Source organism: Nocardioides sp. Root151 (assembly GCF_001427925.1).
In the GTDB taxonomy this organism is placed as follows: Bacteria; Actinomycetota; Actinomycetes; order Propionibacteriales; family Nocardioidaceae; genus Nocardioides.
Genome location: NZ_LMGG01000001.1, coordinates 1,467,216 through 1,523,002 on the forward strand (window position 1 = coordinate 1,467,216; position 55,787 = coordinate 1,523,002).

Genomic DNA, 55,787 nt, shown 5'->3' on the forward strand with positions numbered 1-55,787 from the left:
CGCAGCGCGCACCGCACACCACGAGAGCGCAGTGCGCGTTCCTCGGCCAACGAGAGCACGACGGACTGACCAAGGTCAGGACTTGAAGCCGTCCTTCACGTCGTCGATCGCGTCCTTTGCCTTCTCTCCGGCGTTCTTGAAACTCGCCTCGGCCTGGTCACCCTTGCCCTCGGCCTCGAGCTCTTCATCACCCTTGGCCTTGCCGGTGGATTCCTTCACCTTGCCCTTGGCATCCTGCATTGCGTTCTTGGCCTTGTCCGCGAGGCTCATCTGATGCTCCTTCTCAGTGGTCAGCGTCTCTTCCCGGTCACTGGCGCGGTACCCAGAGACGTGCGCGGCATGCGGGCGAAGCGCCGTGCCGAGAGGTCCTCGTGCGCCAGACGCCGCAGGGTCAGCAGGACGGGCTCGGCGAGCACAGTGCCGATCACGGCGTACGTCGCCGCGCCCTCGCGACTGACGTCGGACATGCTGGCGATCTCGTTCTTCGCGACGTCGGCGGCCGCGTCCGCATAGGCCGCCAGCGCCTCCGCGTCCAGCCCCTGGCCGGCGGCATCGAGCGCGTCGAGAGCAGCGGCCAGGGCCTCGGCATGCCTTCCACCGTTGGTGACCTTCCAGCGCCGGGACTTGATCATCCGCGCCACCAGCTCGCGCGACTCCTCGCTCGGCTGGCGGCTCGGGACCGGCGACAGCTCCTCGTGCGCACTGGCAAGTACGTCGTGCAGGTCGGCCTTGGTGTCGTCGACGGCGTCGATCACCGCACGCACCCGATCGAGGCCCATCCCCGCCACGTCGACCAGGGCACGGATCAGGCGGAGTCGCTCGACGTGGCGTTCGTCGTACACCGCTCGGGTGGCGCCGGTGGCCACGCCCGGAGGCAGCAGCTTCTCGCGCAGGTAGAACTTCACGGTCGGCACTGGCACGCCGCTGCGCTCGGAGAGCTCGGACATCCACATGGCAAACATCTTGACATTGGACAGCCACCTATCCAACTATTGGATAGTCCAGTATCCAAACGAGGAGAGGTCGCCATGTCCGACGAATCCCGCACCCTTGCCGGCATCCTGCTGCTCTCGCTGGTCACCGTCGAGACCGGCGGCGCCTACATGCTGGCGATCGTGCGCGGCAAGGTGCCGGCGACGCCGTTCCAGGAGAAGTTCGCCAGGGCCGGCCACGCGCATGCCGGCGTACTGCTGCTGCTCGGCCTTCTCTGCCAGCTCCTCGCCGACGCCACCACGCAGACCGGCTTCTTCGACTGGCTCTCGCGGGCCGGGGTGCCGATCGCGGCACTGCTGATGCCCGGCGGGTTCTTCTTCGCCTCGATGGGCAAGGGACGCACCGAGCCCAACGGTTTCATGGCCATGGTCGTCGTCGGCGCCGTCGTGCTGGCCGCGGGCCTGCTCAGCCTGGGCATCGGCCTGTTGACGGCCTAGAGAACGCAGGAACGTGTGGGTTCTGACTCATCTGGTGCGTCAGAACCCACACGTTGTCCGATCAACGGATCAGAACTTGTCCTTCAGGTCGTTGCCGAGGTCCTTGGCCTTCTCGCCGGCGTCCTTGACGCTGGCCTCGGCCTGGTCGGACTTGCCGTCGGCCTCGAGACTGTCGTTGCCGGTGACGTCTCCGACGGCTTCCTTCACCTTGCCGATTGCGTCTTCGGCTGCGTTCTTGGCCTTGTCGATGAAGCTCATGGCGTCGTGCTCCTTCTCGCTGGGTCAGTAGGTCGACTCCAGTCCAGCACGGTCACCCTGAGAGTCAAGGGACACCGAATGAACAACGTCCTGCGTCGTGGTTGGCCAAGCAACCGTGACGGCAGGACGTTGTCAATCAATTCAACTCGGCGTCCCGCGCAGCGACTGCCGGAGCAACCGTGACGCAGGACGTCGTGAAGGGTCTGAGGTCAGCGGCGACCGCTGCTGAAGGAGGCCGCGCTGTGCGAGCCGCCCCCAGCCGATGCGCCGCCGGACGCGCCACCGCTGCGACCACGCGAGCGGTTGCGGTTGCCGCCGCCGTTGCCGCCGCCGTTGCCCGAGGGCTTGCCGGCACCGGCACCACCGCTGCGCGCGGAGCTGCCGCGCGACGAGGAGCCGCCGCTGTTGCCGCCGGAACGCGCGCCACCGTTGGTCTTGGCGGCACCGCCGCGCGAACGACGCGGACGTCCGCCACCGGACTTGCCGCCCGAGCCCGAGCCGGAACCGGCCGAGCCCATGTTGTTGCCGCCGGACTCGATGACCAGGCCACCGGGCGTCAGGCGCTCACCGGGGGCGAGCTGCTCGAGGATCGGGTGGGCCGCACCGTTGAGGCGGGTCGTGGTCGGCTTGATGCCCGCGGCCCGGGTCAGTGCGCGCACGTCGCCGACCTGGTCGTCGGTCATCAACGTGATGACCGTGCCCTCGGCGCCGGCTCGCGCCGTACGGCCGGAGCGGTGCAGGTAGGCCTTGTGCTCGGCCGGCGGGTCCGCGTGCACGACGAGCGCGACGTCATCGACGTGGATGCCGCGGGCGGCGACGTCGGTGGCGACGAGCGTGGTGGCCTTGCCGGCGTGGAACGCATCCATGTTGCGGGTGCGCGCGTTCTGGCTGAGGTTGCCGTGCAGGTCGACCGTCGGGATGCCGTTCTTGTTGAGCTGACGGGCCAGCGCCTTGGCGCCGTGCTTGGTACGGGTGAAGATCACCGTGCGGCCGGGGGCACTGGCCAGGTCGGCGAGCACCGGCACGCGGTGTTCGCGGTTCAGGTGCAGCACGTGGTGGCTCATCTGCGAGACCGGCGACTGCGCCGAGTCGGCCTGGTGGGTCTTCGGGTTGTGCAGGAACTGCTTGACCAGCGTGTCGATCGCGTTGTCGAGCGTCGCGGAGAACAGCAGGCGCTGGCCGTTGGTCGGCGTCTGCTTGAGCAGGCGGCGTACGGCGGGCAGGAAGCCGAGGTCGGCCATGTGGTCGGCCTCGTCGAGGATGGTGACCTCGACGTCGCCGAGGGTGCAGTGACCCTGGGCGATGAGGTCCTCGAGACGACCCGGGCAGGCCAGCACGATGTCGACGCCGTTGCGCAGGCCCTGGACCTGCGGGTTCTGGCCGACACCACCGAAGACGGTCTGCGTGGACAGGCCGAAGACCTTGGCCAGCGGCTTGAGCGACTCGTTGATCTGGCCGACCAGCTCACGCGTGGGGGCCAGGATCAGCGCGCGGGGCGCCTTGGAGCGGGGCTTGCGGTTGGACGCGGCGAGGCGCGCCACCAGCGGCAGCGCGAACGCGAACGTCTTGCCGGAGCCGGTGCGGCCACGGCCGAGGACGTCGCGGCCGGCCAGCGAGTCAGGAAGCGTGGCGGCCTGGATGGGAGTGGGGACGGTGATGCCGAGATCGTTGAGCACGGCCACGAGATTCGCGGAAACGCCGAGATCGCCGAAAGAGGGCACAGTTGAAGCAGTAGACAAGAGAAGTAGTCGCTATCCGTTGGTGTGTCTCACCAAACAGTCACGAACCCCGAGGTTCGGAAGGCAGCGCATGAAAGGCGAATCCCACTGGAGGGCTCCGCGCGCCGGCGACCCGAGGCAAGACTCAACGGGTTGCTATTTACAAGGATAGGGCACACAAGCCCCATTGGTGGCATCCAGTGACCAGTCACACAGCGTTGATCAGACAGAACGTTGATCAGACTCAGGCTGATCGGCTGCACAGGGTCAGCGGAACTGCAGGACCCCGTCGTCGAGGTCGGTCCTGCGGATCGTGCGGACGTCGTGGAACCAGCTCTGCTTCAGCTTCCACGGCTCGACGTCGCCCTGCTTGGGCAGCTCGTCGAGCGAGCGCAGCACGTAGCCGGCCTCGAAGTCCATGAACGGCTCTTCCCCGACACCCGCCTGGCGCACGGGTACGACGGTGCGCGCGCCGACCTCGGTCATGTGTTGGAGCAGCCGGCAGACGAACTCGGCGACCAGGTCGGCCTTGAGCGTCCACGACGCGTTCGTGTAGCCGACCGTGTAGGCGAAGTTGGGCAGGTCGCTGAGCATCAGCCCGCGGTAGGCCATCGTCGAGGGCGCGTCGAGCTTCTCGCCGTCGACGGTCACCTCGACACCGCCGAACAGGCGCAGGTTGAGGCCGGTCGCGGTGATGATGATGTCGGCCTCGAGCTCCGCACCCGAACCCAGACGCAGGCCGGTCTCGGTGAACGTGTCGATGGTGTCGGTGACGACCTCCGCCTTGCCGTGGCGGATGGCACGGAACAGGTCGCCGTTCGGCACCAGGCACAGGCGTTGGTCCCAGGGGCCGTACGTCGGCTTGAAGTGGACGTCGACCGGATAGCCCTCTGGCAGCTGCTTCTGGTTCAGCCGGCGGATGAGTCGGCGTACGAGCCTGGGCTGCTTCTGGCTGACGTTGTAGAGCGCACTGGCCTGCGCGATGTTCTTGATCCGGGTGACGTTGTACGCCGCCTGCCGGGGCAGCACCTTGCGCAGTCCGAGCGCGAGCGGGTCGCGGGCCGGCAGCGAGAGGATGTACGTCGGCGAGCGCTGCAGCATGGTGATCTTGGCGGCGTCGTCCGCCATCGCCGGGACCAGCGTCACCGCGGTCGCTCCGGAGCCGATCACGACGACCTTCTTCCCGGCGTACGTCAGGTCCGCCGGCCAGTGCTGCGGGTGCACGATCTCGCCACGGAAGCGCTCGCGGCCCGTGAACTCGGGCGTGTAGCCCTCGTCGTAGTTGTAGTAGCCGGTGCACGACCAGAGGAATGACGCGGTGTAGGTCTTCGACTCGTCGCCCTCGTCGACGGCCACCCGCCAGGTCGCCGACTCGGAGTCCCAGTCGGCCGAGGTGACGTGCTGGTCGTAGCGGATCCGCTCGTCGACTCCGTACTCCCGCGCGGTCTCGCGGACGTAGTCGAGGATCGAGGCGCCGTCGGCCAGTGCCTTGTCGCCCAGCCACGGCTTGAACCGGTAGCCGAGCGTGTACATGTCGGAGTCGGACCGCACGCCCGGGTAGCGGAAGAGGTCCCACGTGCCACCGCTGGACGGCCGCCGCTCGAGGACCAGGTAGGTCTTGTCGGGTTGGCGCGTGGCCAGGGTGGCGGCGGCGCCGATCCCCGAGAGACCGGCACCGATGATGAGGACGTCGACGTGTTCGCTCACCCGAGCGAGGCTACTGAATGTCATTCAATTAGGGAAGGTCAATGGCAGAAGGGTCGACTCGCGACCGCTCAGCAACCGTGGTTGATCTGGGCACAGGTGTCCTGGCCCCACTGCAGGTCGTACGACGCAGTCGTGCCGTCGTCGAAGGTCACCCGGACCCGCACTGGCTCGGTCTCGGCCGTCTGGTCCACCAACGGACCGCTCGTGGCCACGTAGGTCATCAGCCACATGTCCTTGCCGATCACCGCGTCCTGCGTGTGGCCGTCGGGGAACGTGTAGCTGATCGACGCGACGTCGGGCAGCGTCGGCCCGCCGGCGACGTACTGCCCCACCAGGTGGTCGTCCATGGAGTAGTTCTGGCTGAGCGCGTAGGTCTGCTTCGACCAGACGTCGTTGGTCGAACGGTTGCCGATCAGGGTCGGCACACCCCCGTCGGAGGTGGCAGCCCAGTCGTCGCAGATCACCCAGGTCGCCCCGTCGGTCCACAGCTGTGCCGTGCCCTCGTCGTACGTCGTGCTTCCGGCGAGCCGCGCGGCCGAGAGGAGGTTGCCGACCTCGTCCGCACAGGGGACGGGCGGCTCCATTCGCATTTCGTTCTCGGGGATCTTCTCCGTGGTCGAACCTTCACCGGGCATCGTCGACACCGGCGGGTCCGGCGCCTTCACCGTCGGGTCCGGGTCGCTGGCCGTGCCGGACCCTGCGGGCGCGATCTCGCCGGAGCGGTCCCGGCCGTCGTCGTCGCCGTTCAGGAACAGGCCGGCCCCCAACGCGGCGATGCCGACCATGGCGGCCGCGGCGACGGTCGGCACGAGCCACGCGTGCCGCGGCCGGTCGGCGTCGGAGCGGCCGATCGCCTCGGTCAGCTCGGCACGCATGCGCGCCTTCGACTGCTCGTCGAGCGGACGCTCGGGAGGCAGTTGGTCGTCAGTCGGGTTGTGGTCAGTCATGGTCGTTCTCCCCTTCGGAGACTGCTGCGTGGAGCCGCCGCCTCGCCCGCGAGAGACGCGAGCGCACGGTTCCGACGGGTATGCCGAGTGCCGCCGCTGCCTGCTCGTAGGTCAGCTCGGACCACACGACCAGGGAGAAGATCTCCTGGTCGCGGCGCGGCAGGCCCTCATGAGCGGTCAGCAGTGCAGCCATCCGGCGTTCGTCGTCCAGGCGGCCGATGACCGCCTCGGCATGGTCAGGAGAGTCGGCATCGACGGGCAGACGTCGTACGGCGGCGAGGTGCCGGCGTTGCTTGCGATTGAGGTTGCGGCACACGTTGGTGGCGATGCCGTAGAGCCACGGCAGCGCCGACGAGTCGTGCAACATCACGCGTTCACGCCCGCGCCAGGCCTCGAGAAAGACCGTGGAGGTCGCGTCCTGTGCGGCATCCCACGACGCCGTACGACGGAAGCAGTGGTTGTAGATGCGGTCGGCGTACCTGTCGAACAGGATGCCGAGCGCGGATCCTTCACCGTTGCGCAGGCCATCGACCAGCTCATTGTCGCTGAGCTCAGCCATGTCGATGCCCCCGAAGATGCTTGTCACCATGCCCTGTTTGTGTCCGCAGGTGGACAAGAGTTCCAACGATTCTGCGGCCGCAGGGGCGAGGGCGGCAACCAGCGTTCACTTGAACAGGCAGTTCGGACCCCTGAGCCGTTCGCTGAGCGCGGAAGGTCAAGGTCGAGCGACGAACTGTCTGCTCAAATGAACCGGACCGCCTGCAGAACAGGCGGTCCGGGTTGAGGCAGGGTGGATCAAGCGGCAGCTTCGGCCAGCTTCTTGTTCTCGGCACGGCGCTGCACGGCGTCGTACGCCCGTCGCACCTTCGGCCCACCGGTGGTGAGCTTGTAGAGCAGGGCGAACTGCTGGGGCGCGTTCTTCACGTTGGTCTGCTCGAGCCAGCCGTTCGGCAGCGAGAGCCGGACGATCTTGTGCCACGCGCTGCCGACCTGGCGGGGCAGCGACGCCGAGTGGTAGTTGAGCTCGTACTTCTCGAAGAGCGCCTGCACCCTGGGCGCGACCTCGGAGTACCGGTTGCTGGGCAGGTCCGGGAAGAGGTGGTGCTCGATCTGGAAGCTCAGGTTGCCGGTCATCAGGTGCATCGGCTTCGAGCCGGAGATGTTGGCCGAACCGAGCATCTGGCGGACGTACCACTGGCCGCGGGTCTCGTTGGCGGGGATCGACTTCTTCTCGAACGTCTCTACGCCTTCGGGGAAGTGGCCGCACATGATCACCGAGTGCGTCCACAGGTTGCGGACCAGGTTCGCGGTGAAGTTCGCGGCGAGGGTCGGCAGGAACGAGCCGGTCGGGATCGACAGCGCCGGGTGGACCACGTAGTCCTTGGTGGCCTGGCGGCGGATCTTCTTCAGCGTGTTCTTCGCGTTGCGCTTGAAGGCGTCGCTGCGCTTCTCCTTGGGAATGCGCAGGTTCTTGCCGAGCTCGAGGTCGTACGCCGCGATGCCGTACTCGAAGAAGCAGGCGTTGATGAAGTTCCACACCGGCTGGCCGAGCAGGAACGGCGACCAGCGCTGGTCCTCGTCGACCCGCATGATGCCGTAGCCGAGGTCGTTGTCCTTGCCGACGATGTTCGTGTAGGTGTGGTGCACCTGGTTGTGCGAGTGCTTCCAGCCCTCCGCGGTGGAGGCGTTGTCCCACTCCCACGTGGTCGAGTGGATCTTCGGGTCACGCATCCAGTCCCACTGGCCGTGCATGACGTTGTGCCCGATCTCCATGTTCTCGAGGATCTTGGCGACGCTCAGGCCGACCGTGCCCGCGATCCAGGCGGGCGGGAAGATGCTGGCCAGCAGCACCGCACGCGAGCCGAGCTCGAGCTTGCGCTGCACGTCGACGACCTTGCGGATGTAGGCGGCGTCGCTGGCGCCGCGGGAGTCGATGATGTCCTGGCGGATCGCGTCGAGCTCGATGCCGATCTGCTCGATGTCTTCGGGCGTCAGGTGCGCCGTCGGGTTCTCGGGCTTCTTCGTGATGACAGTCATGGTGATGTCTCCTTCTCCGCTGATCGAGGAGGTCGCTCTGCGACCGTCTCGAGATCGAGGACAGTTGAAGTCAGTGGTCGATGTGGCACGGCCCGGCGGCCGCGCTGATGCAGGTCTGGATCGGTACGCCACCGTTGTCGGTCTCGCCCGGGGTGGCAGTGGTGATCGCGCCGTTGCGCAGGTCGCGGACGGCGCCTTCACGCATCGGCAGCACGCAGCCCATGCAGATCCCCATGCGGCAACCGCTGGGCATCAGGACGCCGGCCTGCTCGGCCGCGTCGAGGATCGTGGTCGCACCGTCGAGCTCGAGGCTCACGCCCGACTTCTCCAAGGTGACCGTGCCGCCCTCGCCCGCGGCGATGACGACCGGGCGGAACTGCTCGGTGAACAGCTCGAGCCGGGCGGCCTCGTGGTGCTTCGCGAGCGCGTCGAGAAGACCACCGGGGCCACAGGCGTACGTCGTACGCTCGGCCAGGTCGGGGACGAGGTCGGAGAGCGTGTTGATGTCGAGCACGCCGTGCACGTCGTCGTACCGGTCGACCAGGTTGATCGCGCCGGCCTCGTGCAGCTCGTGCAGGTTGTCGATGAAGATCGACTCGGGCCGGCTCGGGGCGACGTGGACGACCGTGATGTCCAGCGCCTTGCTGCGGTCGAGCCGCAGGACGCCGGAGTCCGTGGCCGGGAAGAGGTTGCGAAGCATGCCGACGACCGGGGTGACCCCGGAGCCGGCGGTGACGAAGAGCAGCTTGCCCGGCTTCGACGCGAGCACGAAGTCGCCGGTCGCCTGCTCGAGGTGGACCAGCGTGCCAGCCTCGGCGCGGTGGACGAGGTGGTTGCTGACCTTGCCGTCGGGGACGGCCTTGACGGTGATCGAGATGTTGCCGTCGGCGCGCGGGCCGTGGGTCAACGAGTAGGCGCGCCATTCACGGACGCCGTCGACGTCGATGCCGATCCGGAGGTACTGGCCGGGCACGTGGCCTGCCCAGTCTGCCCCGGGGCGGATCACGATCGTCGCGGCATCCGCGGTCTCCGGGTGCACCGAGACGATGCGGCCCCGGAGGTCCGCCCCACTGCGCAAGGGGGCGAACAGGTCGAGGTAGTCGGCCGGCAGCAGCGGCGTGGTCGCTGCCTCCACGACCCTGACCAGTCGGTCACGGAGTCGTGTCGAGCTGCCAGCACCATCAAGAAGGACCATGTGACCATCGTGCCCGCCTCCACGTGTGAAGTCCTGACCCTCCCTGCGTGAATCTGGAGTAGTCTTTTGTTCGCAGCGAGTGAAAGAAGGCGTCCATGAGCGAGCCACGCAGTGCCCGTCTGGGCGGACTGCGCCTGCCGGACCCGGTGATCGCCGCCATGCGTGGCGAGCTGGCCGGCTGTGCCGAGCGCGTGGTCAGTTCGGTGATCCGCGAGGTGCCGAGCTACTCCGAGCCGTTCCGCGGCCGCATGGGGCGCAACATCGAGACCGCCGTGACGATGGCGCTGAGCGGCTTCCTCGACATGACCGCCACGCCCGCCGGGGCAGGTCCGGGCAGCCGGGTCGAGTCGGTCTTCGAGGCGGCGTACGCCCTGGGTCGCGGCGAGGCGCGCAGCGGGCGCAGCATGGACGCCCTTGCTGCGGCGTACCGCGTGGGCGCCCGCACCGCCTGGCACGACCTGAGCAGCAGCGCCGTCGAGGCGGGGCTGCCCGCCGCTGAGCTGGCCCGCTTCGCGGAGCTGGTCTTCGACTACATCGACGAGCTGTCGGCGGTCAGCGTCTCCGGTCACGCGGACGAGCTGGCCACGTCGGGTCGTGTCCGCGAGCGGCATCTGGAACGACTGGCCGCCGGACTCCTGGCCGACCTCGGCACCGATGACGCGCTGGCCCTGGCCGAGCGCGCCGACTGGGAGCCACCCACCACGCTGACCGCGGTGATCACGCCGGAGTCGACGCTGGGCACCCTGCGGACGCTCATCGATCCCCGCTCGTTGATCGCCGGCACGGAGGCGCCCGGCCTCGACGAGCACCCCGACATGACCGCGATCCTGGTCGCCGACCTCGACTCCCGGGGCCGCCGCGAGCTGGTTCGCCGCATCGGCGACCGCACCGCAGCGATCGGACCCAGCCGGCAGTGGATCGACGCCAAGGGCTCCTACGTGCGCGCCCTGCGCACGCTCGGGCTCGGCCTGGGCGGTGAGGAGTCGTCCGTCGACACCGACGACCACCTGGTGCCGCTGGTGACCACCGCCGACGGCTCCGCCCTGGCCGACCTGCGGGCCCGTGTGCTCGCACCGATGGACGGCCTGCGCCCCTCGACGGTCGCCAAGCTCACCGAGACCCTGCGCGCCTGGCTGCTCCACCAGGGCCGGCGCGACGACATCGCCGCCGCACTCTTCGTGCACCCGCAGACCGTGCGCTACCGCGTCGGCCGGCTGCGCGAGCTGTACGGCGACCGCCTGGCCGACCCGCAGTTCGTGCTCGAGGCGACGATCGCCCTGGCCTGACTTCGACCCGGGCACCCGCGCGTACCGCCGAACGGGCACAACGCCGCACTTTCCCCCACATTTGAGCCGAATCGGGCCGTTGCGCCCGTTCTTCGGTACGACGGCGGGTGGGTCAGAGGGGTGGGACGGCGGGTGGGTCAGAGGGGTGGGACGGCGGGTAGGTCAGAACGTGGGACGGCAGGCGGGTCAGAGCGTGGGCTCGGTGGGGATCGAGAGCGTCAGGATGGCGTCCTCGATCATCTCCTCCTGCTCGAGAGACGCCTCGAGCCCGCGCAACCGGATGGCCAGCTCGCCCTCGCGGTCGTCGCCGGTGAGGTCGACGGCGGCCACGATGAAGAAACGGTGCGGGCCGACGTACTCGACGTGGAGGTAGCTGACCCGGTGGATCTCCGGGCGCGCCTTCAGGGTGGCCAGCACCCGGCCCTCGAGCTGCGGCGAGATCTCCTCCCCGAGCAGGTAGTCCATGTTGCGCCGCATCAGGAACACCGCCACGAAGCCCAGCAGCAGGCCCACGGCGATCGAGCCCAGGGCGTCGAAGATCGCGTTGCCGGTCAGCTGGTGCAGCGCGATGCCGGTGGCCGCGAGGACCAGACCGATGATGGCGGCCGAGTCCTCCATGAAGACCGCGCGCAGGGTCGAGTCGGAGGTGCGGTCGACGAACTTGAGGGGCCGCATGCCGAAGGAGCGCGCCTGGCCGACCACCTGGCGGGTGGCCTGGGTCAGCGAGATGCCCTCGAGCACGAACGCGATGCCGAGCACGACGTAGTTGATCAGGTAGTCGGGATCCTCGGACTCCCCGGTCAGCTCGGTGAGCCCGTGCCAGACCGAGACCACCGCACCGGCCGCGAACAGGCCGAACGCGGCCACCAGCGACCAGACGTACGTCGCCCGGCCGTAGCCGCGGGGGTGGCTCTCGTCGCGGGCCCGCCCACCCGACCGCTCGGCGAAGAGCAGGAAGACCTCGTTGCCGGTGTCGGCCCACGAGTGTGCCGCCTCGGCCACCATCGAGGCCGACCCGGTGACCGCGGCGGCCACGGACTTCGCCGTCGCCACGAGGGCATTGGCGACCAGCGCCACCAGCACGGTCACGAGGGACGCACTGCCCTCCTGCTTCGCGTCGGCCATGCACCAGTTCTATCGCAGGACGGCGACCGGGAGGGTCCGGCGCGGTTCAGACCTCGTCGCCGACGGCGTCCTCGTCGCCGGCCAACGGCAGGAAGACCGACTGCTGGCGGGTGCGGGGCGGGGCCACCGAGTCCGCACCGAAGATGCGTGCCCGGAGCGGGGCGGTGAGCACGCCGAGGGGCGCGGTCGCGACGTACAGGTAGGCCACCGTGACACCCGTGGTGGCCGGGGCCAGCGCCAGTCCGGCGGCCACGACGAGTACGGCGACCGTGGTGCACACGCGGGTCTGCGTGGTGCGGGGCGTGACCAGGTCGCGGAAGGAGCGGAACCGGACCGTCGAGACCATCAGCAGGGCGGGCACGAGGCTGATCGCGACCGGCACCAGGATGGCCGGGCCGACCCGGAAGTCGGGGCCGGCGACGTCGGGGTTGTCCATCGCGAACACCGTGGCCATCACGACCGCGGCGGCGGCCGGCGAGGGCAGGCCGATGAAGTAGCGCTTGTCGTCGGTCGGGTCGATGGTGAAGTTGAAGCGCGCCAGCCGGAAGCCGGCGCAGGCGAGCCAGAAGAACGCCGCCAGCCAGGCGATCACCGGCCACTCGGGCAGCACCCAGGTGTAGACCAGCACGGCCGGCGCGAGGCCGAACGAGACCAGGTCGGCCAGCGAGTCGAGCTGGACTCCGAACGGCGAGGTGGCGCCCACCAGCCGGGCGACCGCACCGTCGGCGATGTCCATCACGATGGCGACCGCGATCAGGATCGCGGCGAGCTGGAAGTGCCCGGAGGTGGCCAGCAGGACCGACGAGAACCCACAGCCCATGTTGGCCGTCGTGAAGAGGCTCGGCGAGGTGACCCGCAACTGCTCGCGGGCGCTGAGCTGGCGAAGCGAGACGACCTCGGCGCCGGAGTGGGACTCGAGTCGCCAGCGCCGAAGCAGCCGGCGTCGCAGTGAGCTGTCCGTCATCGGGCGGCTCCGGGCCAGGTGGCCAGGACCGTCTCCCCGGCGACCGTGCGGTCGCCCTCCTTGACGTGCAGCTCGACGCCGGGCGGCAGGAAGACGTCCATCCGGGAGCCGAACTTCATCAGGCCGATGCGCGCGCCGGTGCCCACCTCGTCGCCGGCCTTGACCCGGGTGACCACGCGTCGCGCGACCAGTCCGACGATCTGACGGAAGACGTAGGTGCGCTGCTCGCCGCGAACCGTGCGGTTCATGACGATGTCGCTGCGCTCGTTCTCGAACGCCGACTCGAACTTGTAGGCGGCCAGCCACTTCCCGGGCCGGTAGGTCACCGACTCCACCACGCCGGCGTACGGCGCCCGGTTGATGTGCACGTCGAAGAGCGACAGGAAGATGCTGATCTGCTGCCAGTCCCCCTGCGCCGGATCCCTGGGAGGTGCCACGCCGGGCTGGGCCGGGCCGGCGTGCATGACCTTGCCGTCGGCGGGGGCGACGACGGTGTCCTCGTCGACGTCGGCCAGGTCGGCTGCGCGCTCGGGGTCACGGAAGAACGCCACCAGCCCGACCGGCAGCGCGAGCAGGCCGGCGGCCAGCTTCGGGTGGCCGGTCAGCAGCGCGAGGCCGCTGGGGATGGTGCCGATCGCGGCCGGGAGAGCGGCCTCGCGGTCGATGGCGGTGCCCAAGATGTTCACGAATCTCCGTCGGATTGCGGTCAGTGCTGCGGCACAACCTAACCCGAATCGGACAGATCACCCTCCCCGTCGCGTCGCTTCAGGCACTCACGAGCGCCTCGGTGTCATGAACCTCACGGGCCGCGATTGCCTCCGCCAGGGCGAGTACGACGAGCGCGGCGAGGGCCAGCCCGGCACCGACCCACAGGGGTGAGGTGTAGCCCAGGCCGGCGGTGATCGCGAGACCGCCCAGCCATGCGCCGATGGCGTTGCCGAGGTTGAAGGCGCCGATGTTGGCACCCGAGGCGAGGGTCGGCGCCTGTCCCGCGTGGTCCATGACCCGCATCTGGAGTCCGGGCACGGTGGCGAACCCGAAGGCACCCATGAGGAAGAGGGCGACGACGGTGAGTGCCTTGCTCTCCGCGGTGAGCGCGAAGAGGACCATGACGACGACCAGCCCGGCCAGCACCACGAACAAGGTGCGCGCGACGGCCCTGTTGGCCGCCCGGCCGCCGAAGAGGTTGCCCACGAACAGCCCGACACCGAAGAGGACGAGCAGCCACGGGATCCACGAGTCGGCGAAGCCGCTGACCCCGGTGAGTGTGTAGGCGATGTAGGTGAACGCCCCGAACATGCCGCCGAAGCCGAGCACGGTGACCGCCAGCGACAACCAGACCTGGCCGCTGGTGAACGCCCCCAGCTCCTGCCTCAGGCGAGGTGGCGCGTCGGCACCGGCGACCTTGCCGGGCACCAGCAAGGCGATGGCGACGAACGAGACCATGCCGATCGCGGTGATCGCCCAGAACGTCGAGCGCCAGCCCGCGGCCTGGCCGAGCAGGGTGCCGGCCGGCACGCCGAGCACGTTGGCGCTGGTCAGTCCGGCGAACATCAACGCGATGGCACCGGCCTTCTTCTCCGGCGCGACCAGGGAGGCGGCCACCACGGAGCCGATGCCGAAGAAGGCACCGTGGCACAGGGCGGCGATGATGCGGCCGACCAGCATCGCGTCGTACGACGTGGCCAGCGCGGAGACCAGGTTGCCGACGATGAACAGCACCATCAGGCCGAGCAGCACCTGCTTGCGCGGCAGGCGTACGACGGCCGCGGTCAGCAGGATCGCGCCGACCGCGACGCTGAGCGCATAGCCGGAGATCAGCCAGCCGGCAGTGGCCTCGCTGACCGCGAAGTCGGCTGCCACCTCGGGCAGCAGGCCGGCGATCACGAACTCGGTGAGTCCGATGCCGAAGCCGCCCACGGCGAGGGCCAGCAGTCCGGGTTTCATGGAAGCTCCTTTGCGTGTGCAATATGCCGCGTGTGCAACGTTCTCGCTCGAGATTAGTTGCACGCGCTGGTTATTGCAAAACGGGCGCTATGATGGTGCGCATGGGAATCAGCGACGAGGCGGTCCAGGTGCGAGCCCAGGGCTGGCGCCGACTCGCCGCGCTGCACCAGATGATCGAGGCGCGGCTCGAGCAGGCACTCTCAAGTGGTCACGGCCTCTCGGTCGTCGAGTTCACCGTGATGGACGCGCTGTCCCGCCAGGACGGCTGGCACATGCGCATGGCCCAGCTGGCCCGCGCTGCCGCACTCTCCCCGAGCGCGACCACGCGCCTGGTCAACCGACTGGAGGACCGCGGGTTGCTGACCCGCATCCTCTGCGCCGACGACCGGCGCGGCATCTACACCGAGCTCACTGCCTCAGGACGCAAGGCACTGGCCAAGGCCCGCCCCGACCACGACCGGGCACTGGAGGACGCGCTGGCCGAGGCCGGCGCCACCCCTGAAGTCGCCTCGCTGGCCGACTTCCTGACCGCCTGACCGGGACTCGGAAGTCAAGGCCCCGAGAGTGACCTTCGTGTCGTCCAACGGCCCGACTCACGACACGAACTTCACTCTCGGCACTGCGAACGGTCCGACTCAGGCCTGGACTGCGGAGCCACCCTCGAGCAACGCGTCGACGTCGTCGATGCCCCATGCCGCAAGGGCCTCACGGGTGTGCGCGCCGGGGCCGGGCGCGGGCGGCGACGACAGGGTCGCCTCGGTGCGCGAGAACCGTGGGGCCGGTGCCGGCTGGGTCAGGCCCTCGTGCTCGACGAAGACGCCACGGGCCTTCATGTGCGGGTGCTCGATCGCCTCACTGATCGGGATGATCCCGGCCACGCAGGCGTCGGTTCCCTCGAACACCTCGACCCACTCGGCCTGGGTGCGGGTCGCGAAACGCTCGGCGATCAACGCCTTCAGTGTGGAGTAGTTGGCCGCGTCGTAGCGGTCGGGCGCGATGTCCTTGATCTCCAGCAGCTCCACGAACAGGTCGTAGAACTGCGGCTCCAGCGGACCGACCGACATGTGCTTGCCGTCCGAGGTCTCGTAGACGTCGTAGTACGGCGTGCCGCCGTCGAGCAGGTTCGAGGCGCGCTCCTCATGGAAGCCGCCGCCGGCCAGGAAGGCCGCGGTCATCGCGTTCAGGTGGGCGGTGCCGTCGACGATCGCCGCGTCGACGACCTGGCCCTGTCCGCTGGTGCGCGACTCGAGCAGCGCGGCGAGGATGCCCATCACGAGGTACGTCGACCCACCGCCGAAGTCGCCGACCAGGTTGGCCGGGAACGACGGCCGCGCCTTGTCCTGGCCGAGCCCGTGCAGGGTGCCGGTGATCGCGATGTAGTTCATGTCGTGCCCGGCGACCTGGGCGAACGGGCCGGTCTGGCCCCAGCCCGTCATCCGGCCGTAGACCAGCTTCGGGTTGCGGGCCAGGCACTCGTCGGGACCGAGGCCCATCCGCTCGGTGACGCCGGGACGCATGCCCTCGACCAGCACGTCGGCCCCCTCGACCAGCTTCAGCACCGTCTCGACGGCAGCCGGGTCCTTGAGGTTGAGCGCGACACTCGGACGACCGCGGTTGAGCAGGTCGTGCGATCCGCCGGTGAGCATCTGACCACGCGGTCGCTCGATGCGGATGACGTCGGCACCGAGGTCGGCCAGGATCATGCAGGCGTGCGGGCTGGGCCCGATGCCGGCGATCTCGACGACCTTCACTCCACGCAGCGGACCAGTGCCCTGACCGAGTTCGATAGTCATGCCGCCGATCATGACAGATCCACTGTCACGATCGGCGGCCGGAATCACTCAGTGGGCGTGCTCGTCGGCGCCACCGTGATGCATCTCGTGGACCACGGCGTGGCCCAGGCCCCGACTCATCAGCCAGCGGTTCACCGGCACCGTGAGCACGAAGGCCAGGGCCAGTGAGAACGCGAGGGCGGTCCAGAAGAGCCAGGCGCCGAGGCCGGCGTCCATCGCACCGGGCACGGTGACCATCACGGTGTTGTCGATGATCTCCATGACCAGGATCGAGACGGTGTCGGCGGCCAGCGCCGTACGCACCGCCGAGCGGACGTCGAGACCGGCACGGCGCACGCCGACGAAGGTGAGCAGGTAGCCGAAGAAGAAGGCCAGCGCGACCGCGAGGACGACGCTCGGCCCCGCGCTCCAGCCCCACCAGGTGGCCAGCACCATGCCCAGGACCTCACCGATCGCACAGCCGGTGAGGCAGTGGAGGGTGGCCGACATTGCCATGCGCCAGGACGTGTTCATGATCAGGACGCTATACCCCTAGGGGGTATAGCGCAAGGTGACCCCCGCCACGCAGGCTTGCAACTAGTTGCATAGGTGTCGCAGGATGGTCGGCATGGCCCTCGAACACGCGCTCCTCGTCTCCCTGAGCGAGCGCGCGGCCTCAGGCAGCGAGCTGACCCGGCGCTTCGACAAGTCGATCGGCTACTTCTGGACCGCCAGCCACCAGCAGATCTACCGCGTTCTGGGCCGCATGGAGAAGGACGGCTGGGTCACCTCCACCGTCGTCGCCCAACAGGGCCGCCCCGACAAGAAGGTGTACGACGTCACCGAGCCGGGTCGCCTCGAGCTCGAGCGCTGGCTGGCCGAACCGACGTCGGGTGATCCGCTGCGCTCCGACCTGATGGTGAAGATGCGCGGGGCGTCGTACGGCGACCGCGCGGCGATCCTCGACCAGGCCCGGGAGAAGCTCGACGACCACCGGAAGAAGCTCTCGCTCTACCACCATCTCGAAGCCCGCGACTTCCCGGACCCGTCCGGACTCTCCGGCCATGACCTCGACGTCTTCCTCGTGCTCCGCGGCGGCGTACGCCTCGAGGAGTTCTGGATCGACTGGCTGACCGAATACATCGACGCCCACACGAAAGCTGAGCGATGAACAACTACCCCCACCTCCTCGAGCCGATCACGATCGGGTCGACCACGCTGCGCAACCGTGTCGTGATGGGCTCGATGCACACCGGTCTGGAAGACGCCTTCTGGAACCTGCCCAAGCTTGCGGCGTACTTCGCCGAACGCGCCAAGGGCGGTGCCGGGCTGATCATCACCGGCGGCTACTCCCCCAACTTCCGCGGCCAGCTCAAGCCGCTCGGCTCGACGATGTCGAACAGCCTGCACGCGGCGCGGCACCGCCAGGTCACCGACGCGGTGCACGAGCACGACGGCAAGATCGCGCTGCAGATCCTGCACGCGGGGCGCTACGGCTACACGCCGTACAGCGTCTCGGCCTCGAGCCGGAATTCGCCGATCACCCCGTTCAAGCCCACCGCGCTGTCGACGCGGGGCGTCGACCGCACCGCCACCGACTTCGCCAAGGCCGCGCGCCTGGCCCAGCGGGCGGGGTACGACGGCATCGAGATCATGGGCTCCGAGGGCTACCTGATCAACCAGTTCCTCGCGGCGCGCACCAACGACCGCACCGACAGGTGGGGCGGCTCGGCCGAGAAGCGGATGCGCTTCCCGCTCGAGATCGTCCGTCGCACCCGCGAGCTGGTCGGCCGCGACTTCATGATCGGCTACCGCATCTCGCTGCTCGACCTGGTCGAGGGCGGGCAGACCTGGGACGAGACCGTCGAGCTCGCCCAGGGTCTCGAGGAGGCCGGCGTCGACCTGCTCAACACCGGCATCGGCTGGCACGAGGCACGGGTGCCCACGATCATCACGCAGGTGCCGCCGGGCGCGTGGCGCGACTACACCGCGCGCCTGCGGCCCGAGGTCGGCATCGCGGTCTGCGCCTCCAACCGGATCAACACCCCCGAGATCGGCGAGTCGATCATCGCCGAGGGCGGTGCCGACCTGGTCTCGATGGCGCGCCCGTTCCTGGCCGACCCCGAGCTGGTGAACAAGGCCGCCGCCGGTCGCGCCGACGAGATCAACACCTGCATCGCCTGCAACCAGGCCTGCCTCGACCACGTCTTCGCCAACAAGATGAGCTCGTGCCTGGTCAACCCGCGTGCCTGCCGCGAGACCACCCTGGTGCTCAGCCCGACGCGTACGACGCAGAAGGTGGCCGTCGTCGGCGCCGGACCGGCCGGCCTCTCCGCAGCGGTCTCCGCGGCCGAGCGCGGTCTCGCCGTCACACTGTTCGAGAAGTCCGACCGCCTCGGCGGCCAGTTCCGCCTCGCGATGGAGGTCCCCGGCAAGGAGGACTTCCGCGAGACGCTGCGGTTCTACACCCGCCGCCTCGAGGTGCTCGGTGTCGACGTGCGCCTCTCGACCGAGGCCACCCCTGACGCCCTGGCCGGCTTCGACGAGGTCGTCGTCGCCACGGGTGTGACGCCGCGGGTGCCTGCGTTCCCGGGCGTCGATCACGCCAAGGTCGTGCGCTACGACGAGGTGCTCAACGGGTCGGTGACCGTCGGCCGCCGGGTCGCGGTGATCGGTGCCGGCGGCATCGGCGTCGACGTCAGCCACTTCCTGACCCACGACTCCGGCGACGACCTCGACGACTGGATGGCGCACTGGGGCGTCGGCGACCCGGCCATCCACCGTGGCGGCCTGACCGAGAAGAAGCCGCGCACCGCTCCCCGCGAGGTGTGGCTGCTCCAGCGCAAGACGACCTCGATCGGCAAGGGCCTGGCCAAGACGTCCGGCTGGGCGCACCGCGCCGTGCTCAAGGACTCCGGCGTGCACATGGTGCCGGGCACCTCCTACGACAAGGTCGACGACGCCGGACTGCACATCACGGTCACCTCGGCGTCCGGCGAGACCAGCCAGCAGGTGCTCGACGTCGACCACGTCGTGCTCTGCGCGGGACAGGAGTCGGTGCGCGGGTTGTACGACGAGTTGAGTGCTGAACTGGCGGTTGGGGCAACCACTTCAGCACTCAACCCCAGCGGCGTACACCTGATCGGCGGGGCCGACGTTGCCGCCGAGCTCGACGCGAAGCGCGCGATCGAGCAGGGCACCCGCACCGCCGCAGCCCTCTGACGACGGCCCACTCGTCATCGTGTGGGTTCTGACTCACCTGGTGCGTCAGGACCCACACACAATCAGCGGTCCTGCCCCGCCGCCGCGATGTAGGCGCGGTACCAGTCGTAGGACTTCTTGGGCGTGCGCTGTTGGGTGTCGTAGTCGACGTGCACCAGGCCGAAGCGCTGGGTGTAGCCCTCGCTCCACTCGAAGTTGTCGATGATCGACCAGGTGAAGTAGCCGCGCACGTCGACACCTTCGGCGATCGCGTCGGCCACCGCGCGCAGGTGTGAGTCGAGGTAGTCGATGCGGGCCCGGTCGTCGACGACGCCGGTCTCGTCGGGGCCCAGGTTGTAGGCACAGCCGGACTCGGTGATGACCACGGGCGGCAGGTCGGTGTATCGCCGGTGCAGGGTCACCAGCTGCTCGCGCAGGCCGTCGGGCACGACCGGCCAGCCGAAGTCGGTGGTCGGGTAGCCCTCGATGTCGCGGTACTCGAACGGCAACTCCGCACCCTCGGCGGCGGCCGCCACCAGGTAGGGGTTGTAGTAGTTGACGCCGTAGAAGTCGAGGGGCTGGTTGATCGTCGCGAGGTCCCCCTCCCGGGCCAGCGGCTCCATCAGCGGAGCGAGGTCCTCGGGCCACTCGCCGAGCAGCATCGGGTCGGCGAAGAGGTTGTTCCACAGGTCGTCGAAGAGCCCGGTCGCGGCGAGGTCGCCGTCGCCGTCACTGGCCGGCCACATCGGGGCGTGGTTGTTGGCGCAGCCGATCTCGCCGACCCCGGCCCCGCGCAGCGCCTGCGTGCCGAGCCCGTGCGCCAGCAGCAAGTGGTGGCAGGCGGGCAGCGCGTCGAACATCAGCGTCTTGCCCGGAGCGTGCATCCCGAGCGCGTAGCCCATGAGGCTCGCCACATTGGGCTCGTTGACAGGCACCCACTGACGCACCCGGTCGCCGAATCGCTCGCCGCAGATCGCGGCGTACTCGGAGAAGCGCTCGGCAGTCGCCCGGTTCAGCCAGCCGCCATCGTCCTCGAGAGCCTGGGGCAGGTCCCAGTGGTAGAGCGTGACCATCGGGTCGATGCCGGCACCGAGCAGCTCGTCGAGCAGGCGGTCGTAGAACGCGATGCCCTCGGCGTTCGGCGCCCCGGTGCCGGTGGGCTGGATCCGCGGCCAGGCGATCGAGAGCCGGTAGCCGTCGACGCCCAGCCCCTTGAGCAGCGCGACCTCCTCGGCGTACCGGTGGTAGTGGTCGCAGGCCTCCGCTCCACTCGACCCGTCGACGATCCGGCTCGGCTCGGCGCAGAAGGTGTCCCAGATGCTGCGGCCCCTGCCGCCCTCGGCGACCGCGCCCTCGATCTGGTAGGCCGCGGTGCTGGCGCCAAAACTGAATCCGGGCGGAAGGTCGATGCTCACCTCGATCAACCTAGTCTCTGAGGCATGGAAATCCACCGGGCCGGCGCGCGTTTCGTCACCGACGCCGACGGACGGGTGACCCGCCACTCGCTGTCGTTCGGGTCGCACTACGACCCCGACAACCTGCGCTTCGGCCTGCTGGTCTGCCACAACGACGACCTGGTGCAGCCGGGTGGCGGCTATCCCGACCACCCGCACCGCGACCTCGAGATCGTCACCTGGGTGCTGGACGGCGCGCTCCGCCACGCGGACTCGTCCGGCACGTCCGGCGTGATCGAGCCCGGTCGGGTGCAGGTGATGTCGGCCGGCGACGGTGTCGTGCACTCCGAGACCGTGGACGTGGCCAGCGGCCCGACCAGGTTCATCCAGACCTGGGTGCTGCCCGACGAGACCGGCGGCCCGACCCGCTACGACTCGGCACCAGTGGAGCCCGAGGCCGCGTGGCAGCCGGTCGTGTCGGGGTCACGACCCGACGCGATCACCCGGATCGGCGCCTCCGGAGCGACGTTGTACGCCGCACGCCTGGCCCCCGGCGAACGCGTCGACCTGCCAGACGCCCCACTCGGACACCTCTTCGTGACCACCGGATCGGCGACCCTCGACGACGTGGCGCTCGGCGAGGCCGACGCCGTACGACTGAGGGACGAGGGCGGCACGGTCACCGCCACTGCACCCACGGAACTGTTGCTTTGGAATTTCGGCGGTTGAGCGCGGGGTTCCTGTTGAATGTCGCGCATGAGCACGATCGATCCCATTGCCGCGCGCCGGGCCAAGGCCGAGCGTGCCCCGGGTGCCCTGCGCGTCGGCCTGAACCTGGTCGTCCTCGTCATCGGCGGCTACCTGACCGGCGTCGGCTGGACGGAGATGTCCGCCGACGTCACTGAGTCGCCGCCCAGCACCGTCACCATGGCCGCCGTCCCGGTCGGCATGACCCTGACGGTCATCGGCCTGATCGCATGGGGTCCCCTGCTGTTGCGCTCCTCGAAGCTCGGCATCGCCCAGGGCCTCGCCGCGGCCGCGTCGGGAGGCGGCCTCGGCACCTGGACGACGGCACGCGAGATCGAGAGCCGGGTCGCGGAGCGAGTCGGTCTGGGCTTGCTGGTGCTCGCGGCCGCGCTGCTGCTGCTCAGCCTGTTCGCCTACCGCCGCCGGATCGCGCGAGCCCGGCTGGCAGAGGAGCTGATGAAGACCGGAACCCGCACCCTGGCCACCGTGTCCGACAAGGGATACACAGCGTCCAGCGAGGGCTCGAGCGTCTTCACCACCGTCACCTTCACCTTCCACGACGCGCACGGCGTGCAGCGGTGGGTGCAGCGGCCGATGATGGTGCGCAGAGCCGCTCCGATCACCGACGGCCAGACCACCGATCTCTGGTACGACGCACAGGACCCGGGCAACGACAAGCACATCGTCGTCGCCCTGGCCCTGGAGTCCATGCGGATCAAGCCCCCCACCCCGAGCTGAGGATCTCGCTCACACCGGAGGCCACGGCCCGGCTCGGATACGGTGACCGGACCCCCGCAGACACGTCGCGTGACATTTGAGGTGCAGCAAATGAGCCCCGACGCTCCCCCGGCCGACCCTGGACTTCGCCTGCCCCGAGGCAGCCGGGTCATCCACATCGGCCCGCCCAAGACCGGATCCACGGCGTTGCAGCACGCCCTCCACGCCTCACGTGATGCCCTCACGGATCACGGAGTGGTCTACGCAGGCGACGACGTACGTCCACGACGGGCGGGCTGGGCCTTGATGGGAGCCGCGCCACGCGGGCGGACGATGCCCCCGCCGAGCGCCTGGACCGACCTCGTCGACGAGGTCGGCGCGGCCGGCGACTCGACGGTGCTGGTCAGCAACGAGGACTTCGGGCGAGCCAACGACCACCAGGCCGGACGCATCGTGCGCGAGCTCGGCCAGGGCAGGCCGCACGTGCTGATGGTGGCTCGTCGCTACGACCGGCTGCTGCCGTCGTACTGGCAGGAGCTGGTCAAGGGCGGCGAGCAGATGGCCTACCACGAGTGGCTTCGTGTGGTGCTGCAGCCGACGGGCGGGCCACGGCACCGCCGCATCTGGCTTCCCCAGAGCACCCCGTCGGTCGTCGAGCGTTGGGCGGGGCACGCCGGACTGGACAACGTCACGGTGATCGTCGCGGACGAGGCCCGCAACCGGATGGCGCCCGATGCCTTCGAGCAGCTCCTCGGGCTTCCGACCGGGCTGCTCGACCTCTCCGCCGAGCACTCGAACCGATCCCTGACGCTGCCGGAGGCCGAGCTGGTCCGGCGTATCAACCACGTCTTCGCGGACGGGGGCTGGTCCGGCGAGCTCTACCACCAGGTGGTGCAGAACGGCGTCGTCCTGCGCATGCGCCGGGCCGCGCCCGCTCCCACGGACGCGAGGGTTCCGGGCATTCCCGCGTGGGCGGTCGAGCGCATCGCCGAGCTGAACCGCCAACGCGTCGAGGGTCTCCAGGCCCTGGGCGTCCGGGTGATCGGCGACCTCGACCTGCTCGACCGGGTCGAGGTCGACGAGGGCACCGACCCGGAGCCGTCGACGATCTCGCTCGACGCCGCCGCCCAGGCCGTCGAGGGCGCGATCAGGATGGCCCTGCGCCGCGAGCGGAAGACGGCCAGGCAGCACGCCAAGGCGCTGCGCCGCGCTGCTCGGGGGCGGGGCGTCGAAAGCCGGCCGTTCACCGTCCGGGTCCGCGGCCGCCTTGCACGCCTGCGCGACCGATGAGCGTCGCGAACCCGGACGGGTGAGTTTCGCCAGTCAGCGCAGGATGTTGACCGCGCCGGGAAGCACCTCGATGCGCACCGGCGCGTCACCGAGCATGCCGAGGGGCTCGCCGTCGCCGCCCATCACCACACCGGGACGCGACGTCAGGGTGATCGCCCTGCCACGGAAGACATGCACCTGGTCGAGGTCGATGTGCCGGCCGTCGTACACCTTGGGGAACGAGCGGATCATGTCGAACCGGCCGGCCGCCTCGATCACGATGACGTCGAGCTCACCGTCGTCGACGGATGCCGACGGGGCGATGTGCATGCCCTTGCCGTAGTAGCCGGAGTTGGCCACCACGACCGTGGCCGCGGCGAAGTCGTTGCTGTCGCCGTCGACGTCGACCGTGTACGACGCCGCGTTGAAGGTGGCCAGTGCCCGCACCGTGGCGGCGGGGTACTGCAGCTTCTTGGGCAGCCACTGCATCCTGTTGACCAGGTCGGCGGTCTTCGCGTCGACTCCGGCGTAGACGGAGCCGGCCACGTCGTGGCTGGTGCCGTCGGGCAGCGTCGCGCGCACCAAGTCGGTAGGGGTCGGCACGGAGTCGAGCAGGATCCTGGCCACGGCGTCGGGCTCATCGGGCAGCTCGAGCATGCGGGCGAAGTCGTTGCCGCGTCCTGCCGGCACGATGCCGAGGGTGCCCCCGAGTCGCGACACCTCGCCGGCGATCGAGGAGAGCATGCCGTCGCCACCGACCGAGACGACCACGTCGCCGCGCTCGACAGCACCGGAGACCAGGTCGTGGGTCGCCCTGGGGCCCGGTGAGTAGGTCACGTCGACCGCTGCTCCGGCGTCGCGGAGCAGCCTGGCGACGGGTACGACGGCGCCGGGGGCCGCACCGCCGCCGGAGGACGGGTTGACCAGGAACGAGAAGGAGCGCGTCACGGGATCAGCACCCCCGGGTTGAGCACGTCGGTCGGGTCGAGGTCGGCCTTGACCGCGCGAAGGATGCGGACACCGACCTCGCCGATCTCCTGGGCGAGCCAGGGCTTGTGGTCGGTGCCGACCGCGTGGTGGTGGGTGATCGTGGCGCCGGCGTCGACCATGGCCTGGCTGGCCTTCGCCTTGGCGGCGAGCCACTGCTCGAGGGGCGCGTCGGCCTGGGGCGCGGCCACGGTGAAGTAGAGCGAGCAACCGGTCTCGTAGACGTGCGAGATGTGGCAGAGCACCAGGGTCTTCTCACCCAGCGCCTCGGTGAGTGCGCTCGTGACGGCCTTGTAGAGCCGGTCACGGTTCGACCAGAACGTGGCGGTCTCGAGGGTCTCGACGAGTACGCCGACGTCGAGGAGCGAGTCGCGCAGGTAGGGGGCGTGGAAGCGTCCCTCCGCCCAGGCGGCACCACGGTCCTCACCCAGCGGAGTGCCACCGAGCTCTTCGAGGGCCGCGCCGACGAGGGCCTGGCGAGCGGCCACCGAGGCCCCTTCGTGGCCGACGATCATCAGGCAGCCGCCGGTGGACTCGCCGCCGACGTCGGAGTGCGAGGCCAGGTTGAGGGCGGTCTCGTTCTCGTCGGAGAGCCGCAGCACCGTGGGCATGAGGCCGTTCTGGGCGAGGTGGCGCATGGCGTCGGCACCCGCGGTGAACGAGGGGAAGTTCCACGCCTCGTAGACCTTCTCGACGGGCAGCTTCTTCACCCGGACACGAACCGACGTGATGATGCCGAAGGCACCCTCGGAGCCCAGCACGAGCTGGCGCAGGTCGGGGCCGGCGGCGTTGGCCGGCGAGCTGCCGACCTCGAGCGTGCCCTGGGGCGTGGCCAGGGTCAGGCCCATCACCATCGCGTCGAAACGGCCGTAGCCGGCGCTCGACTGGCCGCTGGACCGGGTGGCCGCGAAACCACCGATCGAGGCGAACTCGAAGGACTGCGGGAAGTGACCGAGCATCAGGCCCTCGGCCGCGAGGAGCTCCTCGGCCTCCGGTCCACGCAGGCCCGGCTCGAGCACGACCGTCATCGACTCCTTGTCGACCTCGCGCAACGCCTTCATGCGGATCAGGTCGACCGAGACGACGCCGGCGTAGCCCTCGCGTCGGGCGACCAGGCCACCGGTGACCGACGTACCGCCGCCGAAGGGGACGATCGCAATGTGATGGCGCACGGCGAGCGCGATCAGTGCGACGACGTCGTCGTGGGTGCCGGGGCGGGCCACCACGTCGGGCGCGTCGGTGAGATCACCGGAGCGGGCGCGCAGCAGGTCGGGGGTCGACTTGCCACGGGTGCGGAGTCGGCGGTGCTCGTCGTCGGTGAGCACGTGGTCGTCACCGAGCAGGGCACGCAGCTCGGCGAGGACGTCGTCGGCCAGCCCGACGGGCGGCATCGAGACCTCCTCGACTGCCGGGGTCTCGCGGACTCCGAGGGCCAGTTCGACCAGCCCTCGCGTGGACTCGGGCAGGGCGGTGGTCTCGGCCGGGTTGCCCCAGCGGGAGGGGTGCATCTCTGTGGTCATGTGTTACAGTGTGACATATGACGTCAATCCGTCACAATACCTATCTCGACGCGGCCCGCGGCTGCATCCTCGACCTCGGCTGGAAGCGCACGACGCTGACCGAGGTGGCCCGTCGCGCCGGCGTCTCGCGCATGACGATCTACCGCACCTGGCCCGACATGCAGACCCTCCTCGCCGACCTGATGACCCGCGAATGGGGCGACATCGTGGCCACCGTGCCCGAGGCGCCCGACGACGCACCGACCCCACGACGCATCGCCGACGGCATCGTCGCGGCGATCGGCGCACTGCGTGAGAACCCGCTGATGCGACGCATCCTCGACGTCGACCCCGAGCTCCTGCTCCCCTACCTGCTCGTCCGCCGCGGTCGCTCCCAGCAGCTGATCCTCGAAATGATCGCGCCGCGCATCGCGGCGGGGCAGAAGGCCGGTCACGTCCGGGCGGGCGACCCGCAGCTGCTGGCCCGCACCGTGCTGCTGGCCGCCCACGGTTTCACCCTCTCGGCCCACACCATGGCCGACGACACCATCTCCGAGGGCGACCTGGGCGCCGCCCTCGCCGACCTGATCACCGGAGGCCTGACACCATGACCGACCCCGTCACCGAGCCCAGGATCCGCACCGGTGTGGCAGACCTGCCCGACCAGACCGACGTGCTCGTCATCGGCCTGGGCATCACCGGCACCGGCGTCGCCCTCGACGCCGCCTCGCGCGGCCTCGACGTCGTGGCCGTCGACGCGTTCGACCTGGCCTTCGGCACGTCGCGCTGGTCGTCCAAGCTGGTGCACGGCGGCCTGCGCTACCTCGCCAAGCTGCAGCTGGGCGTGGCCCACGAGAGCGCGGTCGAGCGCGGCATCCTGATGGAGACCACCGCCCCGCACCTCACGCACGCGATGCCGATGCTGCTGCCGCTGATGTCGAGCGTGAGCCGGCCGCAGGCGAGCCTGGCCCGGGCCGGCTTCTTCGCCGGAGACCTGTTGCGACGCAAGGCCCGCACCACGGCCGACACCCTGCCCAGGCCCCGACGCGTCTCGCGCACCGAGGCACTCAGGATGGCGCCCGCCCTGCGCAGCGCCGGACTCCGCGGTGGGCTGCTGTCGTGGGACGGCCAGCTCGAGGACGACGCCCGACTCGTCACGGCCGTCGCCCGAACGGCGGTCGCGCACGGCGCCGACGTCCGCAACCATGCCCGCGTGCTCAGCGCCACCGGCACCAGCGCCGTGATCCGCGACGAGATCACCGGCGCGGAGCACACGATCCGCGCGAAGAAGGTCATCAACGCCACCGGCGTCTGGGCGGCCAGCATCGTCGACGTCACCCTCAAGCCGAGCCGCGGCACCCACCTCGTGCTGCGCGCCGACACCCTGCCGGGCCTGACCACGGCCGTCACCGCGCCGATCCCCCACACCTCCAACCGGTTCGTGCTGGTGCTCCCGCAGCCCGACGGCACGATCTACGTCGGGCTCACCGACGAAGAGGTCGAGGGCGAGATCCCCGACGTCCCCGAACCGTCCGAGGCCGAGATCGGCTTCCTGCTCGACGTGGTGGCCGCCGCGTTCGACCGGCCGCTGCACCGCTCCGACGTGATCGGGGCGTACGCCGGGCTGCGGCCACTGCTCCAGAGCGAGGGCAGCACCTCCGACCTGTCACGCGAGCACGCGGTGCTGACCTCCGACACCGGGGTCATCACGATCGTCGGCGGCAAGCTCACGACCTACCGTCAGATGGCCGAGGACGCCGTCGACGCCACGCACCTGGCCGACGGCCGCTGCCGCACCCGCAACCTGCCTCTGGTCGGCGCCGCCCCGCGCGCCGAGCTCGCGAAGCTCGAGGAGCCGGCCAGACTGGTCCGTCGCTTCGGCACCGAGGCGAGGGCCGTGCTGGAGAACGCCCGCACGGTCAGTGGTCTCTCCGACGAGGAACTGTTGGCTCCGATCGCGCCCACCGTTCCGGCCACGCTGGCGGAGCTGATCTTCGGCGTGACCCATGAGGGTGCCGTCGACGTCGACGACCTGCTCGACCGGCGTACCCGCGTCGGACTGGTTCCGGCCGACCGCGTGCTCGCCGTACCGGCCGCAGAGCGCGCCCTTCAACTGGTGGCCGCGGTCAGGTAGTGGCCATCCACAACGCCTCCCAGATGTGACCGTCGAGGTCGCGGAACGAGCCGCCGTACATCGGCCCCTGGTCGACCCGCTGGTCGGCGTCCGTGGCGCCGGCTGCGGCAGCGGCCTCGCAGAGGCGGTCGACCTCCTCGCGACTCTCCACCCCCAGGCACAGCAGGGTCTCGGTGCCGGTGTGCGGGGTGGTGTCGTGGAACCCGTGGAAGAACTTCTCCTGCAGGAGCATCACGCTGGCCTGGTCGTTGACGACCAGGCAGGCGGCGTCGGGGCTGCTGAAGTCACGGTTGAACTCGAATCCGAGGCTGGTCCAGAAGTCGATCGTCCTGGAGACGTCCTTGACCGGCAGGTTCGGAAAGATCATGCGTCCCATGTGGTGCTCCTTCTCGTGTGTTCGCGTCACCGTTCCGACCCGGCCCGAGCATCGAACTCATCGCTCACGGAACTTCGTCTCGTGATGAGCGATGAGTTTTCCGGTGGCGGGCGGTCGTTACTTCCGGCAGACTGAAACGCACCAGGAGGCGGGCGTGACCACCACACTTGTGAACGAGACGGATTTCCAGGACGTCGCCAACGGCTACCGCCGTGAGCTGATCGCCCACTGCTACCGCATGACCGGGTCGGTGCACGAGGCCGAGGACCTGGTCCAGGAGACCTACCTGCGCGCCTGGAAGGCCTACCACAACTTCGAGGGTCGCTCCTCGGTGCGCACGTGGCTCTACCGCATCGCGACCAACGTGTGCCTGACCAACCTCGAGGGCAAGGCCCGCCGGCCGCTGCCCACCGGTCTCGGCACCGCCGACGCCCAGGCCTCCGACGAGCTGATCGCCGACAACGAGGTGCCGTGGCTCGAGCCGGTGCCCGACGCCGCCGTCGTGGTCACCGACCGGGAGTCGATCCGCCTCGCCTTCGTCGCCGCCCTCCAGCACCTTCCGGCCCGACAGCGTGCGGTGCTGATCCTGCGCGACGTCCTCCGCTGGTCGGCCAAGGAGGTCGCCGAGGCGCTCGACACCACGCCGGCCGCGGTGAACTCCGCACTCCAGCGGGCCCACGCCCAGATGGAGGAGGCGCACCTCTCCTCCGACGACGCCAGCGCGACGGTCGCGCCCGACCAGCAGGCCCTGCTCGACGCCTACGTCGACGCCTTCTGGCGCAAGGACATCACCGCCATCGTCGACATGCTCAAGGCCGACGCGATCTGGGAGATGCCGCCCTTCACCGGTTGGTACGTCGGCAACCAGAACATCGGCGAGCTGATCGCCACGCAGTGCCCCGGCGGGGTCAACGACATGCCGATGCTGCCGACGACCGCCAACGGCCAGCCCGCGTTCGGCCTCTACCTGAAGCAGCCCGACGGCACCTACACGCCGTTCCACCTGCAGGTGCTCCAGATCGAGGGCAACCGCGTGGCGCGGGTGGCCGCGTTCTTCGAGAAGGACGCCTTCGCCCGCTTCGGCCTCCCGTTGGTGCTCACCGAGGACGACCTTCCCGAGCGCTTCGCCCCCACAACCAGCTGAGCCCGCGATGAACACCACCGATCCGGTGGAGCTGCTCGAACGCGCCATCGGCTACGCCCGCGGAGCACTCGGCGCCGCGGCCACCGCGGACCCCGACTCCCCCACGCCCTGCTCCGCGTGGCGGCTCGGCGCACTCCTGGCCCACATGTCCGACTCGCTCGACGCGTTCACCGAGGCGAGCTCCGGGCTGATCAGCATCCGCCCGCCGGCCGGCGACGACCCGACACCTGTCGGCGTGCTCTACGACCAGGCCTGCACGCTGCTCGGCGCCTGGACCTCACCGGCCGCCCGCACCGTCCGGCTCGGCGACCGACGCCTGGCCAGCGGCATCCTGCTGAGCGCCGGCGCCCTCGAGATCGCGGTCCACGCCTGGGACGTGGCCCGGGCCACCCGCTTCGACGCACCACTCCCGGAGGGGCTGGCCACAGACCTCCTGCCGGCGGCGTACGCCCTGGTCGACGCGGCGGATCGCGGCGTACGCTTCGCAGAGGCGCTGCCGGTCCCCGACGCCGCTCCGGCCTCGGTCCGGCTGTTGGCCTTCCTCGGTCGGAGTTGTCCCGAAACTGGGGTCTCGGGTGGTCCGTTGAGATCAGGGCAACGTACCCCTTTTGGGTGATCCCTTGACAGTTGTCTGGTTATTTGAGGTGAGGTCGCCCTAACCTGCTGGACATGGGGGTGCCTGTCGCCTCGGGAGCCTCTCCGCTCGACGCTCACGAGCTCTTACGCAAGGGCGAGGTCAGTCGCGCCCTGGTCCTCTTCGAGAAGATGCACGATCCGCGTCGCCCCGACCCTGCCGTGCTGGCCGGCCTCGTCGAGAGCCGGCTCGCGTTGGGTGAGGCCCACCGGGTGGCCCCCCTGATGCCGCACCTGGCCGACGCCGCGCTGCACGCACCCAGCAAGGACCACCACACCGGCCTGGCGCACTGGGCCCTTGCCGGGCTCGCCGAGCTCGAGGGCGACCACGACCGGGCGGCCGGGCACTTCCGCTCGGCCGGTGAGGCCGGCCCCGACGACCCCGACCTGCTGCCCTGGCGCGCCGGCCTGGCACTCGCGCTGACCCGTCAGGGCCGGTCACCGGAGGCGGTCCGGCTGGCCCACGAGCACCTGACCCGGGCCCGGGCCTCCGGGTCGGCGTACGCGCGTGCGCTCGCGTTGCGCACGCTGGCCGCCGTCGACGGCGCGAGCAGTCGGCGTGACCTGCTCACCCAGGCGCTCGAGGAGCTCGAAGGGATCCAGGCGACCCGCCTGCGTGCCCAGGTGCTGACCGACCTGGCCGGCGTACTCGTCCTGCTGCACGAGGACCGCGGACCGGGGGTGATCAGGCTCCTGCGCGAGGCCGAGCTGATCGCCGTCCGCTCCCGCCTGCGGCCTCTCCTCGATCGGGTACGACGACTGCTGACGCGCCTCGACCAGCCTGCCGGCTCCACGGCACCACCGGGGCTGGAAGGCCTGACTCCGAGCGAGCTGCGCGTCGTCGAGCTGGCCGCCAGCGGCCTCACGAACCGCGAGATCGCGGGCCGGCTCGTGGTCACCGTGAAGGCCGTCGAGTGGCACCTGTCGAACGTCTACCGCAAGCTCGGCATCAGCGGACGCAAGGAGCTGCCTACCTGAGCGGGTGCGCGATCTCGTCGCGCGGCAGGCGCGCCCAGATGATCGCCACGACGGCGACCACCATCGGCACGGCGCCGGCGATGTAGAACGTCTCGCGGACGCCGATCACCTCGGCCACCGGACCGGCCAGCGCCATCGACACCGGCATCAACGAGATCGAGACGAAGAAGTCGAGGGACGAGACCCGGCCCAGCATGTGCGGTGGCACCCGCCGCTGCAGGAGTGTGCCCCAGATGACCATCGGCGCCGAGAACATGCCACCCAGCAGCAGGCCGAGGCCGACCAGCATCCACACGTGGTCGACGATGCCGAACAACGCGATCGGCAGGCAGCCGACGCCCCACATCAGGTTCATCACGGTCAGGTAGCGCCGTGGCATCGGCAGGGAGCCCATCACGAACGAGCCGACCGCACCACCGATGCCGAACGCGGCAAGCACGAGGGCGTGGTCGCCCGCGTCACCGCCGAGCGTGTCCTTGATCAGGAACGGCACCAGCACCTCGAACGGGCCGATGAAGACCAAGATCATCAGGCTCGCGAAGACCAGGGTGGCCAGCAGCCACGGCGTACGCACCATGTAGCCGAAGCCCTCGCCCATGTCGGTGAGGGCCGACCGCACCGGGTGCACGGGCGCGTCGCTGGACCGGTCGCGGTGGACCGGGGTGAGTGGTACGGCGAGCAGCGTGACGATGCCCAGCCCGGCCGCGACGGCGGCGACCATGATCGCCCACCCGGGCGAGGCCGCACCGACCATGAAGCCGGACAACGCCGGGCCGATGGCCTGGCCGATCATCGGCCGCACCGCGCCCTCGAAGCCGTTGACCGCCAGCAGGTCCTCCTCGGGGACGAGCGAGGGCAGCCAGGCGGAGTACGCCGGGTAGTAGAACGCTGTGGCGCAGCCGTAGGCGAAGTTGATGCCGATCAGGACCGGGATGCTCGACAGGTCGGTCAGCGAGAGGAATCCGACGAGCGCGATCGCCGAGAACTGCACGGCCGCGACCCCGAGCAGGATCACCTTCTGCGGGATCCGGTCGGCGACCACGCCGGCGAAGAGCACCGGCACCAGCATGCCGACCGCGTTGGCCCCGGCGACGAAGGACAGGTCGCCCGCCGAACCGCCGAGCCGGATCACCTCCCACACCAGCGCGATCACCCAGACACCCCATGCGAACAGGGTGAACACCAGGGCGATGGCGAGCTTGCGGTAGGCCGGCGTACGGAACGGCACGAGGGCGCGCGGCAACGGCCGCGGCAGCGGCGGGGGTTCCTCCAGCGGCTCCCGGGCCGCGGGGTGGAGGTCAGTCACGAGGTGCTCCGATCAGGCTTGGGCCATTCTTGTCGCGCAGACCGACAAATGCACCTTGTTTCATCGGTGGTTCAGCCCCGGGATCACTGTCGGGGCAGCAGGACAACCTTGCCGAGCGCCCTGCGCTGCTCGAGGTCGGAGTGCGCCCGGGCGGCGTCGGCCAGCGGGTACGTCGACACGAGCGGCTTCCAGTCACCGGCTGCCAGGCGGTTGAGCGCCCGGCCGGCCAGGCCGGGAATCCCGCCGGGCAGCGCGGCCATCCGCGGGCCGAGGCTCCACGAGACGGACAACCCGCGCTGGACCAGGTCGGCCGAGGTGAAGTCGGTGGCCGTGCCGGAGGACCAGCCGAACATCACCATCCGGCCGCCGGGGCGCAGCAGCTCGAGGGCATGCCGGCCGACCTCGCCGCCGACGCCGTCGTAGACGAGGCTGATCGGGCCGGGGCCGTCCGCCACCCGCTTGTGCCAGCCGGACTCGCGGTAGTCCACGACGAGATCGGGTCGGAGTGCGGCGAGCCGGTCCACCTTCTCCTTGCCGCCGGCCAGCGCCACGACGCGGGCGCCGCCGCGCCGGGCGGCCTGGGCTAGCAGCCAGCCGAGCCCGCCGGCCGCGGACGGCACCAGCACCACGTCACCGACCATCGGCGGCTCGATCTCGAGGATGCCCTGCGCGGTCCGGCCGGTGCCGACCATGGCCACCGCATCGGACAGGTCGACCCCGTCACGGACCCGGAAGAGGTTGGGGTTGTCGACCGAGGTGACCGCCTGGTCGGCGTACCCGCCGGGGACCATGCCGAGGTGCGCGACCACCCGGGCGCCCCGCCAGCTCTCGCTGACGCCGGGTCCGACGCGGTCGACGACACCGGCCACCTCGCGACCGGGCACGGTCGGAAGGTCTGGCAGGGGCATCGGCCCGGCCGGGTCGCCCGCACGCAAGGTGGTGTCGAGCAGGTGGACGCCGGCCGCCTCGACGGCGATGCGGATCTGTCCGTCTCCGGGTGTCAGGTCGGGCAGCTCGTCGAGCCGCAGGTTGTCGGCGGGGCCGAAGTCATGAAGTCTGATCGCTCTCATGACTCCATGGTGAAACTTGAAGTTCGCTTGAAGTCAAACGACGTCAAGGATCCACGGTTCGCGCATCAAGAACCCACGGTTCGCGCATCAAGAGTTGCTGGTTCGTGCCAACGGAGGGTGCTGCCGTGGCCGTGGGTGAAGGCGACCGAGCGACCGTCGATGCCGAGCACGAACCCGGGCCTGGTCGGGGCCGGGCCGGTGGAGGTCACCCCGGGCAGCACGTTCGGGCCCTCGTTGCTCACCCAGTGGCACCGACCCTCGGCCACCAGGCCGGCCATCAGCGCGGCAAACCGACGGCGATCGGGCTCCTCGAGGTAGGCGATCACCGCGGAGTGGAAGACGACGGTGACCGCCTTCTCCCCCGATCCTTCGTCCGGTGCCCGGTCGAGCAGCCGCGGCAGCGCGTCGAGCAGGTTGCCGCGGGTCAGGTTCGGCGGGTCCCGCCTGGCCACGTCGATCGCCGCGGCCAGGCGGGCCCGACGCGCGTCCTGCTCGGGCCAGACGAGGTTCGCCAACCACGCCATCTCGTCGGCGTCTGTGACGTCGAGCGGGTTCAGGTCGATGCCTGCGCGCGACAAGACCCGGGGCATCCGTTCCGGGAACGGGACCGGCCCGGAGACCCGGCAGGTCAGCACCGGCCCGTCGCCCACGTGGTGCATCACCGTCGGGTCGTCGTACTGCACCCACTCGTGGCGGTAGGTGTCCGGGTAGAGGCACAGCCCGGCCGAGGCACCGACCTCGATCAGGTGCAGCCGGTCACCGAGCGTGGCGAAGGCCGGCAGCAGGGTGGCCAGCCGCCCCACCTCGTTGGTCTGGGTCGAGCGGGCCAGGATCGTCTCGCGCACCTCGGGCCAGCGCTCCAGCAACGTGGCGCGGAGGCCGGCGTACGGCCCGGGCGCGGGAGTGCCGTGCCAGCGTGCGGCGGCGAAGACCAGGTTCGGCTGCTGCTTGACCGGCGGCAGGGTGCGGATCAGGCGCTGCACCTCCGGGTCACCGGCTACGCCGAGCGACCACTCCACGAAGCAGGGCGAGTCCCCAGCCTCTTCGGCGAAGGACGTGTACGACGCGACGACCTCGGCGTAGGGCTCCATCAGCGGCGAGGGCCTAGTTGGCGCGCCACTTGCGTTCGAACGGCAGCCGCCACGCGAACGGGGCGATCAGCTGGTGGATCTGGTTGGGGCCCCACGAGCCCTGGGGGTAGTTGCGCACCGGCGGCATGTGCTCGAGCAGCGGCTCGGAGATCTCCCACAACCGCTCGACGCCCTCGGCGGTGGTGAACAGGGTGCGGTTGCCCTTCACCGCCTCGAGGATCAGGCGCTCGTAGGCCTCGAGGATCGACCCGGCCCAGCCGGTGTCCTCCATGGCGAACTGCATCGACAGCTTGTTGAGGCCGAACCCCGGGCCCGGGCGCTTGCCGTAGAACGACAACGACATCTTCGCGGTGTCGGCCAGGTCGAAGGTGAGGTGGTCGGGCCCGTGGTCGCCGATGCCGGACCCCTCGGGGAACATCGACTTCGGTGGCTCACGGAACGCGATCGAGATGATCCGCTGACCCTCGGCGAGCTTCTTGCCGGTGCGCAGGTAGAACGGCACGTCGGCCCAGCGCCAGTTGTCGACGAAGCACTTCAGCGCGATGAAGGTCTCGGTGTCGGACTGCGGGTCGACGCCCTCCTCGGCCCGGTAGCCGTCGTACTGCCCACGCACGACGTCGTGGGGGTCGAGCGGCAGCATCGAGCGGAAGACCTTGTGCTTCTCCTCGCTGATCGAGATCGGGTCGAGCGCCGTCGGCGGCTCCATCGCGATGAAGGCGAGCACCTGGAAGAGGTGGGTGACCACCATGTCGCGGTAGGCGCCGGTGCCCTCGTAGAAGGCCGCCCGACCTTCGACGCCGAGCGTCTCGGGGATGTCGATCTGGATGTGGTCGATGTGGTTGCGGTGCCAGATCGGCTCGAAGAGGCCGTTGGCGAAGCGCAGCGCGAGGATGTTGAGCGCCGGCTCCTTGCCGAGGAAGTGGTCGATGCGGAAGATCTGCTCTTCCCTGAAGACCTTGTGGATCGAGTCGTTCAGCGACTTGGCCGAGGCCAGGTCGGTGCCGAACGGCTTCTCCATCACGATGCGGCTGTTCTTGACCAGGCCGGCCTTGTCGAGGGTGTCCACGACGCTGAGCGCGGCCTTCGGCGGCACGGAGAGATAGTGCAGCCGGGCCTGCGGCTTCTCGCAGTCGGCCTCGGCCTCCTCGATGCCGGCCTTCAGGTTGTCGACACCATCGTTGGCCCAGAAGAGCCGCTTGGCGAACTCCTCGAACTCGTCCTTGTCCTGCTCGTCGTCGCTGAACTCGCCGATCGCCTCACGGGCGAAGTCGACGAACGACTCACGGGTGTGCTCGTCGAGCGAGGTGCCGACCACCTGCATCTCGGGCAGCAGCCCCGAGCGCCACAGGTGCAGCATGCCCGGCAGCAGCTTGCGCCGGGAGAGATCACCGGTGGCGCCGAAGAGGACGATCGTGGTGGGCGGCCCTGGCGTGCCCTGCGGGTTGTCAGCCATGGTCCCAGCCTGCCACGTCGGCCGAGCCGCTCGCGAGAGTCACCCGCGCGCGATGCCGACGTACGTCGTGTCGAGGTACTCCTCGATGCCCTCGAAGCCACCCTCGCGGCCGAACCCGCTGGCCTTCACCCCGCCGAACGGAGCCGCCGGGTTGGAGACCAGGCCGGTGTTGACCCCGACCATGCCGAAGGCGAGCGACTCCACGACGCGCAGCGTGCGGTCGAGGTCGCGGGTGTAGACGTAGGACGCCAGGCCGTACTCCGTGTCGTTGGCCAGCCGGATCGCCTCGTCCTCGTCGGTGAACGTGGTCACCGGCGCGACCGGCCCGAAGACCTCCTCGCGGTTGATCCGCGCACCGGCCGGCACGTCGGCGAGCACGGTCGGCGGGTAGAAGTTGCCGTCGGGCTCACCACCACCGGTGGCGACCCGGGCGCCCTGCGCCACTGCGTCGTCGACCAGCTCGCGGACGCCGGCCACGGCGTCGGCGTCGATCAGCGGACCGACCTCGACCCCGTCGTCCTGGCCGCGGCCGACCTTCAACGCGCCCATGCGCTCGGCCAGCTTCCTCGTGAACTCCTCGGCCACACCCGACTGCACCAGGAACCGGTTGGCCGAGGTGCAGGCCTCGCCCATGTTGCGCATCTTGGCGACCATCGCGCCCTCGATCGCCGCGTCGACGTCGGCGTCGTCGAAGACCAGGAACGGTGCGTTGCCGCCGAGCTCCATCGACACCCGCTGGAGGTTGGCGGCCGACTGCTCGACCAGGCCCTTGCCGACCGCGGTGGAGCCGGTGAACGAGACCTTGCGGAGTCGGTCGTCGGCCATCAGCGCCGCCGTGACCTCCCTCGACGACCTGGTGGTGACCACCTGGAGGACCCCGTCGGGGAGGCCGGCCTCGGCGAAGACCTCGGCCAGCTTGATCATCGTCAGCGGGGTGGCCGAGGCCGGCTTGACGATCATCGTGCAGCCGGCCGCGATCGCCGGTCCGATCTTGCGGGTTCCCATCGCCAGCGGGAAGTTCCACGGGGTGACGAACAGGCACGGGCCGACCGGCTTCTTGAGGGTGAGCAGCCGCGAGCCGCCGGCCGGTGCGTTCAGCCAGCTGCCGCGGATGCGGACCGCCTCTTCACTGAACCAGCGCAGGAACTCGGCACCGTAGGCCACCTCGCCCTTGCCCTCGGCCAGGGGCTTGCCCATCTCGAGGCTGATGGTGCGGCCGAACTCGTCGGCGCGCTCGGTGATCAGCTCGAACGCCCGGCGCAGGATCTCCCCGCGGTCTCGCGGCGGGGTCGCCGCCCACTCGGCCTGCACGGCGACCGCCCGGTCGAGTGCGCCGATCGCGTCGGCGACGGTGGCGTCGGGCACCCGGTCGATCACCGATCCGTCGACGGGGTCCAGGACATCGAAGACATCGCTCATGTTTTCACCCTAGTGCGGGGGTGGATCTCGGCAGGTTCGGCACTGAGGCTTCCCACAGGTAACCTTCTCCGGTGCGCAAACCACCCGAGCTCCTCGTGATGTTGGCTCCGGCTGCGCTCGTGACCGCCCTCGTGGTGATCTTCGGGTTCGTGCTGGGCGGCGAGTCCGACGACAGCAACAAGACGAGTGCCGAGCCCAGCACCACGGTTTCCGCCCCGCCCTCGCAGCAGCCTTCGGGATCGCCGACGGCGTCCTCGACGGTTCCGGGGCGTCCCGAGGGCTCGACGGTGCAGAAGAAGCTGGTCGGCCCGACGGTGACGATCAAACGCAAGCCCAAGCCGAAGTACGACGTGGCGCCGCAGTTCAGCTTCACGATCGCGTCCTTCAACCTGCTCGGCCACAGCCACACCGCGCCGGGCGGTGACCGCAAGGGCATGGCCCCCAGCGGCGTGCGCACCGGGCTCGCGGTCGGCGCCCTGCGCAACAGCAGTGTCGACCTGGTCGGCTTCCAGGAGTTCCAGGCCCCGCAGATGGGCGCGTTCCTGGCCCAGACCGGCGGGTCGTACGGCGTGTACCCGCCGGCCAGCGCCGGCGTACAGCTGCATGCCAACGCCGTCGCGTGGCGCACCGACACGTTCAACCTGGTGCAGAGCGAGACGTTCGGCATCCCCTACTTCTTCGGCCAGATCCGGCAGATGCCGGTGGTCCAGCTCGAGCACATCGCCACCGGCCAGAAGCTGTGGCTGATGAACGTGCACAACCCGGCCAACGCCCACGGCAACGCCGCCAAGTGGCGTGGCGCCGCGACCCAGGTCGAGATCGACCTGGCCAACCAGCTCGCCGCCGACCACCCCGACGAGCCCGTCTTCCTCACCGGCGACATGAACGACTGGGAAGGCTACTTCTGCCGGATCACCACCTCGACGGGACTCAAGGCGGCCAACGGTGGGAGCACCGGCAGCTCGTGCGCCCCGCCGCCGCGACCGCTCGCCGTCGACTGGGTGTTCGGCTCCGACAAGGTGGAGTTCAGCGACTACCGCGCACTGCGCACCCCTGACATCCAGCGCGCCAGCGACCACCCGCTGGTGGCCGCCGAGGTGACGGTGCCGGAGCTCAGGACGAGGATCATCTACAAGGACGGCAAGCGGGTCGACGACGACTGACCCGTCGCCAGTTCCGATCGACCTGTCGCCAGTTCTGATCGACCCGTCGCCAGTTCCGATCGACCCGTCGCCAGTTCTCAGACGCCGAGCGCGCGCAGGCCCGCGGCGGTCCCGGCCGCGGCCAGCACGATGACCACGAACGGCGCCCGGCGCCAGGCCAGGACCACGGCGACCGCGACCCCGGACACCCGGGCCCAGCCGGCCGGCGACGACCCGTCGAAGATCGCGGCCGTCGCGGCGAGGGCGACCAGCAGGACGGTCGCGGACATCGACATCAGCGACTGCACGGACGGGCTCACCCGGATGCGGGCGTGCAGCAGGGGGCCGACGGCCCGGAACGCGAACGTGCCGAGGCCGAGCAGGACGGCGGAGGCGATCAGCACAGGGGCCGAGATCACGCCACCTCACCGACTCCGCGCATGAGGGGCAGCAGGGCCAACGCGGCAAGCGCGAGCAGCACCGCGGTCCCGGCCGGCAGGAGCGGGGTGACCGCCACCGCCACGACCGCACCGACCAACGCGACGGTGCGGGTCCGACGGTCACGCAGGGCGGGCATCACCAACGCCACGAGCACGGCGGGGAACGCCGCGTCGAGCCCGAAGGTGTCCGTGTCGGTGATCGCGTTGCCGAGCAGCCCACCCAGCAGCGAGCCGATGTTCCAGAACACCCACAGGCAGGCACCGCAGGTGAAGAACACCAGGCGGCGCCGCACCGGATCCTTCTCGGACAGTGCGAAGGCGACGACCTCGTCGATCATCAGGTAGGATCCCAGCACGGGCCGATTCTTGACCGTGTCGGCAAGGGCGAAGCCGAAGGGGAGGTGGCGGGCGTTCACCAGCAGGCCCGCCAGCACGGCCGCGACCGGGCTGCCACCGGCCCCGATGATGCCGGTGAACAGGAACTGGCTCGCCCCGCCGAGCACGACGATCGACATCAGGTTGGGAGCCCACAGGGGCAGTCCGTCGCCGACGGTGATCGCGCCGTACGAGACACCGACGATGCCGACGGCGAGGTTCACCAGCAGGATGTCGCGGAGCGTGCCGGGGCCGAGTCTCTCCGAGAGGTCTCGCCAGGCAGCACGCATGGGCAATCCTTACCCGAACACGGAACCGGCCCGCCACTCGGTGGCGGGCCGGTTCGAGAGATTGCTGCGTCTGTCTGAATCCAGCTCAGGCCGCGTGCACGGTGGCGGCGGACGTGTGCGTGGTGACGCTCCAGCGTGCCTCCAGGTGCGTGCGACCATCCGCGTCCTTGACCTCGATCCACGTCATCGTGGGGCGGTCGTTCTGGTCGTGGCTGCGCATGGGACACCTCCTGTTCACTTTCTGTTCACCTTGAGTATCGCACGCCCGTCCCCATTTCGCACGTTCTTCCACCGAAGAAGTCCGCAGTTCTCCTCCACTGCGGGGTGGCCCAGCGTGCGCAGAGGCAGATTTCGCCCCACAACGGCCCATTTTCGGAGGTTCCGGGTCAGCGCCGAGCCTGCCTGGCCACCCACCGGTCGATGTCGATGCCGGCCTTGCGGGCGGCCGCCCGGGCGCGCGGGCTGTCGAGGTCGGGCACACCGAAGGTCTCCGGCGTGATCGACGCGTCGGCCGCGGCGTACTGGCGCTGCTGCGCCGCCAGGTCGTCGGCGCTCGCCGCGGCGGTCCGGCGTACGTCGGCAGTCACCGTCAACGAGGCACCGGTGAGCAGCGGGCTCACCGTCGGCGTGTAGCCGCTCGCATGGCCCGGCTTGTTCGGGTGGTAGGACTCCGAGATCGGGTTCGACAGCCCGTTGAGGTATTCGGGGTCGTCGCAGACGGCGTGGCCCACGAACCGGCTCGTGGGGTTGGCGAAGCTGAAGCCCTTGGCGCCGGCCTGCGTGGCGGTACGGCTGTTGAGCAGGTCGGCCGTGGCGTTGAGCCGGCTCTCCTCCGCCGGCGAGAACCAGGTGAGCGCGTTGCAGTCCTCACCGTTGAAGATGCGCGGGTAGCCGACCACGACCACCTTGGCGGTGGGTGACTTCGCCCGGATCGCGGCATAGAGCGTGGAGAGCTTCGCAGGCAGGGTGTTGTTGATGTAGGCCTGTGCCCCGTCGATGGCACCGTCGCAGTCGCTCATCCAGCCGGGCTGTGCGCACTCGGTGAGCACGTCGGCGAAGCCGGCGTCATTGCCGCCCACCGAGATCGACACGTACTTCGTGGTCGAGGTGAGCGCGCTCAGCTGGTTGTTGGTGACGTCGGGGATCCGCGCCCCCGAGCAGGCCCGGAAGTTGAGCGAGTAGCCGCGGGCCGCCGCGATCAGTGAGGGATAGGCGTACGTCGAGCGCTGGCACGAGGTGCCGTCGTCGATGTAGCTGCGAGTGCCGGTACCCGAGGCGTACGAGTCACCGAGGGCGACGTACGACGGACCGGCGGCGTGGGCCGCGGGAGCGGCCACCAGCGTGGCGGTGAGGACCGAGGCTGCCGCAGCAACCGCGCCCGAGATCTTCCACTTCATGCACACGACTCCTTTGTCGATCCCCACATGTGGCCCACGTCACACTAAAGGCACGCATAGGGTTCACGCCATGAGTTCTTCCGGCGGACTCCCGGGCGACGGGGTCGCCGACATCGCCTGGCACCCCCGCACCCGGGACGCCGACGAGGCGCTCGCCCGGCACGTCGCCGCCCTTCTCGGAGTCGACGCGGGCAGCGTCCGCGCCGGTCGACTGTGCCCGCGCTGCGGCTCGGACGCGCACGGGCGGCCGTGGGCCACCGGCGCCCACGTCAGCCTGTCGCGCGCCGGTGACCACCTGGTCACAGCGGTGGCGACGAGTCCCGTCGGCGTCGACATCGAGGTGGTCGCCGATGTCGAGGCGCGCTGGGACCCGGGCCTCGTGCTGCATCCGGACGACCCGCCCGGCGTCGAGGCCACATGGGCCTGGGCCGCGAAGGAGGCCATCCTCAAGGCGCGCGGCACCGGACTCGACGTGGCGATGACGTCGGTGCGCCTGGCCGATCACGACGTGCGCGAGCTGGACGCGCCCGTCGGCTCGGTGGCCGCGGTCGTCGTGCTGCCGGTCCGACCCGGGGTCAGAGCTTCGGCAGCTCCGGCAGCTCGACGCTGAACAACCAGGCGTCGAAGAGCTCCGTGAGGTCGCGGTCGGCGACCCCCGCCGCGTGCGCGATGAACTGCTCGGTGGTCACGTTGCCGCCGGTGTGTTCGGCGACCCAGCCGCGCAGGATCGCGAAGAACGTCTCGTCGCCCACCTCGGCCCGCAACGCGTGCAAGGTCAGCGCCCCACGCTTGTAGACGCGGTCATCGAACATCAGCTCCGCGCCCGGGTCGCCCAGCAGCAGGTCGGGGCCGTCGTCGTCGGCGACCCGCGCATGGTGGATCGCGGCGCGCTCGTCGGCACTCTTCGACCCGGACTCCTCCGACCACAGCCACTCCGCGTAGCAGGCGAAGCCCTCGTGCAGCCAGATGTCCTTCCACTTGGTCAGCGTCACCGCGTTGCCGAACCACTGGTGCGAGAGCTCGTGCGCGACCAGCCGGACGGCGTCCCAGTCGTCGCTGACGAAGTTGCGTCCGAACGTCGAGAGCCCTTGTGACTCCAGGGGAATCTCGAGGTCGTCGTCGGTGATCACCGCCGTGTAGGAGGCGAACGGGTAGTCGCCGAACAGCTTCACGAAGAACGCCAGCATCTCGGGCTGGCGGCCGAAACCGGCAGCGAACGCGTCCTCGTCGCGGTCGGCCGGGCCGATCACCCGCAGGGGTACGTCGGCCTCGAGCTCGACCACCTCGTAGCGGCCGATCTGCACGGTCGCGAGGTACGTCGGCATCGGCGACTGCTGCTCGTAGAGCCAGGTGGTCGCGCTGCCACTGCGACGGGACGAGACCAGCTCGCCGGAGACGGCCACGTAGTAGTCGGAGGGCGCCGAGACCGCGATCGAGTAGGTCGCCTTGTTGTCGGGGCGGTCGTTGCAGGGGAACCACGACGGCGCACCGTGCGGCTGCGCGGCGACGATCACGCCGTCGTCCAGCTCCTCCCACCCCGACGTGCCGAGCACCCTCGAGGGCACCGGCCTCGGGCTGCCGGCGTACTTCACGCGCAGGTCGAAGACCTCGCCGGCCGGGATCGTCGTGCCCAGCTTGACGTGGATGCGCTGGTTGCGGTGGGTGAAGGAGGCCGACCTGCCGTTGAGGAGGACCTTCGCCGGACGCAGCGCGTGCAGGTCGAGCTCGAGGAACTCGAGGTTCGCCCGCGCCCGGCAGCGGAGGGTGGCGTCGCCGTCGATCCGGTTGCCGATCAGCTTGTAGCCCAGCGCCAGCCCGTAGTGCTCCACGTCGTACGACGCGTCACCGTGCCCGGGAACATAACTGTCGGTGCCGCCTCGCCTCACGCGTCCTCTTCCTCCCAGGGCCCGATCGGGTTCCCGATCCAGCGCGTCCGCGAGGGTACGCCCTCGCCGCGCATCACCAACGACACGGGGCCGACGGTCGCGTGGCGACCGATCGACGCGGCCGGCAGGATCACGCTGTTCGGGCCGAGGGTGGCCCCGGCCCTGAGTACCACGGTGTCCATGCTGAGCACCCGGTCGTGGAAGAGGTGGGTCTGCACGACGCACCCGCGGTTGACCGTCGCGCCTGCGTCGAGGCGGACCAGGTCGGTCTCGGGCAGCCAGTAGGACTCGCACCAGGCGCCGGGTCCGATCTCGGCACCCAGGCTGCGCAACCACACGTTCAACGCAACGGTTCCGGAGGTGACCCGGGCGAACCACGGTGCGGCCAGCACCTCGGTGAAGGTGTCGGCCAGCTCGTTGCGCCACACGAACGAGGTCCACAGCGCGTGCTCGCCCCGGCGGTGCCGTCCGACGATCAGCCACTTGGCGGCCACGGTCACGGCTGCCGCGACCAGGCTGCCGGCGACCATCACGAAGCCGCCGAGCACCAGTGCCAGCAGGTAGCCGCCCTGGTCGAGCGCCCAGAACAACGTTGCGCCGATGCCCAGGTGCAGCAGGACGCCGAGGAACATCGGCACCACGCGGCCGGTCTCGACGAGCCCGCGCAGCACGTGCAGGCGGGTCGGCGGGTCGTAGGTGCGGCTGCTGTCCCGCTCCCCGGTCGTACGCCGCAGCTTCCGCGGCGGGCTGCCCATCCACGACGAGCCGGCCTTGGCCACACCACGCCCCGGTGCCGCCGAGAGCACGGCGACCAGCGACTGCTTGGGCACCTTGCGGCCGGGCGCGAGCATGCCGGAGTTGCCGACGAACGCGCGCTTGCCGACCTTGACCCGCTCGACGCGGATCCAGCCGCCGCCCAGCTCGTAGGAGCCGATCAGGGTGTCGTCGGCCAGGAAGGCGTGGTCGTTGACGTGCACGAGGCTGGGGATCAGCAGCACGGTCGAGGCCTCGACGCCGTGGCCGATGCGGGCGCCGAGCAGGCGCAACCAGATCGGGGTGATCGCACTGGAGTAGACCGGGAACAGCCAGTCGCGGGCCTCGTCGAGCAGGCGTACCGTGCCCCAGATCGAGACGCCGGCCAGAGAACGCACCGGGTGGTGGCCGGGTTCGACGGCCAACGCGAACAGGCGGGTCAGGCCCACGACGAGAAGCATGAGGACGGCGTACGCCGTGAAGGCCGCGAGTGGCAGCCAGGGCAGCGCGGCCAGCAGGGCCTCGCCGAGGCTGTCGGTTCCGTCGAGCGCGGGCAGCAGCACCGACGCACCGACGCCGATCGAGACGGCCGGCAGTACCGCGACCAGCCAGGCGACCGCGCCGTAGACCCCGATCCAGCGCGAGGACCGGGGCGGTGCGGTGTTCGACCACGGGCCGCGGGCGCGGGCTTGCCGCTCGGCCGGGGAGCCCGACCAGAACTCTCCGTCAGGAACCTCGCCGACGACATGGGACCCGGGGGCGACCTCGGCGTCCTTGCCGACCCGGGAACCGGGCGCGAGCGTGCTGCGGGCGCCGATGCGGGCCCGGGCGCCGATCGCGACGGCACCGACGTGCACCACGTCGCCGTCGATCCAGTGGCCGGCCAGGTCGACCTCGAGCTCGATCGCGGCGTCGTTGCCGACCTCGAGCAGCCCGGTGACCGGTGGCAGCGTGTGCAGGTCGACGCCCTTGCCGAGCCGGGCGCCCAGGAGCCGCGCGTAGTAGGGGAACCAGGGTGCGCCGGAGAGTCCGGCGGCACCGAGCTCCTCCTGGATCTTCTCGGCCAACCAGAGCCGCAGGTGCATCTTGCCGCCGCGCGGATAGGTGCCGGGCTCGAGGTCGCGCAGGAGGAAGCGGGCGAGCAGGGCGGCCACGGTCATCCGGCCCGGCGGCACGAGGAAGAACCAGGTGGTCAGCACCAGCAGCCACAGCGGGAACGAGACCAGCCACTCGAGGTCGGTGATCGCCGCGCCGAGCGTGGAGCCGAGCATCAGCCAGGCCAGCCACTTCTGTGCGGCCAGGGCGCGGAGCGGCAGCAGCGCGAGGAGCTGGCCGACCTGCGTCTTGCGCCGGATCGGCTGCACCTTGCGGTCCGAGAGGACGGTGGAGCCGCCCATCTCGTCGAGCGTCGCGGCCAGCGTGCCGACCGAGGGGTTGGCGTAGACGTCGCCGACCGCCACCTCCGGGTGCTTCTCGCGCAGTCGGCTGACGACCTGGGCCGCGGTCAGCGAGCCGCCGCCGAAGTCGAAGAAGTCGTCCTTCTGCGAGGTCACGTCGGCGCCCAGCACCTCGGCCCAGATCTCGGCGATCCACGCGCTGGTGCCGCTCAGCGCCACGGTCGAGGCGGGCACCTTCGGCAGCGGCCACGGCAAGGCGTCGCGGTCGACCTTGCCCGACGTCCTCGTGGGGAGCTCCTCGACGACCGCCAGCCGCGGCACCAGCGCGGCCGGCATCCGGTGGCGCAGGAGCTCCTTGGCCCGGTCGGCGTCATAGCCCTCGTCGACGGTGAGGTAGCCGACGAGCAGCTTGTTGCCCGACTTCGTGGAGCGTACGGCGGCCGCGGCCGAGAGCACGCCGGGGACGCGGAGCATCTGGTCGTCGATCTCACCGAGCTCGATGCGTCGACCGCCCAGCTTGATCTGGTCGTCGGCGCGACCGGCGAAGACCAGGCCGGCCGGGTCATTGCGCACGACGTCGCCCGAGCGGTAGGCGCGCTCCCAGCCGAGCGTCGGCATCGGTGCGTACTTCTCGGCGTCCTTCTCCGGGTCGAGGTAGCGGGCCAGCCCGACGCCGCCGATGATCAGCTCGCCGGACTCGCCCTCGCCGACCGGGTGACCCTCCGCATCGACCACGGCGAGGTCCCAGCCGTCGAGGGGAAGGCCGATGCGCACCGGGTCGGAGCCGTCGAGCAGGGCACCACAGGCGACCACGGTGGCCTCGGTCGGGCCGTAGGTGTTCCACACCTCGCGGCCCTCACGCTGGAGCCTCGCGGCCAGCTCGGGCGGGCAGGCCTCGCCACCCATGATCAGCAGGCGGACCTTGTCGAGGGCCGCTGCGGGCCACAGCGCCACCAGCGTCGGCACCGTCGAGACGATGGTGATGTCGTTGGCGACCAGCCAGGGCCCGACGTCGACACCGGAGCGCACCAGGGAGCGTGGTGCGGGGACCAGGCAGCCGCCGTACGCCCAGGCCAGCCACATCTCCTCGCAGCTGGCGTCGAAGGCGACCGAGAGGCCGGCCATCACCCGGTCGTCGGGCCCGATCGGGTCGTCGACGAGGAACATGTTCGACTCGGCGTCGACGAAGGCCGCGGCGTTGCGGTGGGTGACCGCCACGCCCTTGGGCCTGCCGGTGGAGCCGGAGGTGAAGATCACCCACGCGTCGTCGTCGTGGCCCGGCGCGTCGCGTTCGCGCGGGTCCCGGTCGACGGTCGCGGCGATCACCAGGTCGTTGCCGATCACCGCGGCAGCCGCCGACTCCTCGAAGACCACGCGGGCCCTCTCGTCGGGGTCGTCGGCGTCGACCGGCACGTAGGCCGCGCCGGCGACCAGGATGCCGATGATCGCCACGTAGAGGTCGGTGGTCCCGGACTTGATGCGTACGCCGACCTTGTCGCCACGCCCCACGCCCAGCGCGGCCAGCCGGTCGGCCAGGTCGTCGGCGGCCTCGGCGAGCTCGGCGTACGTCAGGGTCTCGATGCCGCTGTCGACGGCGAGTGCGTCGGGGCACTCCTCGACCGTGCTGCGGAAGATGTCGACCAAGGTGCGCGGTCGTGGCGCCCGGTCGCCGGCCAGGAGGGCAGGCAGGAGCGTCGTTGGAGCGGGGTTCACGCGCGGAGTGTGTGGCACCAAGGTGAACGGAAGGTGTCTCTGCCCTCAGCGCCTCACGAGGTCAGCCGGGGTAGTGCACGAGGGGCGTCCACTCCGCGTCCCGGCGTACGACGGCCGCATGGATCGCCGTCGCCACGTTGCCCGGACCGAAGGTGCCCGACTGGGCCAGCACTCCGTCGACCTGCACGTTGACCGCGCGGATTCCGTCGGGCTCGAGGGTGGTGTCGAGGCTGATCACCAGATTGCGCAGGGCGGCCTTCTGCACGCCGAGCGACGCGGCCTGGTTCCACGGCTTGTCGGCGGCGGCACTGCCGGTGACGACCACGCGGGCACCGCTGCGCAGGTAGGGCCGCGCGGCCTGCACGGCGGGCAGCAACGGCGCGACGCCGAGGCGGAGGTCGTCCAGGAGCTCGTCGACGGTCAGGGCGAGCGGGTCCTTCTGGCGGAAGGTGCTCGGGTTGAAGTGCAGCACGTCGATGTGGCCGTGCCTGCGACCCACCTCGTCGACTGCCCGGCGTACGGCCTTCTCGTCGGTGAGGTCGACCGCCACCGTGTCCACCTTCGTGCCCGCCCCTCGCAGGTCGTCGGCCAGCTGGCCGAGGCGGTGCTCGGAGCGCGCGGCAAGCACGATCTTGTAGCCGTCGTTGTGGAACCGGTGCGCCACCGCGCGGCCCAGGCCGGGCCCGGCACCGAGGATGAACAGGACAGGAAGGGTCACCCCGTCAGGGTAGTGGCGGGCGCCCGTGGTTCACGGCACTTCAGCCCTTCCGATACAGAGCTGTATCGGATACATTTTCGTATCGTGAGCACTCCAGCGCCGACGCGACGCCGCCAGCAGACTCGGCAACGCCTGCTCGACGCCGCGCTCGTGGTCTTCGCCCGCGAGGGGTTCGGCCGGTCGACCGTCGAACAGGTCTGCGAGCAGGCGGGGTTCACCCGCGGCGCGTTCTACTCCAACTTCACCTCGCTCGACGAGCTCTTCCTGGCCATCTGGGAGCAGCGGTCCGACGAGATGCAGTCCGACCTCGCGGCGTTCCTGACCCAGGAGCCACCGCCCGTCACGTCGCTGCGTGAGGCCGTCGAGCACGTGCTCTCGGCGGTTCCGCTGGACGACGAGTGGTACCGCGTGACCGCCGAGTTCACCGCGCACGCACTGCGCAACCCGGCGCTGCGGCGCGTGATGGCGCAACGCGAGGAACGCATCGAGGCGGGCCTCATGCCGACGCTCGAAGCACTCCTGGCCCGGGTCGGACGACGCGTCATCGATCCGGCAGCACTCGGCCCGGCCCTGGTCGCCGTGCACGACGGCACCTCCGTGCAGTGCCTGATCGAACCCGACAACGCTGCCGTCCTGCAGCGCCGTACAGACCTCTTTGTCCTCCTGGTCACGGCACACACCGTCGAGGCCGACACCGCCGTCACCGACACCCCACCCAAGGAGACCCCATGACCGACGACGACTTCCGCCCCGACGTGATCGTGGTCGGCGCCGGCCTGGCCGGGCTCGTCGCCACCCACGAACTGGTCAAGGCCGGCAAGCGCGTGCTGGTCGCCGAGCAGGAGAACCGCAACAACCTGGGCGGGCAGGCGTTCTGGTCGCTCGGCGGGCTCTTCTTCGTCGACAGCCCCGAGCAGCGCCGCATGGGCATCAAGGACTCCCCCGAGCTCGCCATGCAGGACTGGCTCGGCTCGGCCGGCTTCGACCGCCTCGACGACCAGGACGTCTGGGGCCGCCAGTGGGCCGAGGCGTACGTCGCGTGGGCTGCCGGCGGCAAGCGCGACTACGTGCGGGGCCTCGGCCTGAAGTTCCTGCCGTTCGTCGGCTGGGCCGAGCGCGGCTCGGGCTCGGCGAGCGGTCACGGCAACTCCGTGCCGCGGTTCCACCTCTCGTGGGGAACCGGGCCGGCGGTCGTGGAGATCTTCGAGAAGCCGGTGCTCGACGGCGAGGCGCAGGGTCTCGTGCGGTTCGCGTTCCGTCACCAGGTCGACGAGCTGGTCGTGGACGCCGGCGCCGTGGTCGGCGTACGCGGTTCCGTGCTGGAGGACAGCGACGCCGAGCGCGGCGTGAAGTCCTCCCGTGAGGTGGTCGGCGACTTCGAACTGCGCGCGGGCGCCGTGGTAGTCACCTCCGGCGGCATCGGCCACAACTTCGACCTGATGCGGGCGAACTGGCCGGTCGACCGGCTCGGTCCCGTGCCCAAGCACATGATCGCCGGGGTGCCGGCCCATGTCGACGGCCGCATGCTCGCGATCTCGGAGGCCGCCGGCGCCAACCTGGTCAACTCCGACCGCATGTGGGCCTACACCGAGGGCATCCACAACTGGGACCCGATCTGGCCCGACCACGCCATCCGGATCATCCCCGGACCGTCGTCGATGTGGTTCGACGCGCTGGGCGACCGGCTGCCCTCGCCGAACTTCCCGGGCTTCGACTCGATCGGCACGATGAAGGCGATCCTGGCCACCGGCCACGACTACTCGTGGTTCGTGCTGACCCAGAAGATCATCGAGAAGGAGTTCGCCCTCTCCGGCTCCGAGCAGAACCCCGACATCACCCGCCGCGACCTGAAGTTCATGCTCCAGTCCCGTCTGGCCAAGGGCGCACCCGGCCCGGTCGAGAAGTTCAAGGAGCACGGCGAGGACTTCGTCGTAGCCGACACGATCGGCGAGCTGGTGGCCGGCATGAACGAGCTCGGCCGGGACGGCGCGGTGCTCGACGCGGCCCACGTCGAGAAGCAGATCGTCGAGCGCGACCGCCAGCTCGACAACGCCTTCTCCAAGGACCTGCAGCTGATGGCGATCCGCAACGCCCGCCTGTCGCGTACCGACAAGCTGATCCGGGTGGCCTCACCGCACCGCATCCTCGACGCCGACAACGGTCCGCTGATCGCGGTGCGCCTCAACATCCTCTCCCGCAAGACCCTCGGCGGCATCCAGACCGACCTCGACTCGCGGGTCATCGGCGGCGACGGTGCGCCGATCCCCGGCCTCTACGCCGCCGGAGAGGTCGCCGGGTTCGGCGGTGGCGGCGTGCACGGCTACAACGCACTCGAGGGCACCTTCCTCGGGGGCTGCATCTTCTCGGGTCGCGCCGCGGGCCTGGCCCTGGCGAAGGCCCTCTGATGCGCACCGCCCTCGTCACCGGCGCCTCCTCCGGAATCGGCCGGGCCACCGCAATCGCCTTGCTGGGCAAGGGGTTCCGGGTGATCGGCACCAGTCGCAATCCGAAGTCGCTGCGCGACGACCAGCTCGTCGAGGGGGTCGAATGGCTGGCGCTCGACCTCGAGGATCGCGCGTCCATCGTGGCCTGCGCGCAGGCAGCAGGCCCGGTCGACGTTCTGGTCAACAACGCCGGGGAGTCGCAGTCAGGTCCGCTGGAGGAGCTGCCGGTCGAGGCACTCGACCGGCTCTTCCAGCTCAACGTGCTCGGCCCCGTGCAGCTGACCCAGCTGCTCCTGCCCGGCATGCGCGAGCGTGGCTACGGACGGGTGGTGATGATGGGTTCGATGATCGCCAGCTTCCCCCTGCCCTACCGGTCGTCGTACGCCGCCACCAAGGCCGCGATCCGGGCGTTCGCCACGGCCGCACGCGAGGAGCTGGCGCCGTACGGCGTGTGGCTGACCACGGTCGAGCCCGGGTCGATCAACACCGGCATCAGCCAGCGCCGCACGAAGTACGTCGCCGACGACTCGCCGTACAAGCGTGAGTGCAACACCGTGATCGCGCGACTCGACGAGCTCGAGGCGGGCGGCGTGAGTGCCGACGACGTCGCCGCGACCGTGTGTGAGGCGATCGAGGCCGAGAAGCCGAGGTCGCTCTACGCCCGCGGCAGCAACGCACCCCTGGTCTTCGCGCTGCGCCGAGTCGCGCCCCGCGGGCTGGTCGAGACGATCACGGCGAGGAAGTTCGGCATCCGCCACTGAGTGCACGATTCATGTCGAGCCTGCGGGGGAACCCGACAGATTCCGTGCGCTCACGGCGGGAGCCTCTTGCTCCTCCATCACGACGGAATGCCGCTGCTCAGCACCGCAAGAACCCACGGTTCGCGGCACAGGAATCCACGGTTCGCGCGGGTCAGTACTTCTTGTGGCGGGGCTTCTTCTCGAACTTCTTCGGGCCACGGTCGCTGGCGCCACCGTCGTACTTGTTGTGGGGTGTGCGGCTGATCTCTTCGCCGTCGGCCTTGCTCAGCTCGATCAGCTTGCCGGAGATGCGGGTGCCGCGCAGCTTGTCCCACGCATCGCTGGGCAGGTCGACCGGCAGCTCGACGATCGAGTGGTCGGGACGGATGTCGATCTTGCCGAAGTCGCCGCGACCCAGGCCGCCCTCGTTGGCCAGCGCGCCGACGATCTGGCGCGGCTCGACCTTGTGGCGCTTGCCGACGGAGATGCGGTACGGCGCCATCGGCACGTCGCTGCGACCTCGCGACGGGCGGTCGGGACGCTCACGGCGGGGGCCGCGGTCGTCTCGGGAGCCACGGTCGGAACGGTCGGAGCGGTCGGAGCGCGTGAAGGTCTGGGCCGGCTCGGGCTCCATCAGCAGGGGCGTCTTGCCCTGGAGTACGACCGCCAGCGCGGCGGCCACGTCGGCCTCGGGCACGTCGTGCTCGCGGACGTAGTGGTTGACCACGTCGCGGAAGAACTCGACCCGGTCGGAGTTGAGCGCCTCGGTGATCGAGTCGTCGAAGCGGGCCAGGCGCGTGGTGTTGATGTCGTCGACCGTCGGCAGCTGCATCTGGGTCAGCGACTGGCGGGTGGCCTTCTCGATCGCCTTGAGCAGGTAGCGCTCGCGCGGGGTGATGAACGAGATCGCGTCACCGCTGCGGCCGGCGCGCCCGGTGCGGCCGATGCGGTGCACGTAGGACTCGGTGTCGGTCGGGATGTCGAAGTTCACGACGTGGCTGATCCGCTCGACGTCGAGGCCACGGGCCGCGACGTCGGTGGCGACCAGGATGTCGAGCTTGCCCTGGCGCAGCTGGTTGATCGTGCGCTCACGCTGGTTCTGGGCGACGTCACCGTTGATCGCGATCGCGGAGAAGCCACGGGCCCGCAGCTTCTCGGCGAGCTCCTCGGTGGCGGACTTGGTGCGGGCGAAGATGATCATCGCCTCGAAGTTCTCGACCTCGAGGATGCGGGTCAGCGCGTCGATCTTCTGCGGGTAGGACACCGTCATGTAGCGCTGGGTGATGTTCGCGGCGGTGGTGGTCTTGTTCTTGACCGTGATCTCGGCCGCGTCGTTGAGGTACTTCTTCGCGATGCGGCGGATCTGCGGCGGCATCGTCGCGGAGAACAGCGCGACGTGCTTCGAGTCAGGGGTGTCGGCCAGGATCGTCTCGACGTCCTCGGCGAAGCCCATCTTGAGCATCTCGTCGGCCTCGTCGAGCACCAGGAAGCGCAGCTCGGAGAGGTCGAGGGTGCCCTTCTCGAGGTGGTCCATGATGCGACCCGGCGTACCGACGACGACGTGGACGCCGCGGCGCAGGGCCGAGAGCTGGACGCCGTACCCCTGGCCGCCGTAGACGGGCAGGACGTGGACGCCGTTCATGTGGGAGGCGTACTTCTCGAACGCCTCGGAGACCTGGAGCGCGAGCTCACGCGTGGGCGCGAGCACCAGCGCCTGCGGGGTCTTCTGCTTGAGGTCGAGCTGGGAGAGGATCGGCAGCGCGAAGGCGGCGGTCTTGCCGGTTCCGGTCTGCGCGAGGCCGACGACGTGGCGTCCCTCGAGCAGCGGTGGGATGGTGGCGGCCTGGATGGGAGAAGGCGACTCGTAGCCGATCTTCTTCAGTGCCTTGAGCACCCGTTCATCGAGCCCGAGTTCATCGAAGGTCGGAACAGCATCGATTTCAGGGTCAGTCATGGGGTCCAACCTAGTGCCCGCGCGGCTGGAACCCCTTATTTTCGGCGGAGTCGATCCGCTCACACACGATCTCGGCGAGCACGTCGGGCGCCTCGTCGGGGATCCAGTGGCTCACGCCGGTCAGCACCTGGAGCTCGAACGGGCCGTCGACATGGCGCTCGGCAAGCTCGACTCCGCGGCGGCCCAGCGCGACGTCGCCGTCGCTCCAGACCTGGGTGGTCGGAGCCACCACGCGGCCGCGCGCCATGCGTGGATGGGTGAACGGGAGCGCGCGGTACCAGTTCAGCCCGCCGCGCAGGGCGCCGTACTCCACGATGTCGGTGCGGAACGTCTCGACCATCTCGGGAGTCATGCCGGCCCGCCCCAGCGCCAGGCGGGCACCGACCTCCTCGCCGAGCACGCGCTCGGGGACCCACGGCAGCTGGAAGAAGCCCATGTACCAGGAGCGCAGCACCTGGCTGCCGACCATCGAACGCATGAACGCGGCCGGGTGCGTGACCGAGACCGCCGTGAGGCTGCGCACCAGCTCGGGGTGCGCGGCCGCGGTCGGCCAGGCCACCGCGGCACCCCAGTCGTGGCCGACCAGGTGCACCGGCCCGACGTCGAGCGTGCGGATCAGGGCCGCGACGTCGGAGACCAGGTTCTCCATGCGGTACGCCGTCCGCCGGCGCGGCCTGGCCCGTGGTGAGTAGCCACGCTGGTCGGGCGCGACCGTGCGGATGCCGCGCCCGTGCAGGCGTATGGCCACCTCGTTCCACGACGCTGCGCGCTGCGGGAAGCCGTGCAGCAACACGGCGACGGGCCCGTCGACCGGCCCCTCGTCGATGACATCGAAGGTGAGCCCGGCATTGCTGTAGGTGGTCACGCGTTGCATACCCCCAGTATGCGTGGGAGCGACGCAGGTCACACCACCCCCCTCTCGACAAACACCGCCGGCTGTTTACTAAGGTAAGCCTTACCTTAATCTCGGAAGGAGTTCGCGGTGTCCCATCCCTCCGCGCACCACCTGTTCCATCCGGCCAATGCCGACGCCTGGGCGACCACCGTGCTGAGCGGCGTCGCCCACCTGGGCCGCCAGCTGGCCGAGGTCGACGGGCCGTCGAACGGCACCGCCCCCGAACTTGCCGCCAAGCTGGTCGCCGACGTCGACCTCGACACCCCACTGAACGACACGACCGCCGCCCTCGAGGAGATGTCCCGCCTCTACCTCGACGACGCCGTGTGGTTCCACGAGCCGGGCTACGCCGCTCACCTGAACTGTCCCGTCGTGATCCCCGCACTGCTGGCCGAGCTCTACGTGTCGTCGGTGAACTCCTCGCTCGACACCTACGACCAGAGCGTCGGCGGCACGTTCATCGAGCGGCACCTCATCGACTGGACCGCGGCCCGAATCGGCTTCCCCGAGACCACCGCTGACGGCATCTTCACCAGCGGCGGAACCCAGACGAACCTCCAGGCACTCCACCTGGCCCGCGGCCGGGTCGAGCGCCGGGGCCTCGACCGGCTGCGCATCTTCGCCTCCGCCGACGGGCACTTCAGCGTCCAGAAGGCCGCCCGCCTGCTGGGCCTGGGCGACGACGCCGTGGTCTGCATCCCCGTCGACGAGCGCCACCGCATGCGCCCCGACCTGCTCCGCGGGGCCCTCGACCGGTGCCTCGCCGACGGCAACGTCCCGATGGCCGTCGTCGCCACCGCCGGTACGACGGACTTCGGTGCCATCGACCCCCTCGACCGGGTCGCCGACCTCTGCCACACCTACGCGACCTGGTTCCACGTCGATGCGGCGTACGGCGGCGGGCTGCTGGCCTCACCTCGGCGCAGGCACCTGCTCTCGGGCATCGAGCGCGCCGACTCGGTGACCGTCGACTACCACAAGACGTGGTTCCAGCCGGTCTCCGCGAGCGCGCTGATCGTGCGCGACACGGCCACGCTGCGCCACATCACCTGGTACGCCGACTACCTGAACCCGAAGGACGCGGCCCACCCCAACCAGGTCGACAAGAGCATGCAGACCACGCGTCGCTTCGACGCACTGAAGCTCTGGCTGACCCTGCGGATCATGGGCCCCGACCTGATCGGCGACTACTTCGACACCGTCATCGACCTCGCGGCCGAGGTGCACGACGCGATGGTGCAGTGCCCCGACATCGAGCTCGCGGCCGAGCCGACGCTGAGCACGCTGGTGTTCCGCTACCGCCCACGGGGGGCGGACCCGGCGACGACCGACGAGGTCAACACCCGCATCCGGGCGGCGCTCTTCGACAGCGGCCGCGCGATGGTCGCCTCGACGAAGGTCGACGGTGAGGTCTGGCTCAAGTTCACCCTGCTCAACCCGATGGCCACCTCGCGCAACATCCTCGACATCGTCGACCGGGTGCGCGTGACCGGGGCCGAGATCCTGACGGGAGCCGCCAGATGAAGGACTTCGTCGCCGTCGGCCTCGGGCCGTTCAACCTCGGCCTGGCCTGCCTGACCGACCCGATCGACGAGCTCGACGGGCTCTTCCTCGAGGCCCGGTCCGAGTTCGCCTGGCACCCCGGCATGATGCTCGAGGACGCCACCCTCCAGGTGCCGTTCCTGGCCGACCTGGTCACGATGGCCGACCCCACCTCGCGGTTCTCGTTCCTGAACCACCTCAAGGAGATCGGCCGGCTCTACCCGTTCTACATCCGCGAGTCGTTCTTCCCGCTGCGCCAGGAGTACAGCGACTACTGCTCCTGGGCCGCCTCGCGGC

At 70.0% G+C, this 55,787-nt stretch carries 53 protein-coding genes (1 of these 53 only partly in view); 20 read left to right on the forward strand and 33 right to left on the reverse strand.

What is annotated here, in order from left to right; translation table 11 throughout:
- Positions 1–75: 75 nt before the first annotated feature.
- Together ASD66_RS06975 and ASD66_RS06980 are read right to left on the reverse strand one after the other, a co-directional pair.
- Complete coding sequence (locus ASD66_RS06975) at positions 76–270, reverse strand: CsbD family protein (protein ID WP_056684734.1); 195 nt, start codon at positions 268–270, stop codon at positions 76–78.
- Positions 271–290: 20 nt separating this feature from the next.
- Positions 291–962: a MerR family transcriptional regulator gene (locus ASD66_RS06980; RefSeq protein WP_082599352.1), complete on the reverse strand. Its 672-nt coding sequence runs from the start codon at positions 960–962 to the stop codon at positions 291–293.
- Positions 963–1,028: 66 nt separating this feature from the next.
- Between ASD66_RS06980 and ASD66_RS06985 the strand changes: the two genes are divergently transcribed.
- Complete coding sequence (locus ASD66_RS06985; RefSeq protein WP_056890397.1) at positions 1,029–1,430, forward strand: hypothetical protein; 402 nt, start codon at positions 1,029–1,031, stop codon at positions 1,428–1,430.
- 69 nt (positions 1,431–1,499) lie between these two features.
- Here ASD66_RS06985 and ASD66_RS06990 read toward each other — a convergent pair whose 3' ends face one another.
- The 7 genes from ASD66_RS06990 to ASD66_RS07020 all read right to left on the reverse strand — a co-directional run bounded on the left by ASD66_RS06990 (position 1,500) and on the right by ASD66_RS07020 (position 9,292).
- Positions 1,500–1,688 carry a CsbD family protein gene (locus ASD66_RS06990; RefSeq protein WP_056684726.1) on the reverse strand — a complete coding sequence of 63 codons (189 nt, stop codon included), beginning with the start codon at positions 1,686–1,688 and terminating at the stop codon, positions 1,500–1,502.
- A gap of 209 nt (positions 1,689–1,897) precedes the next feature.
- A complete protein-coding gene (locus ASD66_RS06995; RefSeq protein ID WP_235529980.1) occupies positions 1,898–3,364 on the reverse strand; it encodes a DEAD/DEAH box helicase in 1,467 nt (488 codons plus the stop codon).
- 309 nt (positions 3,365–3,673) lie between these two features.
- Positions 3,674–5,113, reverse strand: a complete 1,440-nt coding sequence (locus ASD66_RS07000) for a flavin-containing monooxygenase (RefSeq protein ID WP_056684720.1) — start codon at positions 5,111–5,113, stop codon at positions 3,674–3,676.
- Positions 5,114–5,181: 68 nt separating this feature from the next.
- Complete coding sequence (locus ASD66_RS07005; protein ID WP_056890400.1) at positions 5,182–6,060, reverse strand: hypothetical protein; 879 nt, start codon at positions 6,058–6,060, stop codon at positions 5,182–5,184.
- Positions 6,053–6,649: an RNA polymerase sigma factor gene (locus tag ASD66_RS07010; RefSeq protein WP_235529981.1), complete on the reverse strand. Its 597-nt coding sequence runs from the start codon at positions 6,647–6,649 to the stop codon at positions 6,053–6,055. The genes ASD66_RS07005 and ASD66_RS07010 overlap by 8 nt, the downstream gene beginning before the upstream one ends.
- 206 nt (positions 6,650–6,855) lie before the next feature.
- Entirely contained in the window at positions 6,856–8,097 is a 1,242-nt protein-coding gene (locus tag ASD66_RS07015; protein WP_056890401.1) for a fatty acid desaturase family protein, read from the reverse strand.
- A 70-nt stretch (positions 8,098–8,167) separates the two neighbouring features.
- Positions 8,168–9,292, reverse strand: coding sequence for a ferredoxin reductase (locus ASD66_RS07020; protein ID WP_056890402.1), 1,125 nt, complete (start codon positions 9,290–9,292; stop codon positions 8,168–8,170).
- Positions 9,293–9,387: 95 nt separating this feature from the next.
- Between ASD66_RS07020 and ASD66_RS07025 the strand changes: the two genes are divergently transcribed.
- The gene (locus ASD66_RS07025) at positions 9,388–10,578 is read left to right on the forward strand and encodes a PucR family transcriptional regulator (protein WP_056890403.1); all 1,191 of its coding nucleotides are present in this window, start codon (positions 9,388–9,390) and stop codon (positions 10,576–10,578) included.
- A 186-nt stretch (positions 10,579–10,764) separates the two neighbouring features.
- Here the strand turns inward: ASD66_RS07025 and ASD66_RS07030 are convergent, their stop codons facing one another.
- The 4 genes from ASD66_RS07030 to ASD66_RS07045 all read right to left on the reverse strand — a co-directional run bounded on the left by ASD66_RS07030 (position 10,765) and on the right by ASD66_RS07045 (position 14,614).
- Positions 10,765–11,703: a cation diffusion facilitator family transporter gene (locus ASD66_RS07030; protein WP_056890404.1), complete on the reverse strand. Its 939-nt coding sequence runs from the start codon at positions 11,701–11,703 to the stop codon at positions 10,765–10,767.
- 46 nt (positions 11,704–11,749) lie between these two features.
- The gene (pssA, locus tag ASD66_RS07035; RefSeq protein ID WP_056890405.1) at positions 11,750–12,667 is read right to left on the reverse strand and encodes a CDP-diacylglycerol--serine O-phosphatidyltransferase; all 918 of its coding nucleotides are present in this window, start codon (positions 12,665–12,667) and stop codon (positions 11,750–11,752) included.
- Positions 12,664–13,353, reverse strand: a complete 690-nt coding sequence (locus ASD66_RS07040) for a phosphatidylserine decarboxylase (protein WP_200949896.1) — start codon at positions 13,351–13,353, stop codon at positions 12,664–12,666. Before ASD66_RS07040 ends, pssA begins: the two co-directional genes overlap by 4 nt.
- A 79-nt stretch (positions 13,354–13,432) precedes the next feature.
- Complete coding sequence (locus ASD66_RS07045; protein WP_056890406.1) at positions 13,433–14,614, reverse strand: MFS transporter; 1,182 nt, start codon at positions 14,612–14,614, stop codon at positions 13,433–13,435.
- Between the two features lie 101 nt (positions 14,615–14,715).
- On the opposite strand from ASD66_RS07045, the gene ASD66_RS07050 reads away from it, so the two are divergent.
- On the forward strand, positions 14,716–15,150 hold the full coding sequence (locus tag ASD66_RS07050) for a MarR family winged helix-turn-helix transcriptional regulator (protein ID WP_056890594.1): 435 nt from the start codon (positions 14,716–14,718) through the stop codon (positions 15,148–15,150).
- Positions 15,151–15,249: 99 nt separating this feature from the next.
- Here the strand turns inward: ASD66_RS07050 and ASD66_RS07055 are convergent, their stop codons facing one another.
- Both ASD66_RS07055 and ASD66_RS07060 read right to left on the reverse strand, forming a co-directional pair.
- The gene (locus tag ASD66_RS07055) at positions 15,250–16,407 is read right to left on the reverse strand and encodes a CaiB/BaiF CoA transferase family protein (RefSeq protein WP_056685276.1); all 1,158 of its coding nucleotides are present in this window, start codon (positions 16,405–16,407) and stop codon (positions 15,250–15,252) included.
- A gap of 48 nt (positions 16,408–16,455) precedes the next feature.
- On the reverse strand, positions 16,456–16,920 hold the full coding sequence (locus tag ASD66_RS07060) for a DUF4396 domain-containing protein (RefSeq protein WP_056890407.1): 465 nt from the start codon (positions 16,918–16,920) through the stop codon (positions 16,456–16,458).
- A 94-nt stretch (positions 16,921–17,014) separates the two neighbouring features.
- Between ASD66_RS07060 and ASD66_RS07065 the strand changes: the two genes are divergently transcribed.
- Both ASD66_RS07065 and ASD66_RS07070 read left to right on the forward strand, forming a co-directional pair.
- Positions 17,015–17,557: a PadR family transcriptional regulator gene (locus ASD66_RS07065; RefSeq protein WP_056890595.1), complete on the forward strand. Its 543-nt coding sequence runs from the start codon at positions 17,015–17,017 to the stop codon at positions 17,555–17,557.
- Complete coding sequence (locus ASD66_RS07070) at positions 17,554–19,608, forward strand: NADPH-dependent 2,4-dienoyl-CoA reductase (RefSeq protein ID WP_056890408.1); 2,055 nt, start codon at positions 17,554–17,556, stop codon at positions 19,606–19,608. The genes ASD66_RS07065 and ASD66_RS07070 overlap by 4 nt, the downstream gene beginning before the upstream one ends.
- 62 nt (positions 19,609–19,670) lie before the next feature.
- Here the strand turns inward: ASD66_RS07070 and ASD66_RS07075 are convergent, their stop codons facing one another.
- On the reverse strand, positions 19,671–21,002 hold the full coding sequence (locus ASD66_RS07075) for a GH1 family beta-glucosidase (protein WP_056890596.1): 1,332 nt from the start codon (positions 21,000–21,002) through the stop codon (positions 19,671–19,673).
- 24 nt (positions 21,003–21,026) lie between these two features.
- Here ASD66_RS07075 and ASD66_RS07080 point away from each other — a divergent pair, with 24 nt between their 5' ends.
- The 3 genes from ASD66_RS07080 to ASD66_RS07090 all read left to right on the forward strand — a co-directional run bounded on the left by ASD66_RS07080 (position 21,027) and on the right by ASD66_RS07090 (position 23,735).
- Positions 21,027–21,710, forward strand: a complete 684-nt coding sequence (locus ASD66_RS07080) for a pirin family protein (protein ID WP_056890409.1) — start codon at positions 21,027–21,029, stop codon at positions 21,708–21,710.
- A gap of 27 nt (positions 21,711–21,737) precedes the next feature.
- Positions 21,738–22,466 (forward strand): DUF3592 domain-containing protein, encoded by a 729-nt coding sequence (locus tag ASD66_RS07085; RefSeq protein ID WP_056890410.1) that lies wholly within the window; start codon positions 21,738–21,740, stop codon positions 22,464–22,466.
- Between the two features lie 90 nt (positions 22,467–22,556).
- Entirely contained in the window at positions 22,557–23,735 is a 1,179-nt protein-coding gene (locus tag ASD66_RS07090) for a hypothetical protein (protein ID WP_156388560.1), read from the forward strand.
- 33 nt (positions 23,736–23,768) lie between these two features.
- Here ASD66_RS07090 and ASD66_RS07095 read toward each other — a convergent pair whose 3' ends face one another.
- Entirely contained in the window at positions 23,769–24,662 is an 894-nt protein-coding gene (locus ASD66_RS07095; protein WP_056890412.1) for a diacylglycerol/lipid kinase family protein, read from the reverse strand.
- The gene (locus ASD66_RS07100) at positions 24,659–26,221 is read right to left on the reverse strand and encodes an FAD-binding oxidoreductase (RefSeq protein WP_056890413.1); all 1,563 of its coding nucleotides are present in this window, start codon (positions 26,219–26,221) and stop codon (positions 24,659–24,661) included. The genes ASD66_RS07095 and ASD66_RS07100 overlap by 4 nt, the downstream gene beginning before the upstream one ends.
- 17 nt (positions 26,222–26,238) lie before the next feature.
- Between ASD66_RS07100 and ASD66_RS07105 the strand changes: the two genes are divergently transcribed.
- Together ASD66_RS07105 and ASD66_RS07110 are read left to right on the forward strand one after the other, a co-directional pair.
- Complete coding sequence (locus ASD66_RS07105) at positions 26,239–26,811, forward strand: TetR/AcrR family transcriptional regulator (RefSeq protein ID WP_056890414.1); 573 nt, start codon at positions 26,239–26,241, stop codon at positions 26,809–26,811.
- Complete coding sequence (locus ASD66_RS07110) at positions 26,808–28,334, forward strand: glycerol-3-phosphate dehydrogenase/oxidase (RefSeq protein ID WP_056684673.1); 1,527 nt, start codon at positions 26,808–26,810, stop codon at positions 28,332–28,334. The genes ASD66_RS07105 and ASD66_RS07110 overlap by 4 nt, the downstream gene beginning before the upstream one ends.
- Here ASD66_RS07110 and ASD66_RS07115 read toward each other — a convergent pair.
- Positions 28,327–28,710, reverse strand: coding sequence for a VOC family protein (locus ASD66_RS07115; protein ID WP_056684670.1), 384 nt, complete (start codon positions 28,708–28,710; stop codon positions 28,327–28,329). The genes ASD66_RS07110 and ASD66_RS07115 overlap by 8 nt on opposite strands.
- A gap of 91 nt (positions 28,711–28,801) precedes the next feature.
- Here ASD66_RS07115 and ASD66_RS07120 point away from each other — a divergent pair, with 91 nt between their 5' ends.
- From ASD66_RS07120 to ASD66_RS07130, 3 genes are read left to right on the forward strand one after another with little or no spacing between them, the layout of a single operon-like run.
- Positions 28,802–29,854, forward strand: coding sequence for a sigma-70 family RNA polymerase sigma factor (locus ASD66_RS07120; protein WP_082599353.1), 1,053 nt, complete (start codon positions 28,802–28,804; stop codon positions 29,852–29,854).
- Between the two features lie 7 nt (positions 29,855–29,861).
- Positions 29,862–30,470: a TIGR03086 family metal-binding protein gene (locus ASD66_RS07125; protein WP_056890416.1), complete on the forward strand. Its 609-nt coding sequence runs from the start codon at positions 29,862–29,864 to the stop codon at positions 30,468–30,470.
- A gap of 53 nt (positions 30,471–30,523) precedes the next feature.
- A complete protein-coding gene (locus ASD66_RS07130) occupies positions 30,524–31,465 on the forward strand; it encodes a LuxR C-terminal-related transcriptional regulator (protein ID WP_056684662.1) in 942 nt (313 codons plus the stop codon).
- Here ASD66_RS07130 and ASD66_RS07135 read toward each other — a convergent pair.
- The 5 genes from ASD66_RS07135 to ASD66_RS07155 form a co-directional block, all read right to left on the reverse strand.
- Positions 31,458–32,771, reverse strand: coding sequence for an MFS transporter (locus ASD66_RS07135; RefSeq protein ID WP_200949897.1), 1,314 nt, complete (start codon positions 32,769–32,771; stop codon positions 31,458–31,460). The genes ASD66_RS07130 and ASD66_RS07135 overlap by 8 nt on opposite strands.
- A gap of 83 nt (positions 32,772–32,854) precedes the next feature.
- Positions 32,855–33,841 carry a zinc-binding dehydrogenase gene (locus ASD66_RS07140; protein WP_056890417.1) on the reverse strand — a complete coding sequence of 329 codons (987 nt, stop codon included), beginning with the start codon at positions 33,839–33,841 and terminating at the stop codon, positions 32,855–32,857.
- 65 nt (positions 33,842–33,906) lie between these two features.
- A complete protein-coding gene (locus ASD66_RS07145; protein ID WP_056890418.1) occupies positions 33,907–34,932 on the reverse strand; it encodes a DUF2332 domain-containing protein in 1,026 nt (341 codons plus the stop codon).
- Between the two features lie 13 nt (positions 34,933–34,945).
- Complete coding sequence (zwf, locus tag ASD66_RS07150) at positions 34,946–36,385, reverse strand: glucose-6-phosphate dehydrogenase (protein ID WP_056890419.1); 1,440 nt, start codon at positions 36,383–36,385, stop codon at positions 34,946–34,948.
- Positions 36,386–36,424: 39 nt separating this feature from the next.
- On the reverse strand, positions 36,425–37,804 hold the full coding sequence (locus tag ASD66_RS07155; RefSeq protein ID WP_082563932.1) for an NAD-dependent succinate-semialdehyde dehydrogenase: 1,380 nt from the start codon (positions 37,802–37,804) through the stop codon (positions 36,425–36,427).
- Positions 37,805–37,875: 71 nt separating this feature from the next.
- Between ASD66_RS07155 and ASD66_RS07160 the strand changes: the two genes are divergently transcribed.
- Positions 37,876–38,967 (forward strand): endonuclease/exonuclease/phosphatase family protein, encoded by a 1,092-nt coding sequence (locus ASD66_RS07160; protein WP_056684650.1) that lies wholly within the window; start codon positions 37,876–37,878, stop codon positions 38,965–38,967.
- 77 nt (positions 38,968–39,044) lie between these two features.
- On the opposite strand, the gene ASD66_RS07165 is transcribed toward ASD66_RS07160, so the two are convergent.
- From ASD66_RS07165 to ASD66_RS07175, 4 genes are all read right to left on the reverse strand, one after another.
- Positions 39,045–39,365: an AzlD domain-containing protein gene (locus tag ASD66_RS07165; protein ID WP_056684647.1), complete on the reverse strand. Its 321-nt coding sequence runs from the start codon at positions 39,363–39,365 to the stop codon at positions 39,045–39,047.
- Positions 39,362–40,051: an AzlC family ABC transporter permease gene (locus ASD66_RS07170; RefSeq protein WP_056890420.1), complete on the reverse strand. Its 690-nt coding sequence runs from the start codon at positions 40,049–40,051 to the stop codon at positions 39,362–39,364. The genes ASD66_RS07165 and ASD66_RS07170 overlap by 4 nt, the downstream gene beginning before the upstream one ends.
- 85 nt (positions 40,052–40,136) lie before the next feature.
- On the reverse strand, positions 40,137–40,271 hold the full coding sequence (locus ASD66_RS25505; protein ID WP_268788297.1) for a hypothetical protein: 135 nt from the start codon (positions 40,269–40,271) through the stop codon (positions 40,137–40,139).
- Between the two features lie 166 nt (positions 40,272–40,437).
- Positions 40,438–41,448, reverse strand: a complete 1,011-nt coding sequence (locus ASD66_RS07175; protein ID WP_056684641.1) for an SGNH/GDSL hydrolase family protein — start codon at positions 41,446–41,448, stop codon at positions 40,438–40,440.
- Between the two features lie 70 nt (positions 41,449–41,518).
- Between ASD66_RS07175 and ASD66_RS07180 the strand changes: the two genes are divergently transcribed.
- The gene (locus tag ASD66_RS07180; protein ID WP_056890421.1) at positions 41,519–42,058 is read left to right on the forward strand and encodes a 4'-phosphopantetheinyl transferase family protein; all 540 of its coding nucleotides are present in this window, start codon (positions 41,519–41,521) and stop codon (positions 42,056–42,058) included.
- On the opposite strand, the gene ASD66_RS07185 is transcribed toward ASD66_RS07180, so the two are convergent.
- From ASD66_RS07185 to ASD66_RS07195, 3 genes are all read right to left on the reverse strand, one after another.
- Complete coding sequence (locus ASD66_RS07185; protein ID WP_056890422.1) at positions 42,024–43,334, reverse strand: M1 family metallopeptidase; 1,311 nt, start codon at positions 43,332–43,334, stop codon at positions 42,024–42,026. The two genes, ASD66_RS07180 and ASD66_RS07185, sit on opposite strands and share 35 nt — an antisense overlap.
- Positions 43,331–47,197: a Pls/PosA family non-ribosomal peptide synthetase gene (locus ASD66_RS07190; protein ID WP_056890423.1), complete on the reverse strand. Its 3,867-nt coding sequence runs from the start codon at positions 47,195–47,197 to the stop codon at positions 43,331–43,333. Before ASD66_RS07190 ends, ASD66_RS07185 begins: the two co-directional genes overlap by 4 nt.
- Before the next feature lie 61 nt (positions 47,198–47,258).
- On the reverse strand, positions 47,259–47,915 hold the full coding sequence (locus ASD66_RS07195) for an SDR family oxidoreductase (RefSeq protein WP_056684628.1): 657 nt from the start codon (positions 47,913–47,915) through the stop codon (positions 47,259–47,261).
- Positions 47,916–47,999: 84 nt separating this feature from the next.
- Here ASD66_RS07195 and ASD66_RS07200 point away from each other — a divergent pair, with 84 nt between their 5' ends.
- Genes ASD66_RS07200 through ASD66_RS07210 form a run of 3 tightly spaced genes read left to right on the forward strand, consistent with a single transcriptional unit; the run spans position 48,000 to position 51,120 of the window.
- Complete coding sequence (locus tag ASD66_RS07200; protein ID WP_082599355.1) at positions 48,000–48,647, forward strand: TetR/AcrR family transcriptional regulator; 648 nt, start codon at positions 48,000–48,002, stop codon at positions 48,645–48,647.
- Positions 48,644–50,320 (forward strand): FAD-binding dehydrogenase, encoded by a 1,677-nt coding sequence (locus tag ASD66_RS07205; protein ID WP_056890424.1) that lies wholly within the window; start codon positions 48,644–48,646, stop codon positions 50,318–50,320. Before ASD66_RS07200 ends, ASD66_RS07205 begins: the two co-directional genes overlap by 4 nt.
- Positions 50,320–51,120: an SDR family oxidoreductase gene (locus ASD66_RS07210; RefSeq protein WP_082599356.1), complete on the forward strand. Its 801-nt coding sequence runs from the start codon at positions 50,320–50,322 to the stop codon at positions 51,118–51,120. The genes ASD66_RS07205 and ASD66_RS07210 overlap by 1 nt, the downstream gene beginning before the upstream one ends.
- 151 nt (positions 51,121–51,271) lie before the next feature.
- On the opposite strand, the gene ASD66_RS07215 is transcribed toward ASD66_RS07210, so the two are convergent.
- Together ASD66_RS07215 and ASD66_RS07220 are read right to left on the reverse strand one after the other, a co-directional pair.
- A complete protein-coding gene (locus ASD66_RS07215) occupies positions 51,272–53,053 on the reverse strand; it encodes a DEAD/DEAH box helicase (RefSeq protein WP_082563930.1) in 1,782 nt (593 codons plus the stop codon).
- Positions 53,054–53,063: 10 nt separating this feature from the next.
- Positions 53,064–53,927, reverse strand: coding sequence for an alpha/beta fold hydrolase (locus ASD66_RS07220; RefSeq protein WP_056684619.1), 864 nt, complete (start codon positions 53,925–53,927; stop codon positions 53,064–53,066).
- Positions 53,928–54,035: 108 nt separating this feature from the next.
- Between ASD66_RS07220 and ASD66_RS07225 the strand changes: the two genes are divergently transcribed.
- Positions 54,036–55,472 (forward strand): pyridoxal phosphate-dependent decarboxylase family protein, encoded by a 1,437-nt coding sequence (locus ASD66_RS07225; protein WP_056890425.1) that lies wholly within the window; start codon positions 54,036–54,038, stop codon positions 55,470–55,472.
- Positions 55,469–55,787: the start of a lysine N(6)-hydroxylase/L-ornithine N(5)-oxygenase family protein gene (locus ASD66_RS07230; protein WP_056890426.1), read on the forward strand. Its footprint extends 992 nt past the window's final position; the window shows 319 of its 1,311 coding nt (coding positions 1–319); the start codon lies at positions 55,469–55,471; its stop codon lies beyond the right edge, outside the window. Before ASD66_RS07225 ends, ASD66_RS07230 begins: the two co-directional genes overlap by 4 nt.

Excerpts from the sequence above, each read along its gene's own strand:
- ASD66_RS07050 (WP_056890594.1), top strand. The coding sequence starts at position 14,716 with ATGGGAATCAGCGACGAGGCGGTCCAGGTGCGAGCCCAGGGCTGGCGC.
- zwf (WP_056890419.1), bottom strand. The coding sequence starts at position 36,385 with ATGGCTGACAACCCGCAGGGCACGCCAGGGCCGCCCACCACGATCGTC.
- ASD66_RS07125 (WP_056890416.1), top strand. The coding sequence starts at position 29,862 with ATGAACACCACCGATCCGGTGGAGCTGCTCGAACGCGCCATCGGCTAC.
- ASD66_RS07145 (WP_056890418.1), bottom strand. The coding sequence starts at position 34,932 with ATGGAGCCCTACGCCGAGGTCGTCGCGTCGTACACGTCCTTCGCCGAA.
- ASD66_RS07060 (WP_056890407.1), bottom strand. The coding sequence starts at position 16,920 with ATGAACACGTCCTGGCGCATGGCAATGTCGGCCACCCTCCACTGCCTC.
- ASD66_RS07105 (WP_056890414.1), top strand. The coding sequence starts at position 26,239 with ATGACGTCAATCCGTCACAATACCTATCTCGACGCGGCCCGCGGCTGC.
- ASD66_RS07175 (WP_056684641.1), bottom strand. The coding sequence starts at position 41,448 with ATGAAGTGGAAGATCTCGGGCGCGGTTGCTGCGGCAGCCTCGGTCCTC.
- ASD66_RS07005 (WP_056890400.1), bottom strand. The coding sequence starts at position 6,060 with ATGACTGACCACAACCCGACTGACGACCAACTGCCTCCCGAGCGTCCG.
- ASD66_RS07010 (WP_235529981.1), bottom strand. The coding sequence starts at position 6,649 with ATGGTGACAAGCATCTTCGGGGGCATCGACATGGCTGAGCTCAGCGAC.
- ASD66_RS07130 (WP_056684662.1), top strand. The coding sequence starts at position 30,524 with ATGGGGGTGCCTGTCGCCTCGGGAGCCTCTCCGCTCGACGCTCACGAG.
- ASD66_RS07215 (WP_082563930.1), bottom strand. The coding sequence starts at position 53,053 with ATGACTGACCCTGAAATCGATGCTGTTCCGACCTTCGATGAACTCGGG.
- ASD66_RS07045 (WP_056890406.1), bottom strand. The coding sequence starts at position 14,614 with ATGAAACCCGGACTGCTGGCCCTCGCCGTGGGCGGCTTCGGCATCGGA.
- ASD66_RS07065 (WP_056890595.1), top strand. The coding sequence starts at position 17,015 with ATGGCCCTCGAACACGCGCTCCTCGTCTCCCTGAGCGAGCGCGCGGCC.
- ASD66_RS07015 (WP_056890401.1), bottom strand. The coding sequence starts at position 8,097 with ATGACTGTCATCACGAAGAAGCCCGAGAACCCGACGGCGCACCTGACG.
- ASD66_RS07025 (WP_056890403.1), top strand. The coding sequence starts at position 9,388 with ATGAGCGAGCCACGCAGTGCCCGTCTGGGCGGACTGCGCCTGCCGGAC.
- ASD66_RS07180 (WP_056890421.1), top strand. The coding sequence starts at position 41,519 with ATGAGTTCTTCCGGCGGACTCCCGGGCGACGGGGTCGCCGACATCGCC.
- ASD66_RS07100 (WP_056890413.1), bottom strand. The coding sequence starts at position 26,221 with ATGACCACAGAGATGCACCCCTCCCGCTGGGGCAACCCGGCCGAGACC.
- ASD66_RS07155 (WP_082563932.1), bottom strand. The coding sequence starts at position 37,804 with ATGAGCGATGTCTTCGATGTCCTGGACCCCGTCGACGGATCGGTGATC.
- ASD66_RS06985 (WP_056890397.1), top strand. The coding sequence starts at position 1,029 with ATGTCCGACGAATCCCGCACCCTTGCCGGCATCCTGCTGCTCTCGCTG.
- ASD66_RS06990 (WP_056684726.1), bottom strand. The coding sequence starts at position 1,688 with ATGAGCTTCATCGACAAGGCCAAGAACGCAGCCGAAGACGCAATCGGC.
- ASD66_RS07055 (WP_056685276.1), bottom strand. The coding sequence starts at position 16,407 with ATGACTATCGAACTCGGTCAGGGCACTGGTCCGCTGCGTGGAGTGAAG.
- ASD66_RS07080 (WP_056890409.1), top strand. The coding sequence starts at position 21,027 with ATGGAAATCCACCGGGCCGGCGCGCGTTTCGTCACCGACGCCGACGGA.
- ASD66_RS07020 (WP_056890402.1), bottom strand. The coding sequence starts at position 9,292 with ATGGTCCTTCTTGATGGTGCTGGCAGCTCGACACGACTCCGTGACCGA.
- ASD66_RS07090 (WP_156388560.1), top strand. The coding sequence starts at position 22,557 with ATGAGCCCCGACGCTCCCCCGGCCGACCCTGGACTTCGCCTGCCCCGA.
- ASD66_RS07110 (WP_056684673.1), top strand. The coding sequence starts at position 26,808 with ATGACCGACCCCGTCACCGAGCCCAGGATCCGCACCGGTGTGGCAGAC.
- ASD66_RS07120 (WP_082599353.1), top strand. The coding sequence starts at position 28,802 with ATGAGTTTTCCGGTGGCGGGCGGTCGTTACTTCCGGCAGACTGAAACG.
- pssA (WP_056890405.1), bottom strand. The coding sequence starts at position 12,667 with ATGACGGACAGCTCACTGCGACGCCGGCTGCTTCGGCGCTGGCGACTC.
- ASD66_RS07070 (WP_056890408.1), top strand. The coding sequence starts at position 17,554 with ATGAACAACTACCCCCACCTCCTCGAGCCGATCACGATCGGGTCGACC.
- ASD66_RS06975 (WP_056684734.1), bottom strand. The coding sequence starts at position 270 with ATGAGCCTCGCGGACAAGGCCAAGAACGCAATGCAGGATGCCAAGGGC.
- ASD66_RS07220 (WP_056684619.1), bottom strand. The coding sequence starts at position 53,927 with ATGCAACGCGTGACCACCTACAGCAATGCCGGGCTCACCTTCGATGTC.
- ASD66_RS07115 (WP_056684670.1), bottom strand. The coding sequence starts at position 28,710 with ATGGGACGCATGATCTTTCCGAACCTGCCGGTCAAGGACGTCTCCAGG.
- ASD66_RS07205 (WP_056890424.1), top strand. The coding sequence starts at position 48,644 with ATGACCGACGACGACTTCCGCCCCGACGTGATCGTGGTCGGCGCCGGC.
- ASD66_RS07085 (WP_056890410.1), top strand. The coding sequence starts at position 21,738 with ATGAGCACGATCGATCCCATTGCCGCGCGCCGGGCCAAGGCCGAGCGT.
- ASD66_RS07210 (WP_082599356.1), top strand. The coding sequence starts at position 50,320 with ATGCGCACCGCCCTCGTCACCGGCGCCTCCTCCGGAATCGGCCGGGCC.
- ASD66_RS25505 (WP_268788297.1), bottom strand. The coding sequence starts at position 40,271 with ATGCGCAGCCACGACCAGAACGACCGCCCCACGATGACGTGGATCGAG.
- ASD66_RS07030 (WP_056890404.1), bottom strand. The coding sequence starts at position 11,703 with ATGGCCGACGCGAAGCAGGAGGGCAGTGCGTCCCTCGTGACCGTGCTG.
- ASD66_RS06980 (WP_082599352.1), bottom strand. The coding sequence starts at position 962 with ATGTTTGCCATGTGGATGTCCGAGCTCTCCGAGCGCAGCGGCGTGCCA.
- ASD66_RS07170 (WP_056890420.1), bottom strand. The coding sequence starts at position 40,051 with ATGCGTGCTGCCTGGCGAGACCTCTCGGAGAGACTCGGCCCCGGCACG.
- ASD66_RS07140 (WP_056890417.1), bottom strand. The coding sequence starts at position 33,841 with ATGAGAGCGATCAGACTTCATGACTTCGGCCCCGCCGACAACCTGCGG.